38 protein-coding genes, 2 tRNA genes and 2 pseudogenes are annotated in these 42697 nt (G+C 37.9%); 33 read left to right on the top strand and 9 right to left on the bottom strand.

Annotated features, from left to right (window positions below; all coding sequences use genetic code 11):
• Positions 1-76 precede the first annotated feature (76 nt).
• Positions 77-895 (bottom strand): MFS transporter, encoded by an 819-nt coding sequence (locus tag J7E77_RS17525; RefSeq protein ID WP_214716029.1) that lies wholly within the window; start codon positions 893-895, stop codon positions 77-79.
• A 189-nt stretch (positions 896-1084) separates the two neighbouring features.
• Between J7E77_RS17525 and J7E77_RS17520 the strand changes: the two genes are divergently transcribed.
• The 9 genes and pseudogenes from J7E77_RS17520 to J7E77_RS17480 all read left to right on the top strand — a co-directional run bounded on the left by J7E77_RS17520 (position 1085) and on the right by J7E77_RS17480 (position 8809).
• Positions 1085-1264 carry a zincin-like metallopeptidase domain-containing protein gene (locus tag J7E77_RS17520; RefSeq protein ID WP_214716027.1) on the top strand — a complete coding sequence of 60 codons (180 nt, stop codon included), beginning with the start codon at positions 1085-1087 and terminating at the stop codon, positions 1262-1264.
• Positions 1265-2207: 943 nt separating this feature from the next.
• A pseudogene (locus J7E77_RS31775) lies at positions 2208-2351 on the top strand (RHS repeat domain-containing protein); the annotation flags it as partial.
• Between the two features lie 15 nt (positions 2352-2366).
• Positions 2367-2740, top strand: a pseudogene (locus tag J7E77_RS17510) (IS110 family transposase); the annotation flags it as partial.
• Positions 2741-3314: 574 nt separating this feature from the next.
• Entirely contained in the window at positions 3315-3929 is a 615-nt protein-coding gene (locus J7E77_RS17505; RefSeq protein WP_214716022.1) for a recombinase family protein, read from the top strand.
• A gap of 813 nt (positions 3930-4742) precedes the next feature.
• Positions 4743-5651: a DMT family transporter gene (locus tag J7E77_RS17500; protein ID WP_214716020.1), complete on the top strand. Its 909-nt coding sequence runs from the start codon at positions 4743-4745 to the stop codon at positions 5649-5651.
• Positions 5652-5697: 46 nt separating this feature from the next.
• Complete coding sequence (locus J7E77_RS17495) at positions 5698-6213, top strand: hypothetical protein (RefSeq protein WP_214716019.1); 516 nt, start codon at positions 5698-5700, stop codon at positions 6211-6213.
• A 34-nt stretch (positions 6214-6247) separates the two neighbouring features.
• Complete coding sequence (locus J7E77_RS17490; RefSeq protein WP_214716017.1) at positions 6248-7117, top strand: N-acyl homoserine lactonase family protein; 870 nt, start codon at positions 6248-6250, stop codon at positions 7115-7117.
• Between the two features lie 224 nt (positions 7118-7341).
• Complete coding sequence (locus tag J7E77_RS17485; protein ID WP_214716033.1) at positions 7342-7650, top strand: ArsR/SmtB family transcription factor; 309 nt, start codon at positions 7342-7344, stop codon at positions 7648-7650.
• A gap of 946 nt (positions 7651-8596) precedes the next feature.
• Complete coding sequence (locus tag J7E77_RS17480) at positions 8597-8809, top strand: hypothetical protein (RefSeq protein WP_214716015.1); 213 nt, start codon at positions 8597-8599, stop codon at positions 8807-8809.
• A gap of 103 nt (positions 8810-8912) precedes the next feature.
• On the opposite strand, the gene J7E77_RS17475 is transcribed toward J7E77_RS17480, so the two are convergent.
• Positions 8913-8986 (bottom strand) — tRNA-Arg (locus J7E77_RS17475).
• A gap of 64 nt (positions 8987-9050) precedes the next feature.
• Positions 9051-9794, bottom strand: a complete 744-nt coding sequence (locus J7E77_RS17470) for a YwaF family protein (protein WP_214716013.1) — start codon at positions 9792-9794, stop codon at positions 9051-9053.
• A gap of 230 nt (positions 9795-10024) precedes the next feature.
• Between J7E77_RS17470 and mutS the strand changes: the two genes are divergently transcribed.
• On the top strand, positions 10025-12634 hold the full coding sequence (gene mutS / locus J7E77_RS17465) for a DNA mismatch repair protein MutS (protein WP_214716012.1): 2610 nt from the start codon (positions 10025-10027) through the stop codon (positions 12632-12634).
• Positions 12635-12647: 13 nt separating this feature from the next.
• Entirely contained in the window at positions 12648-14564 is a 1917-nt protein-coding gene (gene mutL, locus J7E77_RS17460; RefSeq protein WP_214716011.1) for a DNA mismatch repair endonuclease MutL, read from the top strand.
• 766 nt (positions 14565-15330) lie between these two features.
• Here the strand turns inward: mutL and mreBH are convergent.
• The gene (gene mreBH, locus J7E77_RS17455) at positions 15331-16338 is read right to left on the bottom strand and encodes a rod-share determining protein MreBH (RefSeq protein WP_214716010.1); all 1008 of its coding nucleotides are present in this window, start codon (positions 16336-16338) and stop codon (positions 15331-15333) included.
• Between the two features lie 308 nt (positions 16339-16646).
• Between mreBH and miaA the strand changes: the two genes are divergently transcribed.
• The 3 genes from miaA (at position 16647) to spoVK (ending at position 19112) form a co-directional block, all read left to right on the top strand.
• A complete protein-coding gene (gene miaA / locus J7E77_RS17450; protein ID WP_214716031.1) occupies positions 16647-17603 on the top strand; it encodes a tRNA (adenosine(37)-N6)-dimethylallyltransferase MiaA in 957 nt (318 codons plus the stop codon).
• Between the two features lie 26 nt (positions 17604-17629).
• On the top strand, positions 17630-17860 hold the full coding sequence (gene hfq, locus J7E77_RS17445; protein WP_088086525.1) for an RNA chaperone Hfq: 231 nt from the start codon (positions 17630-17632) through the stop codon (positions 17858-17860).
• A gap of 304 nt (positions 17861-18164) precedes the next feature.
• The gene (gene spoVK, locus J7E77_RS17440; RefSeq protein WP_088086526.1) at positions 18165-19112 is read left to right on the top strand and encodes a stage V sporulation protein K; all 948 of its coding nucleotides are present in this window, start codon (positions 18165-18167) and stop codon (positions 19110-19112) included.
• A gap of 54 nt (positions 19113-19166) precedes the next feature.
• Here the strand turns inward: spoVK and J7E77_RS17435 are convergent, their stop codons facing one another.
• A complete protein-coding gene (locus tag J7E77_RS17435) occupies positions 19167-19772 on the bottom strand; it encodes a trimeric intracellular cation channel family protein (RefSeq protein WP_214716009.1) in 606 nt (201 codons plus the stop codon).
• Between the two features lie 197 nt (positions 19773-19969).
• Between J7E77_RS17435 and hflX the strand changes: the two genes are divergently transcribed.
• The 5 genes from hflX (at position 19970) to J7E77_RS17410 (ending at position 25077) form a co-directional block, all read left to right on the top strand.
• Positions 19970-21229: a GTPase HflX gene (gene hflX, locus J7E77_RS17430; protein ID WP_214716008.1), complete on the top strand. Its 1260-nt coding sequence runs from the start codon at positions 19970-19972 to the stop codon at positions 21227-21229.
• Between the two features lie 14 nt (positions 21230-21243).
• A complete protein-coding gene (locus tag J7E77_RS17425) occupies positions 21244-22515 on the top strand; it encodes a methionine gamma-lyase family protein (protein WP_214716006.1) in 1272 nt (423 codons plus the stop codon).
• Positions 22516-22638: 123 nt separating this feature from the next.
• Positions 22639-23040: a MerR family transcriptional regulator gene (locus J7E77_RS17420; protein ID WP_214716005.1), complete on the top strand. Its 402-nt coding sequence runs from the start codon at positions 22639-22641 to the stop codon at positions 23038-23040.
• Between the two features lie 37 nt (positions 23041-23077).
• A complete protein-coding gene (gene glnA, locus J7E77_RS17415) occupies positions 23078-24412 on the top strand; it encodes a type I glutamate--ammonia ligase (protein ID WP_214716004.1) in 1335 nt (444 codons plus the stop codon).
• 410 nt (positions 24413-24822) lie between these two features.
• Positions 24823-25077 (top strand): hypothetical protein, encoded by a 255-nt coding sequence (locus J7E77_RS17410; RefSeq protein WP_214716003.1) that lies wholly within the window; start codon positions 24823-24825, stop codon positions 25075-25077.
• Between the two features lie 886 nt (positions 25078-25963).
• Here J7E77_RS17410 and lexA read toward each other — a convergent pair.
• On the bottom strand, positions 25964-26587 hold the full coding sequence (lexA, locus tag J7E77_RS17405; protein ID WP_168242900.1) for a transcriptional repressor LexA: 624 nt from the start codon (positions 26585-26587) through the stop codon (positions 25964-25966).
• A 157-nt stretch (positions 26588-26744) separates the two neighbouring features.
• On the opposite strand from lexA, the gene yneA reads away from it, so the two are divergent.
• The 8 genes from yneA (at position 26745) to J7E77_RS17365 (ending at position 34937) form a co-directional block, all read left to right on the top strand.
• Positions 26745-27068: a cell division suppressor protein YneA gene (yneA, locus tag J7E77_RS17400; RefSeq protein WP_214716002.1), complete on the top strand. Its 324-nt coding sequence runs from the start codon at positions 26745-26747 to the stop codon at positions 27066-27068.
• 12 nt (positions 27069-27080) lie between these two features.
• Positions 27081-27728 carry a YneB family resolvase-like protein gene (locus J7E77_RS17395; protein WP_214716001.1) on the top strand — a complete coding sequence of 216 codons (648 nt, stop codon included), beginning with the start codon at positions 27081-27083 and terminating at the stop codon, positions 27726-27728.
• Between the two features lie 77 nt (positions 27729-27805).
• Positions 27806-28036: a DUF896 domain-containing protein gene (locus J7E77_RS17390; RefSeq protein WP_088086536.1), complete on the top strand. Its 231-nt coding sequence runs from the start codon at positions 27806-27808 to the stop codon at positions 28034-28036.
• A 178-nt stretch (positions 28037-28214) separates the two neighbouring features.
• Positions 28215-30221, top strand: coding sequence for a transketolase (gene tkt / locus J7E77_RS17385; RefSeq protein ID WP_214716000.1), 2007 nt, complete (start codon positions 28215-28217; stop codon positions 30219-30221).
• A gap of 255 nt (positions 30222-30476) precedes the next feature.
• Positions 30477-30917: a sporulation inhibitor of replication protein SirA gene (gene sirA / locus J7E77_RS17380; protein WP_214715998.1), complete on the top strand. Its 441-nt coding sequence runs from the start codon at positions 30477-30479 to the stop codon at positions 30915-30917.
• A gap of 71 nt (positions 30918-30988) precedes the next feature.
• Complete coding sequence (locus J7E77_RS17375; protein WP_088086539.1) at positions 30989-31204, top strand: YneF family protein; 216 nt, start codon at positions 30989-30991, stop codon at positions 31202-31204.
• Between the two features lie 186 nt (positions 31205-31390).
• A complete protein-coding gene (locus J7E77_RS17370; RefSeq protein ID WP_214715996.1) occupies positions 31391-33142 on the top strand; it encodes an ABC transporter transmembrane domain-containing protein in 1752 nt (583 codons plus the stop codon).
• Between the two features lies 1 nt (position 33143).
• Entirely contained in the window at positions 33144-34937 is a 1794-nt protein-coding gene (locus J7E77_RS17365) for an ABC transporter ATP-binding protein (RefSeq protein WP_214715994.1), read from the top strand.
• 92 nt (positions 34938-35029) lie between these two features.
• Here the strand turns inward: J7E77_RS17365 and J7E77_RS17360 are convergent, their stop codons facing one another.
• Complete coding sequence (locus tag J7E77_RS17360; RefSeq protein ID WP_214715993.1) at positions 35030-35206, bottom strand: aspartyl-phosphate phosphatase Spo0E family protein; 177 nt, start codon at positions 35204-35206, stop codon at positions 35030-35032.
• Between the two features lie 279 nt (positions 35207-35485).
• Here J7E77_RS17360 and J7E77_RS17355 point away from each other — a divergent pair, with 279 nt between their 5' ends.
• Entirely contained in the window at positions 35486-36193 is a 708-nt protein-coding gene (locus J7E77_RS17355) for a cytochrome c biogenesis CcdA family protein (protein ID WP_214715992.1), read from the top strand.
• 197 nt (positions 36194-36390) lie between these two features.
• Positions 36391-36870 (top strand): CcdC family protein, encoded by a 480-nt coding sequence (locus tag J7E77_RS17350; RefSeq protein WP_214715991.1) that lies wholly within the window; start codon positions 36391-36393, stop codon positions 36868-36870.
• Between the two features lie 443 nt (positions 36871-37313).
• Here J7E77_RS17350 and J7E77_RS17345 read toward each other — a convergent pair whose 3' ends face one another.
• Positions 37314-37739: a DUF2621 domain-containing protein gene (locus J7E77_RS17345; protein WP_214715990.1), complete on the bottom strand. Its 426-nt coding sequence runs from the start codon at positions 37737-37739 to the stop codon at positions 37314-37316.
• A 327-nt stretch (positions 37740-38066) separates the two neighbouring features.
• Here J7E77_RS17345 and J7E77_RS17340 point away from each other — a divergent pair.
• The 3 genes from J7E77_RS17340 (at position 38067) to J7E77_RS17330 (ending at position 40244) form a co-directional block, all read left to right on the top strand.
• Positions 38067-38163, top strand: a tRNA-Sec gene (locus J7E77_RS17340).
• Positions 38164-38351: 188 nt separating this feature from the next.
• The gene (locus tag J7E77_RS17335; RefSeq protein ID WP_214715989.1) at positions 38352-39332 is read left to right on the top strand and encodes a tyrosine-type recombinase/integrase; all 981 of its coding nucleotides are present in this window, start codon (positions 38352-38354) and stop codon (positions 39330-39332) included.
• A 327-nt stretch (positions 39333-39659) separates the two neighbouring features.
• Positions 39660-40244 carry a BREX system Lon protease-like protein BrxL gene (locus tag J7E77_RS17330; protein WP_214715988.1) on the top strand — a complete coding sequence of 195 codons (585 nt, stop codon included), beginning with the start codon at positions 39660-39662 and terminating at the stop codon, positions 40242-40244.
• A gap of 284 nt (positions 40245-40528) precedes the next feature.
• Here J7E77_RS17330 and J7E77_RS17325 read toward each other — a convergent pair whose 3' ends face one another.
• Complete coding sequence (locus J7E77_RS17325) at positions 40529-41485, bottom strand: DMT family transporter (RefSeq protein WP_214715987.1); 957 nt, start codon at positions 41483-41485, stop codon at positions 40529-40531.
• A 176-nt stretch (positions 41486-41661) separates the two neighbouring features.
• Here J7E77_RS17325 and J7E77_RS17320 point away from each other — a divergent pair, with 176 nt between their 5' ends.
• Positions 41662-42531, top strand: coding sequence for a LysR family transcriptional regulator (locus tag J7E77_RS17320; RefSeq protein ID WP_214715986.1), 870 nt, complete (start codon positions 41662-41664; stop codon positions 42529-42531).
• Positions 42532-42697: the final 166 nt, after the last annotated feature.

The raw sequence follows: 42697 nt of genomic DNA, 5'->3' as shown, positions 1-42697 counted from the left end.
CCTATCTATAGGTACCATATTATTTTAAGTATCTCCTTTTCATTTAATATAAGGTTTTAGATCACATTTTAAACATTTATTTGGAAAATCGCCCCACTAAAACCCAATACAGGAATGCGCTGAAAACAGTAATGAGTGAAAGAACCAATAAAATATTACTATATAAGGAAGCGTCCGAATTATTTAGATATTCAAGGATATTTCCTCTCATTGATGAGTGATCCATCATTGCTACTGTATAGGCTATACCAATGGAAGCAGCTACATTAAGAATCAAATTATAAAATCCGACCGCTGTTCCCGAGTTTTCTTTCGCAATAGTACTAATGCATGAATCAATCATCGGAGCATACATAAACGCAAACGAACTAGAGAATAAAATCATGGAAATTACGAACACAATCACAGAACTTTGTATAAAAAATCCGCCTACCAATAGACTGGTGGTAATACCAGCCATTGCAATAGTGATACATTGCCTGGTTCCTAATACTCTAGCAATTTTTCCAGAAAGTGCCCCAACAGTGGCGGCTAAGACATAAGCCAGGATTAGTAATAACGAAATGGTATCAAGATTCAAATTATAAAGCTTTTCAAGGAGAAACGGAAACAAGAAAATATACGCTAATTGCACTGAGTAAATAACAAAAGCGATTGCTAACAAAGAGAAAAAACGCTTGTTTTGGAAAAATGAAATGCCAATGAAAGCTTTGGAATCCTTGCTGATATAAACTATGAACAAGGCAATTGCGACAATAAACACGAGAAGATAAATATAGTTAAAACCAGTAATATATAACAATAGGGTTGCAGCAATGGCTCCTACTAGAAATAAGCCAATTACATCAACATTACCGCCTTTCAAAGAAACAGGGGAAAAAAAGACTTTTGCCAAACCTTTTTATTATCGAATTTGGGAGATTAATAAACAGTGTACAGGTTTAGAAAGTAAAAGAAGTAATGAAACCTTTGATCATGACCCCATTGAAAAGGCAGAGGAAATTATTAAGGGATATATGAATGGTCCTGATTACACATTTCATTCTGGAAAAGCCGTATATTATCCGACATGGGATAGAATCAATTGCCTCCACTTAAAGATTATAAAGTGCCGGAAGAATACTATTGCACCCTGTTGCATGAAATCGTTCACAGTACCGGACATCAAAGTCGCTTAGCACGCCCAGGCGTCACGACACAAGGTGTGGCTTTTGGGGACGAAGTGTATTCGAAGGAAAGAGGAATTAGTAGCGGAAATGGTTAAACAGACTATAATGAGAAGAGTTTCTTAGTTAAACCAATGTAAATACTTGATAAAAAGGAGATGACCTTATGGGTGGTTGTGGCTGTTTGGTTGACTATGTTTGCTGCGCACTACGAAGAGAATATGCAGTAGCTTATTCAACAATCGGGCGCTTTAATTGAATAAGACAAATAAAAAGTCGATTCCTTTTACGTACAGGAAATCGGCTTTTTTGGGTGGAGTATTTGCTTAGTGTACAAAATTCGCGTTTTGCGGGCGCTATCCCTGTTAAGACTTATGTGACGGATTAGAGCAGCAACCCTGTGATCAAGCCCATTAGGGAAATTGGCGGAATTAACGGAATTAACTAAAGAGAAAAATGTAAAGGTTATTTATTTTGAGGAGCTAACAGTATTTCCTGGTTATTTTGTAACTTTCAAGGCTGATTTCTCTTTTCTGGAAATCAGCCTTCCTTTTTGTAACAATAATTAATCTTTTGATAAATCAAAAAAATAACGATGAATCGCTTGTCTAATTATGCTCGACTTCTCTTTAATCAAGCGAGGTTTATAAAAATGAAAAATGGATCATGCTATTAAGCCTTCTTTTTATTTACTACAAATACTATAATACTCATTAATCATTTCTAGGATAGTAGAATATTCTTCTTCAATATTTTCCTCTTGTTGTGACGGGGTTTTTGTGTCGTCCTTCATAATAATCATCTCCTTTTCATCTCATTTTATACTGTTATATATAACAAACATTATAAGATAATTGTATTATAACAAATTTTGATTATGCGTAGTTTTTGAGGAAAAATTTTTAATATTAACCGATTATTTAAAAAACTTACTGTTTCCAGGAGAGTATAAACAAGCCTTAATCGGTGAAATCAGGAGAGAAACTAGCTGTTGAGGCATTCGGAAATTAAAGTCCCGGAGGAAGGGTAACAGCTTACGAATATGATGCGTCAGGGAATCTGCTAAAAGTAACCGCCCCTGAAGGGAAAATAACTACCTTTTCTTATGATAGCGATCATAAAATTACAGGCATCACAGATGCTCGAAGTGTCAAAACAGCGGTTAGCTATGATACGTTAGACCGTGTAACTAGTATCAGCCATCCGATAACTTCATTAAATACACTTTTGGAAAATAACACATCTGAAACTGTGTTGAAGGTAGGGGAATCTAAATTAGCAGATAAGATTTCGAGCTTATGTACAAGTCGTTCAGAGCGTAAGGAAAGAGAAGAGCAAAGAAGTTGATGGAGGCAGCTAAGCGTAACCCATTTAAGAGTACACTATATCATAGCCATTTGATTAACTTAGAGATGTATATTCAAATGTTTCTCCAATACCAAGAGCATCTATCCAAGTTGGATGAGCGAATAGATGCTTTGGAAGGAGAAATAGAAGAAAATAAGATTATCCAATCGATCCCTGGAATTGGTGAGATCGAGAGGTTTAATCATCCTAAAAAACTGGTTGCCTTCAAACTATGGGTTTTTACAATTGTAAAAAAATAAAGGCACTTTTGATGCCTTCAAAATTCATAACTGGTTGGCAATTAATATATAACAATCTATTCTATGGAAAATAGCAAGTAATTCTTGGGCATTAGCCTTGTAGCTAAAAATAAAGGAGCAAGGCATTGATGAAATCTCAATGTATGTGGAGGGCCAACCTTGCTCTTATTTATTATTTTATTCCATATATTGTAAAAATATTCAATCCGTTGCTAATCAAGACCTTTTGGCTAATGCGTATTAGAACATTATATATAATAGAAGAGAAAGTTTTTTTGACCATAAGTTCGGTTGAATGATTAAAAGTAACTTCAATTAACAATTAAACTAACACATTAATTAGGCGAAAATCCGTTCAAAAAAGTATACAATTACGAACACTTCAAGGATTTCCCTAAAACTCGCATTCTACCGTTTTTCATCATATTCGCAAAAGTATCTGATGCATTTTGCGAATATTCGTATTGTTCACATACTTTTACGAACACTTTCGGTATACTGGAAGCAATTATATATCTGTGATCGAGAGGAGTACGTAAATATGGACAATCGTAAATTCGGATACATTCGTGTTAGCAGTCGAGATCAGAACGAAGCACGTCAGCTGCAATCTATGAAAGAGGTCGGTATAAGTAACAGAGACATATTTATCGATAAACAAAGCGGAAAGGATTTCAATCGGGAACAGTATCAATCGCTTAAACACCATTTACGAACGGGAGACGTTCTATATATTCACTCGTTAGATCGTTTTGGACGTAACAAGGAAGAAATCTTAAACGAATGGACAGATATTACAAAAAAACTAAAAGTGGATATTGTGGTTCTTGATATGCCATTACTAGATACTACAAAGTACCAGGACAGCCTTGGAACGTTTATCTCCGATTTGGTATTACAGATTCTATCATGGTTAGCGGAAGAGGAAAGAGAGCGGATCAAAAAACGTCAACGAGAGGGGATAGACGTTGCCCAACAGAATGGAATAAAATTTGGCAGACCAAAAGCGGAATTAACAAATGCATTCATAACAGTATATAAAGAATGGAAGGCAGAGCGAATCACTGCAACAGAAGCCATGAAAATAGCGGATCTTAAGCGAACAACGTTTTATAAGTTGGTAAGAGAATACGAGGAGCAACAGGCGAACCTATAGACGGTTGAATTTTTTATTCCGTGTATAGTTGCTAAAGTTCATGTTATGTGGGCCACCCTATCACGAACATGGCCCCAATGTAATATCATAATGTGCCTAGTCCAAAGGATATTCTTCCGACATGGTTAATGATGATGGAAGCAGTAATAGTAATAGTAGCAGTATTTCAAGAAGTCGCCATAGTAAAATACTCGTCTGCCATCACCACCATGACAGCTATGACGAACGATTGCAATACGAATGATTGACCGTTTCTAAAGTATAGAGCGGTCTTTCTTATTGAACAGGGGGGCTACCCTATCACGAACAAGGCCCTAATACATAATTGAAATATGCCTAGTGTAATACAAATATCAGGGTGAAATCTCGATACCTTAACGAGATGGAAAGGAGAGATGCTCCTTTTTCCACAACTTCGGAATCAAAAAATTTCAGTATAGTTGAATAAGGAGAATAAATAAAAAGGATTGACATCATGTAAAGTACAAGTTATCATATCGTTAATGAACGAAATGACGATTTGTTGTTATGAATCCATAAGTCGGTTTTTACAAATTTGAGTCGTTTAGAAGGAGGAAGGAGTATAGAGGAATACACTAATAAGAATAGTTTTAATCTAAAATTAGTTAACAATGTTCATAGTTTAAGATACCATATTGCTTTTCGACGATATAGTTACTTTTTCCAAACTAATACATCGTCAATTTTCTATGTGACGAAATGTATATTTTTTTATAGCATCACATCGTTATTTAACTATATAACGATTTGTATTTAGATTTTATTCATGACTGGGAGGGAGAGAGCGATTTAATGAACATCAAAGAATTGCTTATAGGAATACTGTTTACAGTTTTATACGCTTCAGGTGCTGTAGTAATGAAATTTGGCATTCACTCAGCTCCACCATTAACACTATCAACTATTCGATTTATCATTGCAGGAATTTTATTACTTTTCTATCTATATGTGTTTCATAAAGGCAAATATCCGTTACCAAATAGAAAAGAATTTAAGGTTTTATTCTGGTTAGGTTTATTAAACACTTCCATCTTTTTAGGATTCGGTTTACTGGCTCTTAAAACTGTTTCTTCAGGAATATTCAATTTATTTATACCTATAAATCCATTTCTTTTTGCCGTGCTTGCTCTGATATTTATGAAGCAAACTATTCGACTTAGAGAATGGGGAGGGATGGTTGTATCATTTATAGGTTTATTTGTTGCTACCTATCCATCATTATCGGGAAGCCATTCGTCCATAAGCGGGATTTTATTACTTGTTTTTGCAATGATAGCAATGGCTGTTGGAAGTCTAATTTACAAGAAAGTTGATTTACAGCTACCTACCATAGTCGTGAACACCTGGCAAGTAATTATTGGGGGAGGAATCCTACTTATCCCAACGCTTATTTTAGAGTCGGGTGAGTCTATTACAATCGATTTTCACTTTATAGGCTATTTACTTTGGTCCGTTTTTGCTCTTTCTATTTTCAATGTAAACCTTTGGTTTTATCTATTAAAAAAAGATGCTATTAAAGCAAACAATTGGTTAATGCTTAATCCTGTCGCTGGTTATATTTTGGCTGCAATATTTTTAGGAGAAGCAATTACTGTTTATGCAGTTATTGGGACAGTGGTAGTACTTTTGGGGCTGTATATTTCCGTGAATTTTCGTGTGACATCTTCAAGAGACTCTTTTGGACATACCCACGAAATATAACTTAAAGAAAATATGAAAATGAAATTCTTTGAAAGGAGGTGAAATCATGAAAATGGAAAACGAAGTTGAAACTCTCTATCAAAAGATGGTTTCCGGCCAATCTTTAGATATTAACCATAAATTTATTCGACTGATTGATAAAGAGAAATCAGCCATCTATTTTGCTTCTCTTCAACAGGATTTTAGTGATATTAAACGTGTGATTCAAGCATTAAGTGGTAGCTTACTTCTTATGCAATTAGGTGTTAAACAAGATGTAAGTAGAACCTTATCTTCAGCTAATGAGACATTAATTCAAACTAGTAATAGAATTAAAGATTTGGCTGTTCCTAATGGTCTAAAAATACACTTCGATCATTTGATCCAAAGTGTTCAAGCCCTTCAAAGTATTTTTAATCGACAGTCTTTAATAGAAGACATCTATTTTATGAATGACCGTCAATTAGAGGACATTCAACGTTTGTTAGTTGTTGCAAATTCCTATTTAAAAAAATCGTCCTCATTCTCAATGGGATTAGGAATGATATCTCTGGAAACAAGCTGTTTCTGTGGTGCACATTAAATTCAAAATATATACTAAAGGAGTTTATATTAAAATGAAAAATTATTCTATCTGGGTATTAGAGTACTCTCGTGTAGTAAATTATCATAAAAGTGGAGTTGTTTATGGAGCGCACAATGAAGGTTATGTAAAACTACCTTATAGTTATGTGGTTATAAAGGGAAACGGTCATAATATTATGGTCGACGTGGGATATAACCATAAAGATTATGGAAAGGTTCTTGGAGAGAAATTTAACGTAGTCGATTGGCAAAGCCCTTCAGTCGTTCTCAAAGAAGTGGGATTAAAGCCTGAAGATATTGATACAGTAATCATTACTCATGCTCATTTTGATCATTTCGGTAACGTAGAGGATTTTCCAAATGCAACTTTCTATATGCAAGAAAAAGAGTTGTCTAAGTTTATTTGGGCAATGTCACTTCCACATCAATTCCAATACTTGATGTCAGGTATTGACCCTTCGGATATTTTACGAGGAGTTCAACTTGCTAAAGAAGGACGAATGAGACTTTTAGATGGAGATGTTGAAGAATTTCTACCAGGGATAGACATTTTTGCTGCATTTGATACACACACTTACGGTTCTCAGTTTGTTCGAGTAAAACAAGGCGGCTCTGAAGAAGATAGTTGGATTCTGGCTGGAGATAATGCTTACCAATTTGAGAATGTCGAAGGGAAAAACCAAGACGGTATCCTTCTTCCAGTTGGATTGGCAACGGGCAGTCAAACAGAAATGATATTTAGTCTTGATAAAATGTTGTGCTTAGTTGGTAGAGATTCAAAACGTGTCATACCAATCCATGAGCAAGGGATTACGGAAAGATTTCCATCCCGCATTACGGATAAAGATTTATTTATAGTAGAAGTTGATTTGGCAGATGATGAGGTATCAAAAGTAAAATAACACTAGAATAAAAGTTAGAACCATGGAGTAATAAAATGACCAATATTCCATGGTTCAACCTTTTCGAGAATAATATTGCAATACGGTTCATTACATTTCTCTAATCAAGTAATAATAGCTAATGTAGTAACACAATTTAGAATGCTATTGGATACTAAGACATCCTATTCTACATATAGTATAGGATATTTGACATATCGTGAAAGGACGATATAATGAATGTTATGAAACCAGTAGAAATTTTTAAAGCTCTAGGTAATGATACAAGACTGCAAATATTAGTTTGGCTAAAGGAACCGGAAAAGCATTTTTCGCCACAACCCGAGGAAGTGAGTGACTTAAAAAAATCAGGGGTATGTGTAACACAGTTCCATCAGAAATTAAATATTTCCCAATCAACTGCTTCGCAGCATCTTTCAATTCTACATCGAGCTGGACTTGTAAAAACAGAACGCCATGGCAAATTTACCTATTATAAAAGAAATGAAGAAGCTTTTCAGCGAATTAAAGAAATGATTGGGAAGGAAATATAGAAAGAAACTGATCTCTATTAAGGTTAAGATTTCAGTGTTCTTTCTATTTTTTTGTTCTTTCTTTACAGATCTAGCTGCCAATTGGTGGCTTTTCTATGTTATGTGACTAACGGGGCAACATTCCTTTAATAAGAGAACTGGAAAAAGACAAGTTTGTGAAGAAGTGTACTTAAAGTAACTGGCTTTACTTTAATAAACTATGATCGTCAAAAATGGCGGTCATTTTTTTTACTTTAGAATATGTAGTTAAGAATAGGAACGTATATATGATGGATCAGTAACTTAATGGGGCACTGGATGACGAAAGAGGGTTATATTTTATTACCATGTGCCTGATGATGGAAGCCTATGACGTGGAATCCGAAGCCTTGACGCATTACAAAAGATGATATTAATCGGTTCAATTTAGGGTGGTAACTATGACTAATAAATTTAGCAAGTAGGCCGTGCTAAAATCGTCTGAAAACCCATTCGTATCAAGGGTTAGAGGCGTATAGGTCTTAAGAGAAAGTATATGACGTAATAACCTTCGCCTATCGGCTCGGTGATGTAACCAAAGCTTATCAGCTTCAGTAACATCTAAAGATTATATAGATTATGTTCTAATAGAAGACTGCATAAGCAGGATTCAACTGAGCGTTAGCGAGGTTTAGTATTACGACATGACGATTAACGATTATACGTTAAACATAACCATAATAAAATCGTTATTTTACGTATGAGGTGAACCGATGAATACGCTAATAAAAGTAGATAATTGAGTTATTCGTTGTAAACTGTTAATGCAGCTGTGCGGTCCTTTTTACATATTAATGTAATTTATTTAACTCCACAATTTGGTAAGGAGGATGGTAAAATGAGACTAATAGAAAGGCTTATCACTCGCCCTTGAGAGGAGCTTGTTAAATGACTGATTTAACTTTTATTCAAAAGGAGAAGAATTATTGTGTTTGAAGACGTATTCTTATTACTAGCTATCTTTCTCTTATCTATTCTTGCCGTTTATGCTTATCAATCAAAAAAAAGACAAGAAGAGCTCGAAGCATATGAAGCACGTTTAAGTGAAGCTGGCATTAGAGAAATTGACCTAATGGACGGTGTTGAGTTTGAACAATATCGAGGTGTCCTACAGTTACAAAACTCTGTCCTACAGTCATAAAAACCACGTCCTACAGCTAACGAAAAAAAAAACGCAATGTCACGTGATTGTCCCGTATGATTGAACGGAAACAAATACGATAACACAGCGTTTCTTAAAAAGATGTCCCAGAGAGGATTCGAACCTCCGACCTACAGTTTAGGAAACTGTTGCTCTATCCTACTGAGCTACTGAGACAAATAAAATAGGAACGTTATTTATTATAATTTGTTAATTCTAAAAGGTCAATAAAAAGTTGAGATTATTGAATTGGCAGGTCTCTGGCCACTTCGTTTTTTTTCGCAGTCTTTTCACGGAAGATCAACCAGACGATTAGACTAAGCCCAATTAATAGTCCTTCAAGCGATAAAATGTACCATGGATAAGGTCCTAAAACATCTAATAAACTCGCACTGTCAGGTTTATGACTTAAGAACATATAATTTCCGTCTACCAGTTTATTGATCAACATAATAATCGGCATTAACACATTCAAAAAGATACATAATTTTAATACAGACCAAATCGTCGGTCGGTATCCCTTTGCCCATGTAAAATAAAGTGGCACCCAGATCTCCATCAAATGTGTATAAAAGAAATGGAAAAATCGAAAATGCGGGAAATCATAATTTAATGATGGTGTTAATAACGCCTGAGATGCGCCTAATAATGCAGTGAATAATAAAATCTCATAGATTATTTTTTTCTTAGTTAACAATAAAATGACGGTTAATATCAGACTAATACTGCACAATTCTAATGGGATGGCGTGACTGACATCCCAACTTCCATTTAAAAGCATCCAGGTATGATAAGTCGTTTCCATGATGATTAGTGAAATAGCGACCCCGATTTCAGTTCGTCTCCATTCATTAGCCTTCAATTTATCTCTAAACATGAATAGGCAGACTGAAACTAAGAGTAAGATAGAGATAATAACAAAGTGACTTGCAGAAAACATCTCAAAATCAAAGTTTTTGTTACTGCGGCCAAAAACTCCATCCATCTTACCACCACCCCTGTAGACAATAATCAAAACAATTATCAATTGTAAATTAATGCTAGTTTTACCTTAATAATTATATTCGATGGGATTTGCTTTTACTCCTCTTAAGAAATTTTAATTATTTCCTTTTTGATTATGATTAGGTTTTTTCTTCCTAATAAAGTCTTCTCGAATTATGGTATAATAATTTGTCGAAGAAAATCGAAAGTCTTTATTTAGTGGAGGTCATTATGGCTGCATATACGCCGATGATACAGCAATACTTAACAGTTAAGGCAGATTACCAAGATGCCTTTTTATTTTTTCGTTTAGGCGATTTTTATGAAATGTTTTTTGACGATGCGATTAAAGCTTCGCAAGAATTAGAAATAACTTTAACGAGCAGACAAGGTGGCACGGATGACCGAATTCCGATGTGCGGCGTTCCCTACCATGCGGCACCGAACTATATTGAACAACTCATTTCAAAAGGCTACAAAGTGGCCATTTGTGAGCAAGTGGAAGACCCGAAACTGACCAAAGGGATGGTGAAAAGGGAAGTTGTCCAATTGATCACACCGGGAACAGTGATGGAGGGCAAGGGGTTAAATGATAAAGAGAATAACTATATTGCCTCGATCACAAGCTTTGATGACCAAACCTATGGTTTTGCCTACAATGATATCTCAACCGGTGAAAGCAGGGTTACGTTATTATCGAATAATTTTGACGATGTCTTAAATGAGTTAGCTGTTTTAAGTGCAAAGGAAGTCGTTGTCTCTAGCAGTTTTGACGGAGAGCTACAGAAGAAGCTACGAGAACGCGATGTACTAGCGATTTCATTTGAAGATAATAGTTCAATAGATATCAATTATTCGCATTTACTTCAAGATTTGAATCAAGAAAAATTAAAGCAATCCATCGCAAGACTTTTTAACTATTTATACCGGTCACAAAAAAGAAGTTTGGACCATCTTCAGCCAGTCACTACCTATCAAATCCATCAATTTATGAAAATTGATTACTATTCAAAGCGCAATCTTGAACTTACGGAAACGATTCGTTCTAAAGGCAAGAAAGGTTCATTATTATGGCTCCTTGATGAGACGATGACCGCAATGGGCGGAAGAATGTTAAAACACTGGATCGATCGCCCGTTAATCAATCAGAATGAAATTGAATCACGTCAAACCATCGTTGAAGTCCTGATGTCTTATTATTTCGAGCGTCAGGGACTTCGTGAAAAGCTGAAAGAAGTTTACGATTTAGAACGATTAGCGGGAAGAGTAGCCTTTGGCAATATTAATGCCCGTGATTTGGTCCAATTAAAGCGTTCATTAATGCAGGTCCCTTACTTGAAACAAATCCTTGCAGGCATGCAGAATGAAAAGGTGAGCCAAATTGCCGATCTTCTTGACCCGTGTGAAGAGATCACAGATCTTTTGGAGCAGTCGATTGTAGAAAATCCACCGCTTTCCTTAAAAGAAGGCAATATGATTCGTGATGGATACAATGCTCAGCTCGATCAATATCGTGATGCCAGCCGGAACGGGAAAACGTGGATTGCCCAACTCGAACGTGAAGAGCGCGAGAAAACCGGTATTAAATCGTTGAAGGTTGGCTATAATCGTGTATTTGGTTACTATATTGAGATTACCCGGGCGAATCTGCATCTTTTAACAGAAGGGCAGTATGAACGGAAGCAAACCTTATCGAACGCAGAACGGTTTATTACTCCAGATTTAAAAGAAAAAGAAGCATTAATTTTACAAGCTGAAGAAAAATGCGGTGAGCTTGAATATGAGTTGTTTACCGAAATTCGCGAAATTGTGAAGGAACAAATCCCGCGCCTACAGGCCTTGGCAAAAACGATTAGTGAGCTTGATGTCTTGCAGTGTTTTGCTCAAGTAAGTGAAGACCGGCACTATATAAAACCGCAGTTTTCTATGGAAGGCCGGGTCGTTGTAAAGGAAGGTCGCCATCCAGTCGTTGAAAAGGTATTAAACGCCCAGGAATATGTTCCGAATGATTGCTTCATGGACAGCGAGCGCGAAGTCTTGTTGATCACGGGTCCGAACATGTCAGGGAAAAGTACGTACATGCGCCAAATCGCGTTAATCTCGATATTAGCCCAAATTGGCTGTAATGTTCCGACCACAGAAGCGATACTGCCGATTTTTGACCAAATATTTACCCGCATCGGTGCGGCGGATGATTTGATCTCAGGACAAAGTACCTTTATGGTTGAAATGTTGGAAGCCAAAAATGCGATTTCAAATGCGACACAAAACAGTTTAATTTTGTTTGACGAAATCGGGCGCGGTACATCTACTTATGATGGAATGGCACTTGCTCAAGCCATCATTGAATATATTCATACCCAGATTGGGGCAAAGACTCTATTCTCCACCCATTATCATGAATTAACAGTTTTAGAGGAAGATCTGGATAAGTTAAAAAACATTCACGTCAGTGCGATTGAACATAATGGAAAAGTTGTTTTCCTTCATAAAATTAAAGAAGGACCGGCTGATAAGAGCTACGGGATTCATGTTGCCCAACTAGCAGGGCTGCCGTCAGAATTAATCAGCCGTGCTAATGAAATATTAACAGCACTCGAACAGTCTGATATCCAACCAGACACGCCAAAAAAAGATGTGGTAAAAGTAGCGGAAGTAGTGGAGGTACAAGAACAACCTGCTCAACTATCTTTCTTTGATGAACCAAAAGAAGTGAAAAAGCAAGATCTCTCTTCGAAGGAGAAAAGAGTCATAGAGAAAATGAAGGATCTTGATATATTGGATTTAACACCACTTCAGGCGATCAACCTGTTGTACGAGCTTCAGAAAAAGTTAAAGTAGGGGGTGAATCCGAATGGGTAAAATTATTCAATTAGATGATGCCTTATCCAATAAAATCGCGGCCGGTGAAGTAGTCGAGCGCCCTGCTTCTGTTGTAAAAGAGTTGGTTGAAAATTCGATTGATGCCGGCAGCACTGTGATTGAAATTGAGGTAGAAGAAGCGGGCCTCGCCAAAATCCGCATTACCGATAATGGATATGGCATCGAGGAAGAGGATGTTTTACTCGCCTTTCAACGTCATGCCACATCCAAAATTAAAAATGAAAATGATTTGTTCCGAATCCGGACTCTTGGGTTCCGTGGAGAAGCCCTGCCAAGTGTTGCCTCGGTTTCACGGCTCGAGATGAAGACTTCTACAGGAGAAGGTGCCGGAAATCGATTGGTGATTGAAGGCGGCAAAGTCGAAACGTTTGAAAAAGCATCAAGCAGGCGCGGGACCGATATCTCGATCACTGATTTATTTTTCAACACACCTGCCCGTTTAAAATATATGAAGACGATTCATACAGAGCTTGGAAATATCACGGATGTCGTGAATCGACTGGCCCTTTCTCATCCTGAAGTGGCCTTCCGCCTGATTCACAATGATCGCAAACTGCTGCAAACGAATGGTAACGGGGATGTTCGTCAGGTTCTGGCATCGATCTACGGTATGGGGATCGCCAAGCAGTTAGTTCCAATCACCGGACAATCGCTGGATTATAAAATTAATGGATTTGCTTCGATGCCTGAGGTAACGCGTGCCTCAAGAAACTATATTTCGACGATGATTAATGGCCGATTTATAAAAAACTATCCATTAGCCAAGGCAATTCAAGAAGGCTATCATACCTTGCTTCCGATCGGCAGGTTCCCGATTGTGCTCCTTAATATTGAAATGGACCCTTTACTCGTTGATGTCAATGTTCACCCCTCGAAAATGGAGGTCCGCATTAGTAAAGAAGCGGAACTGAATGAGCTTGTCACTTCGATTATAAAAGAAGCGTTTAAATCAAAGATCCTTATCCCGACAGCATATACAGCGGTGAAAAAGGATGTACCGAAGGAAGAACAAACTTCTTTGGTTCTGGATGAAGGTACAAGACCGGCAAATGATGGGAAAGAGTTTGAATGGAAACAACCAGTTGCAGCTGCAACTATTCAGGAGACCCGTCCATGGCTGGAAGTGCCTGTTGAGACACCTGTTAATAAATTACCGAGTTTCCAGCGTGATGAAGCGACGGGTGGAAGAGACACTTGGCAATCTATTAATCCATTTAGTGACTCAGATGACGAACCTGATGATAGTAATCAAACGATTGAACCTAATGTAGATACTGTTGAGACAGGAAATGTTTCGGTCGAGAGCAGAGTTCCACGGTTATATCCGATTGGACAAATGCACGGAACTTACATTTTTGCTCAAAATGAAAATGGCCTTTATATAATTGATCAGCATGCGGCCCAGGAACGGTTGAAGTATGAGTATTTCCGGGAGAAAGTTGGGCAAGTCCAATCAGAACTGCAGGAAATGCTTGTACCATTAACCTTTGAATACTCGACGGATGAATTTTTGAAAATAAATGAATACCAAAGTGAGCTTGAAAAGGTCGGGGTTTTTCTTGAGGAATTTGGACTAAATAGTTTTATTGTTCGATCCCATCCGCAGTGGTTCCCAAAAGGGGAAGAAAAACAAATCATCGAAGACATGATTGAACAGCTTTTATTGATGAAAAAGGTGGATATTAAGAAACTACGTGAAGAAGCAGCGATTATGATGAGCTGCAAGGCATCCATAAAAGCCAATCGGCATTTACGAAATGATGAGATTCAAGCACTCCTTGATGATTTGAGGAAAGCATCTGATCCATTTACCTGCCCGCACGGCAGACCGATTATTGTCCATTATTCGGTCTATGAGATGGAGAAAATGTTTAAACGGGTTATGTAACTAAGAAGAACGTTCCTATTTTATTAGGGTGCGTTCTTTTTTTGAGTGTTGGTTAAGTGATTTTATTGAAAAGATGGATGGCTCTACGTGACCGAAACCGAGGGTAAACATTGAATATGGTAACGTAGACAGGTCCTACGTGCCCGAAACCGAGGATAACCAATGAGCCCGGTCACGTAGAGAGGTCCTACGTGCCCGAAACCGAGGATAACCAATGAACCCGGTCACGTAGAGAGGTCCTACGTGACCGAAACAAAGGGAAAACATTGACCACGGTCACGTAGAGAGGTCCTACGTGCCCGAAACCGAGGAAAACCAATGAACCCGGTCACGTAGAGAGGCTCTACGTGCCCGAAACCGGAGGTAACTATAGAAATCGGTCACGTAGAGAGGATCTACGTGCCCGAAACCGAGGAAAACCAATGAACCCGGTCACGTAGAGAGGCCCTACGTGCCCGAAACCGAGGATAACCAATGAACCCGGTCACGTAGAGAGGTCCTACGTGCCCGAAACAAAGGAAAAACATTGACCGCGGTCACGTAAAGAGGTCCTACGTGCCCGAAACAGAGAAAAAACATTGACCGCGGTCACGTAGAGAGGTCCTACGTAACCGAAATCGAGGGGAAATAAAGAATCGGGTAACGTAGACATGCTATTCATGACGACCCAAAAGAAAAAAAGCTGCAGAAAAGGATTTTTCTGCAGCTTTGATATTACTATTAATTTGAGTGCAATCTCTGGAAATGATCTTGCCGCCAAAGTTGCTTATTTCACAGCTACTGGAAGCTTGCTCATATACATTAGGGCCTTTCCAGTTCCTATGGCTACCGATTCTAGAGGGTTTGGGGCAAGCTGGACAGGAACAACTATCTCTTCACTTAGCCATGCCTCCATCCCATTCAATAATGCTCCTCCGCCAGTTAGAATTACGCCCCTGTCGACAATGTCTCCACTTAGCTCTGCTGGGCAATCCTCTAGGGTTGCACGAATGGCTTCTAAAATATGCAATAGTGCTTCCTTGATCGCCACACGAATTTCATAGGATGATAGTTTAATCGTTTTTGGCAGTCCAGTTAAAAGGTCGCGTCCGCGGACATCCATGAAACGTTCTTCATGGTCAATGAGAGCAAAACCAATTTCCATTTTGATGTTTTCCGCAGTTCTTTCACCAATTAGGATATTATATTCTTTCCGAACATGTTGAATAATGTCTTCATCGAGGCGGTCACCGCCAATTTTAATGGAATGGCATGCAACTACCCCGCCAAAAGAAATAATTGCTACCTCAGTATTGCCGCCGCCAATATCCACTACCACATTGGCAACTGGTTCATCGACAGGTAATCCAGCACCAATTGCGGCTGCAACTGGTTCCTCAATTAAGCTGATTTTTTTTGCCCCAGCCTGTCTTACTGCATCTTGGATCGCTCTTCTTTCCACACTTGTGGAACCGGATGGAATACTAACAACGACATTTGGTTTGCGAACAGCAAAACCAATCTTCTTGGATGCAATGCGCATAATGTGTTTTAGCAATTCAGTGGTTACATCATAATCTGCTATTACGCCATCCTTCATGGGACGAATGGCGACGATTTTTTCAGGTGTCTTTCCTATCATTTCCTTTGCTTCTGTACCAACAGCTACAACATTTTTTGTCACTGTATCAATCGCCACAACAGAAGGCTCATTAATAACGATTCCTTTATTTTTACTATAAACTAGTATATTTGCAGTTCCTAAATCAATACCAATATCAAAAGTAGATAACATATTATTTCACCTAATTTCCCTATTTTTCATTCAAAATAAGCTACGCGTTAGTCTACCATAAATTTGGGGGTGGAAAGCCTTTTGTAAATGAACCGTTATCCTTTTGTAAATTAACATGAAAATTATTCCTATTTGGGAAGAAAAATGGATAAAATAAATTCATGTCAAATTAACGGCATAGAAATCAACTTTTATGTATATACTAGTTTGATGTTCAACTGCTTTTAAAAATTATGTTACGATAAAGGGGTGGAAGTGGAATCATAAACCTGCTTTCACTGAAAATGGGATAAGGCAGTGTGAAAATATTGGATTCAAAACAAAAATTATTAGTGATCATCGGACCAACCGCCGTTGGAAAAACAAAGTTAAGTATCGAAATGGCTAAACGCTATAATGGTGAAATTATCAGCGGAGATTCTATGCAAATTTATCGTGGCATGGATATTGGGACGGCAAAAATCAAAAAGGATGAAATGGAAGGTATTCCTCACTATCTGATTGATATTAAAGAGCCTTTTGAAAATTTTTCCGTTGCTGAATTTCAACTCCTTGTTCGGGCTAAAATAGGTGAGATTGCTAAAAAGGGAAAGCTGCCTATTATTGTCGGTGGAACAGGGTTGTATATACAGTCCGTCATTTATGATTATCAATTTTCTGATGTATCAGGCGATGAGTCCTATCGTCTTAAGCTAGAGGAAAGAGCCACGAAAATAGGGAATGAGGCACTTTATAAAGAATTGTTGGAGGTGGATCCAGGTAGTGCTTCACAAATCCATCCAAATAATGTAAGAAGAGTCATTCGCGCACTTGAAATCTTCCATCTTACAGGTAAGACGATGCAAGAATTCCAAAGCACACAACAACCAGATCTTTTGTACAATACAGCAATAGTTGGTTTATCGATGGAACGCGAGAAACTTTATGAGCGCATTAATTATCGAGTAGATTTAATGATGGAGGAAGGGCTTATCGAGGAAGTAAAAGGTTTGTATCAAAGGGGTTTGCGCGATTGTCAATCGATCCAAGCAATTGGCTACAAAGAAATGTATGCCTATTTAGAAGGGAAAGTACCCTTAGAAGTAGCTATAGAGAATTTAAAACAAAATTCAAGAAGATACGCAAAAAGGCAATTAACTTGGTTTCGGAACAAAATGGATGTATCATGGTTTGATATGACCAATGTGGAGAACACCTCAAAAAAAATAACGGAAATTTCACGTTGTGTTGAAGGAAAGCTTAAAGTAAAATCGAATACATATTAGTAGAGATAAAAGAGGAGGAAATACAAATGAAAACAACAATCAATATTCAGGACCAATTTTTAAACCAGTGCCGCAAAGATAACATACACGTTACCGTCTTTTTACTTAACGGTTTTCAATTAAGAGGCCAAATTAAGGGCTTTGATAATTTTACAGTTCTTTTTGAATCAGAAGGAAAGCAACAATTAGTATATAAGCATGCAATTTCAACTTTTGCACCGCAAAGAAACGTGCAGCTTGAACTGGATAACCAATAAGTCATTTTTAGAAGCCCAAACATTGGGCTTTTTTTATTTATATAGCTCTGTTAAAGCTCATTGTTGATATTGGCACCATGTTGATTGGAGCGGAAATCGAAGCGCCTGAAGCGGAAATCAACATGCCAATTTAACATAACTATTTATTTAAAAAAACTTTTTTAATGAAATTCAGGGAGTTTGAATACATATAAAATGAAGGATTATGCATTCCTTTGTACAAATAATCAGTTCAGAATGTAAATTCTGAGTGGCCATAAAAACTCATCATATAAACTGTTGGTAAAAATGAGAGGTGAAAGCTTTGGACCAACCCATCAGAATGAAAAGTAACGGCCAAATAAGAGTAGTTCTCAATTCACAAATAGGGAAAACGATGACAAAAGAGTTACCTGACTTTCAGGTGGTTCCAAAGGACATTCCACCTGAGCATTCGGCTCTAAAGGAAATTGAAGAGGAGTTAGGGGCTCTTGTTGGCATGGAAGAAATGAAAAAGATGATAAAGGAAATTTATGCATGGATTTACGTGAATAAAAAACGTGAGGAAATGGGTTTAAAAGCAAGAAAACAAGCCCTCCATATGATGTTTAAAGGAAATCCTGGAACAGGTAAAACGACAGTCGCTAGATTAATAGGTAAGTTATTTCAAAAAATGAGCGTTTTAACAAAAGGACACTTAATTGAGGCGGAACGTGCGGACCTCGTGGGGGAGTATATTGGTCATACAGCACAGAAGACAAGGGATTTAATCAAGAAGGCCCAAGGGGGAATTTTGTTCATCGATGAGGCTTACTCATTGGGGCGCGGCGGTGAGAAGGATTTCGGCAAAGAAGCAATCGATACACTGGTTAAGCATATGGAAGATAAGCAGCATGAGTTTATTCTTATCCTTGCTGGATATTCCCGTGAAATGGAGTATTTCTTGACCCTTAATCCTGGGCTCCATTCACGCTTTCCGTTAGTTATTGATTTTCCTGACTACAATATAAATCAATTAATGGAAATTTCGGCGAGGATGTTAATCGAAAGAGAATACACGTTTAGCCATGAGGCGGAAAAAAAGTTAAAAGAACATTTAATATGGGTTAAAGCGGTATTAAGTCCAAATAGTTTTTCAAATGGAAGGTATGTACGAAATATCATTGAAAAATCGATCCGCGCCCAGGCCATGAGGCTGCTCATGTTAAATAGTTATGACAGGCATGAATTAATGACAATTAGAAGTAATGATCTTGTGTTTGAAGAAGATTAGAGACAAAAAAACGGCAGATTCTAAGCAATCTGTCGTTTCTATTTGGATTAGTCATTAATTGGCCTCAAATTTACGTATCGGCAGCTTCCAATCAAAGGTATAGGAAAGGACGCGTAAAACCGTCACAAGGAAAAAGAGAGAATACAATTCCCAAGAATGCGTCACGATCTTAAGTCCGATAAATAAGCCTGTCAATATCGCCCAAATTGCATAGATTTCCGATCGTAAGACGATTGGTTTTCTTCCTGCCAATAAATCACGAATAATCCCGCCGCCGATTCCGGTTAGCACCGCTGCAACAATAACTGCACTAAGCGGGTGATTCATTTTAACGGCGTAAAGAGCACCTTGGATGGCAAAGGCTGAAAGGCCAATCGCATCAAATAGGTTCCCCCATTTTTGCCAGTGTTTTAAAAGGTTGCTTGGAAATAAAAACACAGCAGTTATGGATAATAAGGCAATTTGAAAAAATAACCCTTGTTCCCAAAGTGCTGATACAGGTACACCGATTAATAGGTTTCGAATCGCCCCACCGCCAAAAGCGGTGACAATACCTAAAATGTATACGCCAAAAATATCATATTCCTCTTCCATCGCAACAATGGCCCCGCTAACGGCGAAGGCGATTGTTCCAATCATACTTAAAACTTCCCATGTCATCTATCCGAATTCTCCTTGAAATCTTTATTTTATTTAACTCTATGAAAATAGTAATAAAAATGTTATTAGAAAACAGTAAGATTATATCAAGATGTGAGGAAATTACAATAAGTTTTTTCTAATGTTGGGCAAATTAGAGTATACAACCTTTTTTTGTTATGATAGGAGATAGAAGATTACGGAAGGAACGATGCCTTATGGAACAAAAAGACACGAAAGAGAAGGCGATCCTCGTTGGCTGTCAGACCAATGGTGATACTGATTTGCGCTTTCATTATTCAATGGAAGAGTTAGGTGCACTAACAGAAACCGCTCAGGGTGAAGTATTGATGTCAGTCGTTCAAAAAAGGGACCGGCGCCACCCAGCTACCTATATAGGTAAAGGGAAAGTGGAGGAACTTAATGTCCTGGTGGATGAACTGGAGGCAGATATAGTCATTTTTAATGACGAGCTTTCACCAAGTCAAAAAAGAAATCTCTCTACGGACCTAAATGCTCGTATAATCGACAGAACCCAGCTCATCTTAGACATTTTTGCACAAAGAGCTCGCTCCAAAGAAGGTAAATTACAGGTTGAACTTGCCCAATTGCAATACATGCTTCCTCGTCTTGCGGGTCAGGGAACAGCATTATCCCGTTTGGGGGCTGGGATCGGAACAAGAGGACCTGGTGAAACAAAGTTAGAATCAGACCGCCGGCATATCCGCCGCAGAATCGATGAAATTAAAACCCAACTTTCTGTCATCGTTCAGCACAGGGATCGATACAGAGAAAGAAGAAAGAAAAATAAAACCTTTCAGGTCGCGATTGTCGGTTATACCAATGCCGGTAAATCCAGTCTTTTCAATCGTTTATCCGAAGCAGAATCGTACGAGGAAAATCAATTGTTTGCAACACTAGATCCAATGACACGAAAATTGATTTTACCCAGTGGTTTCCTAGCCTTGATTACTGATACGGTTGGGTTTATACAAGATTTACCGACAACACTTATTGCTGCATTTCGATCGACGCTTGAGGAAGTTAAGGAAGCTGATTTACTTCTTCATGTGGTCGATATGTCCAACCCAGATTATTTTCATCACGAAAAAACAGTTAAAAAGCTGCTTGAAGACTTAGAAGTTAAAGATATCCCGCAAATAACAGTATATAATAAAAAAGATATTCAGCATTCAGATTTTGTCCCAACCGCAGATACACCAACCGCATTTATTAGTGCATTTGATAAAGAGGACCGTCAAGCCTTGAAGCAGCAAATGGAGAAGGTTGTTATGGAAATGATGGATTCTTACGAAGTTCAGATTCCGTCCACAGAAGGAAAGCTGCTTTCTTTATTAAAAAATGAGACAATATTAAGAGAGCTTGTGTTTGATGAAGAAGATCAATTCTATCGATGCAAAGGATATACACTTCAGGATCATCAAATAACAGGACAATTACAGAAATTCACAATATAGATAGGAGTTACAACATGTTTCAACAGTTAAAAAATGGGGAAAAGCTTCAACCGATGGTAGAGGAAGTTGAACAACAAATCGCTAAAGTACATAAAGAAATAGACAATAGAATCGAATCAAATCAATTTCGGGTATTAAAAAGCTTTCAAAACAAAAGAGTGAGTGATTCACATTTTAATCCGTCGACCGGGTATGGCTATGACGATCATGGCAGGGATACTCTAGAAATGGTCTATGCAGACGTCTTTGGGGGAGAAGCAGGACTTGTTCGTCCGCAAATAATCTCAGGCACACATGCCATTTCCATTGCCTTATTTGGCGTTCTTCGACCTGGGGATGAACTTCTATATATAACGGGCAAACCCTATGATACGCTCGAAGAAATTGTTGGACTTCGTGGGAACGGGGTTGGCTCATTAAAGGAGTTTGGAATTTCCTATGATAGTGTAGCTCTGACGAATCAAGGTGGAATTGATTGGGAGGCTGTCGCACAGAAAATAAAACCGAATACAAAAATGATTGGCATTCAGCGTTCCAAGGGCTATGCCACAAGACCATCATTTACGATTGCAGAAATTGCAGAAATGATCACGTTTGTCAAAGAAATTAAACAGGATGTGGTCGTATTTGTAGATAATTGCTATGGGGAATTTGTTGAGGAGACCGAGCCTTGTCATGTCGGTGCGGACTTAATTGCAGGATCGCTTATCAAAAATCCAGGCGGCGGGATTGTGAAGACTGGCGGCTATATTGTTGGTAAAAAACAGTGGGTGGAGGCATGTTCATATCGAATGACTTCACCAGGGATAGGAGCCGAAGCAGGAGCGTCCCTCTATAGTCTTCAAGAAATGTATCAAGGCTTTTTTCTTGCCCCCCATGTGGTTGGCCAAGCATTAAAAGGGGCCGTTTTCACAGCTGCGATGTTGGAGAAATTAGGAATGAATTCTTCTCCGAAATGGAATGCTAAAAGAACGGACTTAATTCAGTCTGTCCAGTTTGATGACCGAGATAAAATGATTGCTTTTTGTCAGGCCATTCAATTCGCATCACCGATTAATTCTTATGTTACACCCCATGCCAGCTATATGCCTGGGTATGAAGACGATGTGATTATGGCAGCAGGTACTTTTATTCAGGGGGCGAGCATTGAACTCACTGCAGATGGACCGATTAGACCACCATATGTTGCCTATGTACAAGGCGGTTTAACATATGCACACGTAAAGATGGCTGTTTGTCTGGCCATAGACCACTTAACGGATAAAGGATTAATCGAATTGTTTTAGGAGAACAGCTAAATGTCAATAATTTTAAAAATTTTAATGTGAGAAAATCTAACATATCATTGACAACTTTTCTAACAAAAAATATAATAGTAATATAAGTAACCCGAGGGGAGGAGGAATTAGATGAGTGGCCAGGAAATTCGCCGTTCCATGCCACTGTTTCCGATCGGAACAGTCATGCAACTAACGGAACTTACAGCCAGGCAAATTCGTTACTACGAAGAACACCAATTGATTTCTCCGGCAAGAACCGAGGGGAATAGGCGTCTATATTGTTTAAATGATATTGATAGGCTTCTAGAAATTAAGGATTTAATTGATCAAGGTGTCAATATGGCTGGCATTAAACAATTGTTCCTAGTAAAAGAGCAACAATCAAACATTCTTGAACAACAAACAGAAAAGACTAAGCGCGAATTAACAGATGAACAGCTTAGAAAGCTGCTACGCAACGAAATGATGCATTTAGGTCGAAACAATCGATCCTCTTTACGTCAAGGAGATATGTCAAGATTCTTTCATTAATGTGGAAGTCTCTTTTTAAAAAATAGGAGGTAAGAAAATGGCAAAGTATTCAAGAGAAGATATTAAAAGATTAGCGGTCGAAGAAAACGTGAAATTTATTCGTTTGCAATTCACAGACATCCTTGGAACTATCAAAAACGTGGAGATTCCAATTAGCCAATTAGAAAAAGCACTTGATAACAAAATGATGTTTGACGGTTCTTCAATTGAAGGTTTTGTACGGATTGAAGAATCTGATATGTTACTATATCCTGATCTTAACACTTGGGTTGTTTTCCCGTGGACTGCAGAAAAAGGGAAAGTTGCCCGCTTAATTTGTGATATTTATACTCCTGAAGGAAAACCATTTGAAGGTGATCCTCGTAATAACTTAAGAAGAGTATTAAAAGAAATGGAAGACCTTGGATTCACTAGCTTTAACTTAGGGCCTGAACCGGAATTCTTCTTATTTAAATTAGATGAACAAGGAGAACCATCATTAGACCTAAACGATAAAGGCGGATATTTTGATTTAGCCCCTATCGACCTTGGCGAAAACTGCCGCCGCGATATCGTGCTTGAATTAGAAGAAATGGGCTTTGAAATCGAAGCTTCCCACCATGAAGTAGCACCAGGTCAGCATGAAATCGATTTTAAATATGCAGATGCACTAACAGCTTGTGACCAAATTCAAACGTTCAAGCTAGTTGTAAAAACAATTGCACGTAAACATGGTTTGCACGCAACATTCATGCCAAAACCATTGTATGGTGTCAATGGATCTGGAATGCACATGAATCTTTCATTGTTTAAGGATGGAGTTAATTCATTCTACGAACCATCGGGTGATCTAGAAATGAGTGATCATGCTCGTCAATTTATCGCTGGAATTCTAAAGCATGCACCAGCCTTTACAGCGGTAACAAACCCAACTGTAAACTCTTATAAGCGTCTTGTTCCTGGCTATGAAGCACCATGCTATGTGGCTTGGTCAGCTAGAAACCGTTCACCATTAATTCGTATTCCTGCTTCTCGTGGATTAAGTACACGTGTGGAAGTAAGAAGTGTAGACCCGTCTGCTAATCCATACCTTGCAATGGCTGTACTTCTTAAGGCTGGCTTAGACGGAATTAAAAACAAGTTAACTCCGCCGGCACCAGTTGACAGAAACATCTATGTAATGAGCAAAGAAGAGAGAATCGAAGAAGGTATCGTCGATCTTCCTGCAACATTAGCTCAAGCATTAGATCAACTAAAATCTGACGAAGTAATTGTGTCAGGTCTTGGCGAGCACATTATGGAACACTTTGTTGAAGCAAAAGAAATCGAGTGGGATATGTTCCGCACAGTCGTTCACCAATGGGAACGCGATCAATATATGAGCATGTATTAATCTCATCTAAAGCCCTGGCGCCTAGCGTCAGGGTTTTTCTATGTCGCGCTTCTTTTCTTAGATTCTCTCAGTGAATAATGCCATCCCATTGGCTACCCGGTTTGTTCCATTAAAACAATTACGGTAGCCAATAAGCCTGATTGACGACCCAATTGGTCTTTCTCAATAGGTTCGGTCGTCAATAGCCCAGATTATCGACCCAAATTGCTCTTTCTCAACGACTTCGGACGTCAATACCTACGATGGCTCTTTTTCCAATTAAGCATCCTCGATCATTCTAAATAAAATTAATAGGAATAGAATAGAAAGGAAGAGGTGCTTGATGTTCTTTAAAAATTCACAATTTTTACGGTTTACTTAATCCTAAATAATATATGCTTAAGTTGTAAACATTTGGGAGGTGCTCTAAATTGTATAAACTGCAAATTTGTAATGCTCTAACCCAAGAAATTCTACGAGAAAAGACGTATAAGAAGCCTGACCTTATTTTAAGTTTGATAGAATCAGGAACAAAAGGTCAGGAATGTTTTCTATTTGATGAACAGCGCAAGACGTTGAAAGGAACGTATGTTACACATTCCAGTTTTAACGAAGGGGACACGAAAGTATATAAAGTGCTTTTTAAGGTGAAACTATCTGAAATACAAGCAAGAATAGCGAAATAGGATTAAAGGAGTGGCTTATGGCTGCTCCTTTTTAGTTTGAGTATTAATGAAGCTCATCTGTCATAGAGACAACAGTACACGACCTCATTGTTATTCCTTTTGAACGGTCCCGTAGGAAAGCCACTACGCGCCCCAACTCTGTGAAATTGTACTGGAACGGTCACGTAGGACCCCTCTACGTGACCCAACTCGTAGGAATTCTTCCGGAAAGGTCACGTAGGTCGTCTCTACGTGCCTCAACTCTGTGAAATTGTACTGGAAAGGTCACGTAGGTCGTCTCTACGTGACCCAACTCGTAGGAATTCTTCTGGAACGGTCACGTAGGCCGTCACTACGTGCCCCAACTCTGTGAAATTGTTCTGGAACGGTCACGTAGGCTCCATCTACGTGCCCCAACTCGTAGAGATTCATCTAGAACGGTCACGTAGGCCGTCACTACGTGCCCCAACTCGTAGAGATTCATCTAGAACGGACACATAGGCCGTCACTACGTGCCCCAACTCGTAGAGATTCTTCTGGAACGGTCACGTAGGTCGTCTCTACGTGCCCCAACTCTGTGAAATTGTTCTGGAAAGGTCACGTAGGTCGTCTCTACGTGCCCCAACTCGTAGAAATTCATCTAGAACGGTCACGTAGGCCCTCTCTACGTGCCCCAACTCGTAGAAATTCATCTAGAACGGTAACGTAGGCCCCCTCTACGTGCCCCAACTCGTAGAGATTCTTCTGGAACGGTAACGTAGGCCGTCACTACGTGCCCCAACTCGTAGAGATTCTTCTAGAAAGATCGCGTAGACCCACTCTACCCCGGATTCTGTAATTCCTTCAGCTTTAGGTTGATTAGCACAACAAAAAAAGAGTCGGCACGTATATGCCAACTCTCTTAAACTTAATGAATATGTCGGTAAACCCCAATAACTTTACCTAAAATCGAAACATTCCTTAATATAATAGGGTCCATTGTAGAATTTTCCGGCTGCAGGCGTATGTAATCTTTTTCTTTGAAAAATCTTTTACAGGTGGCTTCATCTTCCTCGGTCATTGCTACAACAATATCCCCGTTATTAGCGGTTGGCTGCTGTTTCACAATTACATAGTCCCCGTCTAGGATCCCAGCTTCTATCATACTCTCACCCATGATTTCTAACATGAAAACTTGTTCATCTGCAGGTGCAAGACTTTCTGGAAGCGGAAAATACTCTTCCACATTTTCAATCGCTGTAATTGGGAGTCCTGCCGTTACTTTCCCAACCACTGGAACATTGACAACTGTATTTCTTGGTATATGTGCAGCAACATCTGCTTCTAATATTTCAATTGCTCTTGGTTTTGTGGGATCCCGTCTAATAAGTCCTTTGCTTTCCAATCTTGCTAGATGTCCGTGAACAGTAGAACTGGATGCGAGTCCAACCGCTTCTCCAATTTCCCTTACTGAAGGGGGATATCCTTTACTCTTAACCTCACTTTTAATGAAGTCTAAGATATCTTGCTGCCTCTTTGATATTTTAGCCATGATAAAATCCACCTCGCCTGGTTAATGTTGACTTTATTATAACATGTTCGTATTTTTTATACAAACATAAGTTCGAAAATATGGTTGACAACAAACAAATGTTCGATTTATAATGAAAATAATAAATCGAACATACATTCTTATAGAGGTGTTATTTATGAAAAAATTATGGAACAAATACTCCTATGCTATTACTCTTATTATTTTAAGTTGTTCACTTTCAATCATATTATCATTCCAACATCATTCCAACGCGCAAGATAATTTTTTAAAGGTTACAATCACAGAAGGAGATTCACTATGGAAAATCTCTGATCAATTTTCGGGTCAACATTCATTATCAAACAAGGAGTTTGTTGCTTGGATAAAAAAGCATAATGAATTAGATGATGATCAAATATTTCCAGGTGAAGAAATTATCATTCCGGTGAGTAAAGAAGTCTCATCTACGAATGAATTTGCTAGCGCCGTTAGTGAATAGAAAGGAACTTTTATGAAAGCAATTATATACTGCCGTGTCAGCACAAATAAGGAAACACAAGAATCTTCGTTAAAGCGTCAGGAAGAGGAATTAACGCAACTAGCTAACACCTATCACTTTGAGATTGATAGGGTAATTAAAGAAAAGGCTAGTGGCTATGATTTTAATCGTGAGGGGATTTTTCAATTATTAGAACGAATTAGAGAAAAGCATGTACAAGCCCTCTTAATTCAGGATGAAACACGACTCGGTAGAGGTAACGCCAAAATTGCGCTCTTGCATTGCATTTTAAAAGAAAATATTAAACTTTATAGTATCTCCCATAGTGGAGAATTACAGCTTTCAGAATCGGATTCCATGGTTTTGAACATCGTAAGTATGGTTGAAGAGTACCAACGTAAACTACATAATGCAAAAATCAAACGTGGAATGAAGCGAGCAGTCCAGAATGGATATAAACCAGAAAAAAACTTAAAAAATCTCGGAGAATCCTCTGGACGAGAGAAAATTGAAGTTCCAATTGGAGAAATTGTCCGGTTAAGAAAAAATGGATTAATTTTTTCAGAAATAGCTGCTACACTTAGAGGTTTTGGCTATAACATTTCTAAAGCCACGGTTCATAGAAGATTCCAGGAATATATTGAATCACAAGAAGAGTAGACCTTTTGCCTTGTCATTAGGTTTTTTTTTTAGTAAAATCAGGTGTCATGTAAATAGTTTGAAAGGAAGGTCTTTGAATGCTTTCAAAAGAAAAGATGGCTAGAATTAATGAGCTGGCACGAAAAGCAAAAGCAACGGGATTGACTGAAACAGAAGCGAAAGAGCAAACTAAATTAAGAAGTGAATATTTGGCTACTTTTCGTTCGAATATGCTTGATACCCTTACCAACACCAAGTTTATTGATCCGGAAGGAAATGACGTTACACCGGAAAAAATCAAGGCTAGGAAAAAAAATACACTTCACTAAAAGTTCAGGAATACATTTTTTGTATTCCTATTTTACATATACTGACTATTTTTGTGTAAAAATAAAAAAAATAGTGATTTTTGTTTCTTATTATTATGCTATTTGTTGAATAAAAAACGGTAGCAATATAAAATTGAAATGTATAAAGTAACCTTGTGATTAGGAAAGGATGTAATTCATGTTTAATACTATTGATGATTTATCTGTTACCTCCATTCGAACGCTTTCCATTGATGCGATCGAAAAAGCAAACTCAGGACATCCAGGAATGCCGATGGGTGCAGCGCCAATGACCTATACTTTATGGACGCGTTTCTTGAACCAAAATCCAAAGAATCCACAGTGGTTTAACCGAGATCGTTTTGTCTTGTCAGCAGGTCATGGTTCAGCGTTGTTATACAGCATGCTTCACTTGTCTGGTTTCAACTTATCAATGGATGACTTAAAGCAATTCCGCCAATGGGGCTCTAAAACGCCTGGACACCCAGAGTATGGCCACACTGAAGGTGTTGAAGCAACTACTGGTCCACTTGGACAGGGGATTGCAATGGCAGTAGGAATGGCAATGGCAGAACGCCATGTTGCAAGTGTTTATAATAAAGATAAATATGAACTTGTGAACCATTTTACATACAGTATCTGTGGAGATGGAGATTTGATGGAGGGTGTATCTGCTGAGGCAGCGTCGCTAGCAGGACACTTGAAATTAGGGCGATTGGTAGTCCTTTATGATTCAAACGATATCTCACTTGATGGAGACCTAGATAAGTCGTTCTCAGAAAGTGTCAAAGATCGCTTCCTATCATACGGATGGCAATATGTTCGTGTCGAAGACGGCAATAATCTGGATGAAATTGCGAAAGCTCTGGAAGAAGCTAAAAATGATTTAGACAGACCAACAATGATTGAAGTAAGAACGGTCATTGGCTATGGTTCACCAAACCGTGCGGGAACTTCAGGTGTTCATGGTTCACCACTTGGAGCGAATGAATTAAAACTTACAAAAGAGGCTTATAAATGGACTTTTGAAGAAGATTTCCATGTACCCCAGGAAGTCTATGACAACTTCCAGAAGCTGATCGTTGAAAATGGCGAGAAAAAGGAAAAAGAGTGGAATGATCTTTTCGCTCAATATAAAAAAGAGTACCCTGAACTAGCTACTCAGCTTGAACAAGCATTAAATAATGAACTTCCTGCAGGTTGGGATAAAGAAATCCCTGTATATCCAGAAGGAAAAAGCCTGGCAAGCCGTGCCTCTTCAGGTGAAGTATTAAATGGTATTGCTAAGAATCTACCTATTTTTATCGGTGGATCAGCAGACCTTGCTGGTTCGAATAAAACGATGATTAAAGGTACGAAAGACTTTATGCCTGGTTCCTATGAAGGCCGTAATATCTGGTTTGGTGTGCGTGAATTTGCGATGGGTGCGGCAATGAATGGTATTGCTCTTCATGGCGGCGTAAAAGTATTTGGCGGAACATTCTTTGTCTTCTCTGATTACTTGCGTCCTGCCATTCGTCTAGCAGCTTTAATGGGATTACCTGTCACTTATGTCTTTACCCATGACAGTATTGCTGTAGGGGAAGATGGACCAACACATGAGCCAGTTGAACAGCTTGCAGCATTACGTGCCATGTCAGGATTATCAATCATTCGTCCTGCAGACGGTAATGAAACGGCAGCTGCTTGGAAACTTGCAGTGGAGTCTACCAACAAACCAACTGCACTTGTATTAACTCGTCAAGATTTACCTACATTAAATGGAACGGATACCAATGCGTACGAGGGAGTTTCTAAAGGGGCATATGTGGTGTCTCCTTCAGAAAGAGAAACTCCTGATGCGTTGTTATTAGCAACTGGATCAGAAGTAAGCCTTGCAGTGGAAGCTCAAAAAGCGCTTGCTGGAGAAGGTGTTCATGTTTCGGTTGTAAGTATGCCTTCATGGGATCGATTCGAGCAGCAATCTCAAGAGTACAAAGACTCTGTTCTGCCAAGAAGTGTGAAAAAGCGTCTTGGAATTGAAGTGGGAGCATCATTTGGCTGGCACAAATACACTGGTGACGAAGGCGATGTTCTTGCTATTGATCATTTCGGAGCTTCAGCACCTGGAGAAAAGATTATGGAAGAATTCGGGTTCACTGTAAACAACGTAGTTGCACGTGTAAAAGCACTTTTGCAAAAGTAAAATAGTTAAATGTTAGGGAGAGCGGAGTTATTCCGCTCTCCTTTTTGTGTCTGAATTGCCAGGAATATCAACAATATTATGAACAAAGTTAATGTTTGCAGGAAAATTCAACAAATCTACCGAATTTATAGAAGAATAGTTTAGAATCCTGCTAATCGACAAAAATAGTGGAAGTTTTTGCCGTCGTAAGACAAAAGTTTCGTTTGTCTTTTTTTATAATAGTAAAAAGGGTAATCAACGAAGGAGAGAACAGTGGTGAGAAAATATCAGCTATATTTAATAGAAGATGAATTTGCGACCCATTACTTCGGAAGAGAACGATTATTTTTCCAACTTTTTCATGAACATCATAAATCGAACGGCGAACTTAAATTTATTACACAAAAACAAATTTCCTATATAACCAAAAAGGTTGAGGTACTAAAGATCCATCAACTTATTCAAAAACAACTTGGAAAAATTAAGGGTTTTAAAGCAGAGCATGGTGCATATTCGATTGAATTAAGCGGAAAACTAAGTACGGCTAAATTAGAGGTTTTTCAAGACTTAATTACTATTGATGCACAAGGCAGCTATGAAGCAGAGACGGCTTTTTTTGAGGTTCTAAGAAAATGTGAGTCTTCCTTTATGGCACTAGACCTTGAACATCAGCGTTACGGTTGGTTAAAGCCGATAAAGGAAAGAAAATTTATCTAATTGCAGATATTGTCTAATCGTGTTTTATTTAGTACACTGTATGGTAGACAACATGAAGGAGGAAGTTGAATATGGGTTATTACATTCTAGTTGGTATACTAGCATTAGCAGCTGGTGTAGCACTAGGATTTTTCATTGCTCGTAAATATATGATGAGCTACTTAAAGAAAAATCCGCCAATCAATGAACAAATGTTAAAAATGATGATGATGCAAATGGGACAAAAACCATCTCAAAAGAAGATCAACCAAATGATGGCTGCCATGAACAAACAACAATCAAAATAAAACGGAAAAGCACTCATGTAGATGGGTGCTTTTTTCGTGCTGATAAAAATATTCTAAATCTTTATTATTTTATAAAAATTTGGTAAAATTAAACCTCAGTCCGTTGGATTATTTTTCCGAATAACTTTAATTAACAACATATTCAATTTTTGGCAGATCGATTACTCGTGATTTGGGGGCGGTTTAATGAAAGTATTTTTAGAATTAGGCTGGTATTTTAAACAGGAGAAAAAAGCGTATATATCCGGGATTTTCCTCCTAATGCTTGTAGCTATATTGCAACTGGTGCCGCCAAAGATCATAGGAATCATTGCTGACCAAATTAAGAATAGGACGATGACAACGGGAATTCTCTTGCAGTGGATGGCCGTATTAGTTATTGTTGCCCTTGCAATGTATTTCCTTAGGTACTACTGGAGAATTATGATTTTTGGATCATCAGTTAAGTTAAGTAAGTTGCTTCGAAATCGGCTGTATCATCATTTTACAAATATGTCGCCATCATTTTACCAAAAACGTCGAATAGGGGATTTAATGGCACATGCCACAAACGATCTGTCAGCCATTCAACAAACAGCGGGCGTAGGCGTGCTAACCTTCGTTGATTCTCTTTCAACTGGTGGGTTTGTTATCTGTGCAATGGCATTTACGATTAGCTGGAAGTTAACATTAATCTGTTTAATTCCGATGCCCTTTATGGTAATACTTACGAGCTGGTTTGGAACAATGCTCCATCGAACCTTTTATCAGGCACAGGAAGCATTTTCGTCATTAAATGATAAAACTCAGGAAAGTATTACTGGGATTAAAGTGATTAAGACGTTTGGCCAGGAAAATGAAGATATCGAGGATTTTCGGAAGCAATCAGAAGATGTCGTCCAAAAAAATATCACTGTCGCAAAAATTGATTCTCTTTTCGATCCGACGATTTCGATCATTGTTGGTATTTCCTTTTTCTTATCGATTGTGTTTGGTGCAAAATACGTGCTTAATGGGGAACTAACAATCGGGCAATTACTCTCGTTTACTACATATTTAGGTTTACTCATCTGGCCGATGCTTGCATTTGGCTGGTTATTTAATATTGTTGAGCGAGGCAGTGCTTCCTATGACCGAGTTTCCATGCTCCTTCAAGAAAAAGAAGATATAGCCGATAAGGAGGGGGCCTTAAACGTGGTGCCCGCGGGTGATATTGAATACAATCTTTCTAGCTTTACCTATCCTGGAGAAACCACACCGGTTTTAAAGGATATATATTTTTCGATACATACCGGCGAGACGGTGGGCATTGTTGGTAAAACCGGTGCTGGTAAAACCACTCTTTTAAAACTGCTCATTCGTGAGTTTGATAGTTATCAAGGTGAAATTAGATTTGGAGGGAAATCTCTGCAGGAATACAAGCTTGAAAAATTACGCGAGGCCATTGGTTATGTACCGCAAGATCATTTCTTGTTTTCAGCCTCTGTTAGTGAAAATATCGCCTTTACGAACCACGGGGCATCAATAGAGGAAGTCGAGAATGCCGCTAAGCTTGCCAATATCCATACTGATATCCTTCAATTTACTGAAGGCTATCAAACGGTTGTTGGAGAGCGTGGGGTATCCTTATCGGGCGGGCAGAAGCAAAGGATTTCGATTGCCCGGGCTATTTTGATGAAGCCAGAAGTGTTAGTACTCGATGATTCATTATCTGCAGTAGATGCAAAAACAGAAGAAGCCATTCTTTCAGCATTAAAACAGAATAGGGAAGGAAAAACAACCATCATTACTTCACACCGATTAAGTGCCATTCAACACGCAAATCTCATTCTCGTTCTTGAGGATGGAAAGATTGTGGAAAGAGGTACACATGAAGAATTGATGGAATCGGGTGAATGGTATAAGGAAATGTATTTACGCCAGCAGCTAGAAGAGTTGGTTGAGCATGGAGGGCATTAAGATGGATGAGAAAATTCAGCTTACAGATTGTGAACAAAGAAATATTTTATTCCGTTTGCTTTCTTATACGAAACCACATAAAAAAACGATTGTCACAGCATTTATCTTCTTACTATTAACAACGATCGGCGATATTGTTTTACCGATTATCGTAAAAATATTTATCGATGATTATTTAACTCCTGGGAAGCTAGAGTTTCAGCCACTTTTGATCCTAGGTTCCACGTACATGTCAATCCAAATGATTAAAGCGATTCTCATGTTTTTTCAATTGGTTAAATTCCAGGAACTGGCTTTGAAAATTATCCAACAGCTGCGCATTGATGTTTTTTCTAAAGTACAGTCGCTCGGGCTAAAGTATTTTGATAAGACCCCAGCAGGAAGTATCGTTTCAAGGGTGACCAATGATACCGAAGCCATTAAAGACATGTTTGTTACCGTTATTGCAACGTTTATCCAAGGTGGATTTTTATTACTAGGTATTTTTATTGCGATGTTTATTCTGAACATCAAACTTGGCTTATTATGTGTCGTGATCCTTCCGTTATTATTGTTTGTCATGAACCTATACAGAAAATTAAGTTCACGATTTTACCTTGATATGCGCGAACGGCTGAGTCAATTGAATGCCAAGCTCAGTGAATCATTATCTGGAATGGGAATAATTCAAGTGTTTCGGCAGGAAAAAAGACTCCGGGCAGAATTCGGAGCTATTAATGACCAACACTATCAGGCAGGAATGAAAAATATCAAAATAGATGGCCTCCTGTTAAGACCAGCGATTGATTTAATCTATATTTTGGGCTTAATCATTGTATTAAGTTATTTTGGAATAACGTCTTTTAACCATATGGTGGAAATCGGCGTGTTATATGCCTTCATAAATTATTTGGATCGTTTTTTCGAACCGGTTAATCAGATGATGATGAGGCTTTCCTTGTACCAACAAGCGATTGTCGCTGGCTCGCGTGTTTTTAAACTGTTGGATGAGGAAGAATTAGCACCAATACAAAAAAAAGAGCGGACCAATTCCATTGAAAGAGGAATGATTGAGTTTAAGAATTTAAGTTTTTCCTATGATGGAAAACGGGATGTGCTAAAATCTATTTCCTTCATGGCAAATCCTGGTGAAACAGTCGCACTGGTTGGCCATACCGGAAGTGGAAAAAGCTCGATTATCAATTTGTTAATGCGTTTTTATGAGTATGAACGGGGGGACATTTTGATTGATGGTCAATCGATTCGGAACTTCACAAAGACAGAACTCAGGGAGAAAATGGGCTTAGTCTTACAGGATCCATTCTTGTTCTACGGGACGGTGAAGGATAATATCCGCCTTCATTCGAATGAGATGACGGATGAACAAGTCGAAGAAGCAGCAAAGTTTGTCCAAGTCCACACCTTTATTGAAAAGTTGGAGGATGGCTTTGAACATAAGGTTGTCGAGCGTGGTACCACATTTTCAAGCGGTCAAAGGCAATTAATCGCTTTTGCCCGAACAATCGCCGCTAATCCCAAAATATTGGTACTCGACGAAGCGACCGCGAATATAGATACAGAAACAGAAGAAGCCATTCAAACCGCACTCGCCAAAATGCGAAAAGGGCGAACGACTATTGCCATTGCGCATCGCCTGTCAACCATTCAGGATGCTGATTTAATCTTAGTTTTGCATCAGGGGGAAATTGTTGAACGGGGAACCCATCAAGAACTGCTTGCCCAGGGTGGCTTGTACCATAAAATGTTCCTTTTGCAAAACGGAGCGGTTGAACGTCTGGAGGATGTTGTGAATTAATGGAAAAAAGCCTGGCGGCGAAGCCAGGCTTTTACTCGTTTTATAGGTCTATTGTCTATTTTTTATGGTGGCAACTTACAAGGATTTTTCTTTTAACAGGCAGATGAAGGCATCTTGTTTATATATATTCTATGATATTCATTTAAGAGATGATCAAGTTCCTGGCTGTAGCGAATTGCAACGGAGGATGTCAAGCCGTTGGTGATGGCGACTTGAATTAATTCAGCTCGTTTTTTTTCAATTAATGTAACTAAATCATTTTTTGTCACGGCCGATGTCCTTTCCGGAGTAACTCCTAAATTATGGTGCAAATAGACTACTAATATATCAAAATGACATTGGTTTTACTAGTATAACCCATGATGTAAATTTTTTCAAAGACATTTGTAAATAAATATCCAACGAATTTATGCATATATTTTAACAAGGGGGTTATTTCAGATGAACAGAAAAACAAGCGGCGACACAAAATATTCAAGTTAACCATTATCATTTATATCAAACATTTGTTAGAATATAAACGTATCGACTATAGTGGGAGTGTTAATATGTCAGATGTAAATATATTTTTAGCATTAGGAGCAGGATTTTTAAGCTTTATTTCACCTTGTTGTTTACCTCTTTATCCTGCATTTCTCTCTTACATTACAGGAATGTCTGTTGGGGAGCTAAAAAGTGAAAATGCGATGCTTCAAAAACGGAGTCTACTCCACACATTATTTTTCCTTTTAGGCTTTTCGATTATTTTTATTGCGATTGGATTTGGAACTTCGTTTCTAGGAAGCTTTTTCTTACAGTATAAAGATCTTATTCGTCAACTAGGCGGAATTTTTATTGTTTTCTTTGGTTTAGTGATCGTAGGAATTTTAAATCCGAAGTTTATGATGAACGATCGCCGCATTGAATTTAAAAATCGTCCTTCAGGTTATTTTGGTTCTGTTTTAATTGGGATGGCATTTGCAGCTGGTTGGACGCCTTGTACAGGTCCGATTCTATCGTTTGTTATTTCCCTAGCAGCCACAAATCCAGGTTCAGGTATGATGTATATGATTGCCTATTGTCTAGGCTTTGCCATACCATTCTTTATCCTTTCGTTCTTCCTTGGCCGCATGACTTGGATTAAGAAGAACAGCGGCAAAATTGTAAAAATTGGCGGTTACATAATGATTGTAATGGGGATTGTCCTATTCTTTGACTGGATGACTAAAATCATTACTATTTTTTCAGAAATGTTTGGTGGCTTTACGGGGTTCTAATGTAAACTCAAAAATGATAAATATATAAAAATATTATATTCTTTGAAAGGGAACTTCCTTAGGAGGTTTTTTCCTTTTTTTGTATCGATCACCTGTGTGTTAGAAATGGGAACATTTTATCATGAGATAATTTTTTTCAAATGAATTTATTTGAGATATAATGGGTTAGTAAATATATTAGATAAGGAATGAATCTAATGAACTTAGTTGTTGCTTCTTCAATTGGAGCGGTTTTTATGGGCACCCTTGCCTTGGTTGTCCGTATGAAAGCTGCAAAGAAACCCACGAATGCTCTTAAGATAATCCTTCCGCCATTCTTCATGTCGAGTGGGGCTTTAATGTACATCGAACCGCAATTTAGACTAAGTGGATCAGAAATGATCGAGGCAGCGGTCGTAGGGATGCTATTTTCTATTTTACTCATTAAAACCTCGAAGTTTGAGATCCGCGATAACGATATTTATCTAAAGCGATCGAAAGCATTTTTCTTTATTTTAATTGGACTATTAGTGGTTCGTCTCGTTATGAAGTCGGTGCTTAGTGCAACCATTGATTTTGGAGAATTAAGCGGAATGTTCTTTTTCCTTGCCTATTGTATGATTGTCCCATGGCGAATTGCGATGTATATGGACTACAAAAAGCTTTTTAGGCAACTTCATGGTGATAAGCAATTATAATTATGTGAGAGACTGGTCCTTTATTGGATCAGTTTTTCTTTTTGGATTTGTTAAATAATGAGTTTGAAATATTAGTCGAAAATGTTTGCAAAGTTCCGGGCTATTGGAGACAAAATTTAGGAAAAAACAATGAGAAGTGTCTCCAATAAAAACTATTGGCGACAGAAATCAGAAGAAATTAGTGAAAAGTGTTGCCTATGAGGGCTATTGACGACAAAAATCAGTGAAAAGTGTCGCCAATGAGGGCTATTGGCGACAAAATTTAGGGAAAAACAATGAGAAGTGTCTCCAATAAAAGCTATTGGCGAAAGAAATCAGAAAAAAGTTGTGGAATGAGTCGCTAATGAGGGCTGTTGACGACAATAGTTAGGGAAAAAGTCTGAAAAATGTATCCAATGGAGTCCGTTGATGTCAAAATAAAAAACCATCTATTAGCTAGACGGTTAAAATAGATGCTCAAAAGGAGCAACATCAATTCTATTTTCAAACAGCTTTTTTCGTAAAAATTTATGATCTCTTTTTGGTGTGGCTTGAATATATCCACGAATGACGAGGTCCTGAGTGATTTTAGGAGCTCTTTCTTTAAGGGCGATTTCGCCAATCTTTCCGGCAATCTTATGCCTGGCAACATCGCGGAATAATTCGGGAACAGGGCTGACTAAATCCTCTAGGAGTTCTTTCTCCTCGGGCCCCCACAAGTGCCGCGATTCATTTACATAGTGTTCTTCCCAATCCATAACTGATTTGCCATCTTCTTTCGGCATCTTCTTCAAAAACTTTCGGAACATAAAAAATCCACCGATGGCAAATGAGCCAACTAGGAAAAATACCCAGAACAGGATAAACCATAGAAACCAACCATGAAGCATATCTATTCACCTACAAGATAACTATTTTTCTTCTTATTATAGTCTGTTTTTATGAATTAAGACAAGTATTGTACAAAATTGAATGAAATTATACTTAAGATTTTAATCAAGAATCGAATCATTGTGAATGCGCGCTAAACAGGTTATTGTTCTGTAGTTTCCTGATGAAAAGCTTGTCGAAAAAATGACAAATCCATTGATTCTATTGATTATCACCATATTCCATAGTAATATGATATCAACTGATAGGGAAGCGAATTAATTTGTTTCTTTCGCCAAAAGACTGTGTTACTGTAGTCCAAACATCTTTGATATTATAACATCCATGGGGCTGAATGGGGTACTGGTGTCCTCCACAGTCTTCAAAACTGCTTGAGACCTGCGTGCCAGGTCTGGTGGGTTCGATTCCCACGCAGTCCCGCCAACTAAACCCAGTTATATCAAGGGTTTCGACTGTTTTTAAGCTCTGTTCTTCCGGCTGTTTGAACAGTGAGTTGAAAGTAAAAAGTCACCAGTATTTTTTCTGAAAATTACATAGTACTAGTGCGACTGATTTTAGGAGTACTAGTGTGTCAAATCCACTAAATTCTGTATGAAAGGTGGATTTTTTTTATGCAATCTGTTAGAAAATCTCAGCGAAAAGGTTCAAGAAGTACTCAGAATATTAAACGGTTTAAACAAACTGAACAAAAGATGACACTGTTTGAAATGTTTGAGCGATTTATGGCTTTCAAACAAACTGAGGGTTTGGCAAAGCCTACAATCCAAGGCTATTATGAACATTTTCATTATCTCAATGATTACTTGGAAGGAGATGTACCTAATGAAGAAGTTACTGTTGAATTGTTTCGAAATTATATTGGTTATATGCTTAATGACCAAGGTTTAAAACCAACTACTGTAAATGTACGTATCAGAACCAATCGTGCTTTCTTGCGACATTGTTATCAAGAAGGATGGATTGAAATACCTATTCACGAAAAATTTAAGCCCATTAAAACTCCTGAAGATGAAATACAATCCTTTACACCAGCTGAAATAAAAGCGTTACTAAATCAGATCGATGATTCAAGGTTCGTAGGATTTCGTGATAAAGTAATGATCTATGTATTATTAGATACAATGGTTAGAATATCGGAACTTCTTAACATGAGGAGAAGTAATGTGGATTTAAAGAGTGGGTATATCAAACTGGAACCGCATGAAACGAAGACAAAACGAAGTAGGAGTGTTCCAATCTCAACAAAGACATTTAAGCTTTTAGAAGAATATATGAGGGAATCAGACGATTTCGGTAGCGAATACCTATTTGTTTCATATGATGGTAGAGAAATTCTTAGTAATACATGGAGAAGAAGACTAACAGAATTAGGTGAAATGGCTGGTATATCTAATAAGAGAGTATCTCCTCATACTTTTAGACATACGGGTGCATTATTCTATATTATGAATGGTGGTGATCCATTCTCTTTGCAAAAAATATTAGGGCATAGTGATATGTCAATGGTTCGTAAATATATTCAGATGACAGATTCTGATGTTAAAAGACAACATAATTCCTTTTCCCCACTTAGAAATTTATTTAGAAGATGATCATACAAATTAAGTTCGCGTAAAGAAATTTTCGCTTTAATAGACCGACCGTTATACTATTTAACCACATGAAAAGAGTAAATCCTTTACTGGTAATAGGAAGATTTTAGGCAGTTAATTATACAATTGATTTTCGAAATTCCTGCCAAAATGTATCGGAAATACAACATCAACCAGCCTTCAATATAAGAGGCCTTAATAGATCCAATCAGTATGATAGATATCAAATTTGATTGAAGCTTATACCATATTTAAATAACACATTCCTGACTTGACGCCTTATTAGGGATTAAAAGTGATATTTTTTTGAGGGGGAAGTAGTCTAAGATGGGTAAGTTTTTCACATCTTTCGGTGGCCACCCCCCTTTTTGGTTTACAGGTGGATTTTATGCAGAAATCACTTTGGAATATGATGCAGTCATCGCTCAAGAAAAGAATGGAAGACCTTTTGGGATTGAGCACTTAAGGGAAATTCAACTGTCTAATAGAGATGTATTGGATGTGTTAGCAAAAGCGAGGGAGAATTTCAGTACAGCTGAATGGAAACAATTTCTACTTAGGAGTATAGGTATTGAACCTATTTCGCTTTCAGATAGAGCTAAAGATTCATTTCACCTACGGATGTTACCTTTGGTTGAAAGAAATTATAATTTGGTAGAATTAGGTCCACGAGGTACTGGTAAGAGCCATTTGTTTCAACAAGTTTCCCCATATGCACATCTAATTTCAGGTGGAAAAGCGACGGTTGCCAGGATGTTTGTGAATAATGCGACTGGTCAAAGGGGGCTCGTATGTCAATATGATGTTATCTGTTTTGATGAGGTATCTGGTGTATCCTTTGAACAAAAAGATGGTGTTAACATCATGAAGGGTTATATGGTGATTACAGCCAATGAAATGTACCATCCTTGACATAGTTTTTACCACTGAATGACAAAAAGTATACCAATTAATGACAGACAGTTTACCACTTCATACCTGGATATTTACGTTGAAATATAGAGTAGAGATTGTGAAGGTTTTCACTTAAACTAACGGGCAGTTTAGTGGAACAAGGAACATAATGGAAATCTTTATATAATACCACATTCACACAAACAAGCTTTAGTTGTATAAATCCTGAACTAATAAAAGGTTACAAAGAAAAATACCTTATCCTCAAGTACTGAGGCTAGGTAAACCTAGCCTCCCATTTATTACGCATTCTTTACCTTTGGTTGTGCAGAAGTTTGCTTACTAAAACTTCTAATATATAAATTATTCCCGATTAAACTAGCTATTGTGATTAAAGCTCCGATTAATTCAAACGGAGACAAGTGATAACCTTGAATAACAGAGATAATAAAGGTAGTTACAGGAACCATATTCATAAAGAGAATACCATTTATAGGCGTAATAATTCGATTACCAGTATTCCAAACAAAAATCGCTAATACCCCCGCAATCAGTGCCATATACAGGAGGGAACCTGAAACACCACCAATCATTGAAAGTGTTGGAACCTTTAACCAACCAATTAATGTTGCTAAACCTACCAAAATAATGTTTGAGATGGTTCCAAAAATCGTAGTTACTGTTGTATATCTCAATGGCGACCATTCTGGAAAAGAATTTCCACCCATTGTGTAGATGACAAAACACAATGCACCTATAAGTATGATCAGATAAGCAAACATATTGCCGTCCTCTGAAACAAAGACACTTAAATCTCCTTTTGAAATAACCATAACAACACCTATCAATCCTGTTAACATAAACAGAACTGTAAATAGTTTAGGCGAGCCTTTTTTAGTTACCCAATTCACGATTACTCCAAGAAGTGGTTGAACCGCCATTATTACCGCAGCTATTACAGTTCCTGATGGTCCAGCTAGTTTTTGCCCTAAAAATACTAGAAAACTAAAACCTGTAAAACCCATCGTTCCTAGAAACCATAATTTTATTGTTTTGCCTTCCGTAGAGAATTTTCCTTTTCCTTCAATTACGATTAGCAAAAGTACCAATACAACCATTGCTATACCATATCTGAGTAAAGTGAAATAAAATGGATCCATTATCTTTAGGGCATTTCCCATTACAGGAAACATTCCTCCCCAAGATGTAACAGCTATTAAACACATTAATATACCTGTTAGAAATTTATTTCCTTTCATCTATGATTCCTCCCCTTTAAATCTGATGTGACCCTCTTTAAAATCAAAACTTTTTATTGTTACCTCCCTAGAAAGGCTATAAAGGATTTAATCGGTTAACAATCTTTCGTTTATTATAAATATCCTTTATAATATGAGTCAAATTAATGTTAATCATATAACCATGAGGTGAATTCATGAACTTATCGCATATTCGTATACTGGTTGCTGTTGTGGAAACAGGTAGTTTTACCAAAGCAGCGGAAATGTTAGATATTACACAGTCAGGAGTTAGTCATGCAATATCCAGTTTAGAATCAGAATTGGAAATTCCGCTTTTAGTTAGGGAACGAAATGGAATCACATTAACTGAAAGTGGGGAACGAATCCTTGGTCACTGCCGAGAAATATTGTATCGGGTAAATCGTATTTCAGAAGAAGCACAAAAGTTTTCTAATATGGAGAAAGGGAAGATTCGGATTGGGAGTTTTCCGAGTGCGGCAAGCAGGCTTTTTCCAAAAATCCTCGCCTCTTTTCATCGAAAACATCCTAACGTAGAGATTGTTCTTTTTGAAGGTACGGATGAAGAAGTATTGGAATGGCTCCATTCGTTATCAATAGACATTGCCTTCACAACATCACAAGAAGATGGATTTGAAGTTATTCCTGTTAGTCGAGATCAATATTATGCTGTTCTACCTCCCGAACATCATCTTTTTGAATCCAATTTTCTTGATGTATCCAACGTTAAAAATGAACCATTTATCATGCCAAAAGGTGGATGTCAGCCACTTATAATAGAAACTTTTGCAAAAATAGGCATTTCACCCAATATTAAATATCAGGTACGAGATATGGGTACAGTATTGTCGATGGTTCAGGAAGGGTTAGGATGGACAATTGTTCCAGAGAAGGTTCTCCCAAATGAATTGACAGGCGTTTCTCCAATTCCTCTCTATCCATCAGTGTGGAGAAATATTGGGCTCGCTGTTCTTTCACTAAAAGAAAGTCCTGATATAGTTAAATCTTTCATTGAAGAAGCAAAAAAAGTATTTCAAGTGAAATGATAGCAGACTTTTTATCACAAAATTACAATAGATTATCAACCCATAAAAAGTAAAATTATGAAACAAGCTGGATATTAATTATTTAAATTTTATTGAAAAAATTTCCAAAATGTTTATAACAAGCAAGATTGTGAAGAAATGTACTTGAACTACTATGAAAATTCAC

This window comes from Bacillus sp. ISL-77 (assembly GCF_018613105.1).
This window is presented reverse-complemented; position numbering and strand designations above follow the sequence as displayed.

Bases quoted from the DNA above. Each gene is read 5' to 3' on its own strand.
- J7E77_RS17505 (WP_214716022.1), top strand. From the start codon at position 3,315: ATGGACAATCGTAAATTCGGATACATTCGTGTTAGCAGTCGAGATCAG.
- J7E77_RS17500 (WP_214716020.1), top strand. From the start codon at position 4,743: ATGAACATCAAAGAATTGCTTATAGGAATACTGTTTACAGTTTTATAC.
- J7E77_RS17495 (WP_214716019.1), top strand. From the start codon at position 5,698: ATGAAAATGGAAAACGAAGTTGAAACTCTCTATCAAAAGATGGTTTCC.
- J7E77_RS17490 (WP_214716017.1), top strand. From the start codon at position 6,248: ATGAAAAATTATTCTATCTGGGTATTAGAGTACTCTCGTGTAGTAAAT.
- J7E77_RS17485 (WP_214716033.1), top strand. From the start codon at position 7,342: ATGAAACCAGTAGAAATTTTTAAAGCTCTAGGTAATGATACAAGACTG.
- J7E77_RS17470 (WP_214716013.1), bottom strand. From the start codon at position 9,794: ATGGATGGAGTTTTTGGCCGCAGTAACAAAAACTTTGATTTTGAGATG.
- mutS (WP_214716012.1), top strand. From the start codon at position 10,025: ATGGCTGCATATACGCCGATGATACAGCAATACTTAACAGTTAAGGCA.
- mutL (WP_214716011.1), top strand. From the start codon at position 12,648: ATGGGTAAAATTATTCAATTAGATGATGCCTTATCCAATAAAATCGCG.
- mreBH (WP_214716010.1), bottom strand. From the start codon at position 16,338: ATGTTATCTACTTTTGATATTGGTATTGATTTAGGAACTGCAAATATA.
- hfq (WP_088086525.1), top strand. From the start codon at position 17,630: ATGAAAACAACAATCAATATTCAGGACCAATTTTTAAACCAGTGCCGC.
- J7E77_RS17435 (WP_214716009.1), bottom strand. From the start codon at position 19,772: ATGACATGGGAAGTTTTAAGTATGATTGGAACAATCGCCTTCGCCGTT.
- hflX (WP_214716008.1), top strand. From the start codon at position 19,970: ATGGAACAAAAAGACACGAAAGAGAAGGCGATCCTCGTTGGCTGTCAG.
- J7E77_RS17425 (WP_214716006.1), top strand. From the start codon at position 21,244: ATGTTTCAACAGTTAAAAAATGGGGAAAAGCTTCAACCGATGGTAGAG.
- J7E77_RS17420 (WP_214716005.1), top strand. From the start codon at position 22,639: ATGAGTGGCCAGGAAATTCGCCGTTCCATGCCACTGTTTCCGATCGGA.
- glnA (WP_214716004.1), top strand. From the start codon at position 23,078: ATGGCAAAGTATTCAAGAGAAGATATTAAAAGATTAGCGGTCGAAGAA.
- lexA (WP_168242900.1), bottom strand. From the start codon at position 26,587: ATGGCTAAAATATCAAAGAGGCAGCAAGATATCTTAGACTTCATTAAA.
- yneA (WP_214716002.1), top strand. From the start codon at position 26,745: ATGAAAAAATTATGGAACAAATACTCCTATGCTATTACTCTTATTATT.
- J7E77_RS17395 (WP_214716001.1), top strand. From the start codon at position 27,081: ATGAAAGCAATTATATACTGCCGTGTCAGCACAAATAAGGAAACACAA.
- J7E77_RS17390 (WP_088086536.1), top strand. From the start codon at position 27,806: ATGCTTTCAAAAGAAAAGATGGCTAGAATTAATGAGCTGGCACGAAAA.
- tkt (WP_214716000.1), top strand. From the start codon at position 28,215: ATGTTTAATACTATTGATGATTTATCTGTTACCTCCATTCGAACGCTT.
- J7E77_RS17375 (WP_088086539.1), top strand. From the start codon at position 30,989: ATGGGTTATTACATTCTAGTTGGTATACTAGCATTAGCAGCTGGTGTA.
- J7E77_RS17370 (WP_214715996.1), top strand. From the start codon at position 31,391: ATGAAAGTATTTTTAGAATTAGGCTGGTATTTTAAACAGGAGAAAAAA.
- J7E77_RS17365 (WP_214715994.1), top strand. From the start codon at position 33,144: ATGGATGAGAAAATTCAGCTTACAGATTGTGAACAAAGAAATATTTTA.
- J7E77_RS17355 (WP_214715992.1), top strand. From the start codon at position 35,486: ATGTCAGATGTAAATATATTTTTAGCATTAGGAGCAGGATTTTTAAGC.
- J7E77_RS17350 (WP_214715991.1), top strand. From the start codon at position 36,391: ATGAACTTAGTTGTTGCTTCTTCAATTGGAGCGGTTTTTATGGGCACC.
- J7E77_RS17345 (WP_214715990.1), bottom strand. From the start codon at position 37,739: ATGCTTCATGGTTGGTTTCTATGGTTTATCCTGTTCTGGGTATTTTTC.
- J7E77_RS17335 (WP_214715989.1), top strand. From the start codon at position 38,352: ATGCAATCTGTTAGAAAATCTCAGCGAAAAGGTTCAAGAAGTACTCAG.
- J7E77_RS17330 (WP_214715988.1), top strand. From the start codon at position 39,660: ATGGGTAAGTTTTTCACATCTTTCGGTGGCCACCCCCCTTTTTGGTTT.
- J7E77_RS17325 (WP_214715987.1), bottom strand. From the start codon at position 41,485: ATGAAAGGAAATAAATTTCTAACAGGTATATTAATGTGTTTAATAGCT.
- J7E77_RS17320 (WP_214715986.1), top strand. From the start codon at position 41,662: ATGAACTTATCGCATATTCGTATACTGGTTGCTGTTGTGGAAACAGGT.